This window comes from Bacteriovorax sp. Seq25_V (assembly GCF_000447795.1).
GTDB lineage: Bacteria > Bdellovibrionota > Bacteriovoracia > Bacteriovoracales > Bacteriovoracaceae > Halobacteriovorax_A.
The window spans coordinates 344872-400610 of record NZ_AUNI01000009.1; the positions used below are offsets into that span (position 1 = coordinate 344872).

General features: G+C 35.7%; 65 protein-coding genes and 1 other RNA gene (2 of these 66 only partly in view). 33 read left to right on the plus strand and 33 right to left on the minus strand.

Features of this window, described 5'->3' with window-relative positions; genetic code table 11:
• The 4 genes in view from M900_RS02995 to M900_RS03010 are tightly spaced (at most 52 nt apart) and all read left to right on the plus strand, a layout consistent with a single transcriptional unit that may run on beyond the window.
• On the plus strand, positions 1–505 hold the final stretch of the coding sequence (locus M900_RS02995) for a hypothetical protein (RefSeq protein WP_021273560.1). It extends 710 nt beyond the left edge of the window; the window shows 505 of its 1215 coding nt (coding positions 711–1215); its start codon lies beyond the left edge, outside the window; the stop codon is at positions 503–505.
• A 9-nt stretch (positions 506–514) separates the two neighbouring features.
• Positions 515–1186 carry a hypothetical protein gene (locus M900_RS03000; RefSeq protein ID WP_021273346.1) on the plus strand — a complete coding sequence of 224 codons (672 nt, stop codon included), beginning with the start codon at positions 515–517 and terminating at the stop codon, positions 1184–1186.
• A gap of 3 nt (positions 1187–1189) precedes the next feature.
• The gene (locus M900_RS03005) at positions 1190–2020 is read left to right on the plus strand and encodes a GNAT family N-acetyltransferase (protein WP_021273442.1); all 831 of its coding nucleotides are present in this window, start codon (positions 1190–1192) and stop codon (positions 2018–2020) included.
• Between the two features lie 52 nt (positions 2021–2072).
• Positions 2073–3539 (plus strand): hypothetical protein, encoded by a 1467-nt coding sequence (locus M900_RS03010; protein ID WP_034730877.1) that lies wholly within the window; start codon positions 2073–2075, stop codon positions 3537–3539.
• A gap of 10 nt (positions 3540–3549) precedes the next feature.
• Here M900_RS03010 and M900_RS03015 read toward each other — a convergent pair whose 3' ends face one another.
• A complete protein-coding gene (locus M900_RS03015) occupies positions 3550–5646 on the minus strand; it encodes a S9 family peptidase (protein WP_021273278.1) in 2097 nt (698 codons plus the stop codon).
• 195 nt (positions 5647–5841) lie between these two features.
• On the opposite strand from M900_RS03015, the gene M900_RS03020 reads away from it, so the two are divergent.
• From M900_RS03020 to M900_RS03035, 4 genes are all read left to right on the plus strand, one after another.
• Positions 5842–6504, plus strand: a complete 663-nt coding sequence (locus M900_RS03020) for a thymidine kinase (protein WP_084703417.1) — start codon at positions 5842–5844, stop codon at positions 6502–6504.
• Positions 6505–6598: 94 nt separating this feature from the next.
• The gene (gene hpt / locus M900_RS03025) at positions 6599–7114 is read left to right on the plus strand and encodes a hypoxanthine phosphoribosyltransferase (RefSeq protein WP_021273117.1); all 516 of its coding nucleotides are present in this window, start codon (positions 6599–6601) and stop codon (positions 7112–7114) included.
• Positions 7104–8114: a GHMP kinase gene (locus M900_RS03030; RefSeq protein WP_021273563.1), complete on the plus strand. Its 1011-nt coding sequence runs from the start codon at positions 7104–7106 to the stop codon at positions 8112–8114. The genes hpt and M900_RS03030 overlap by 11 nt, the downstream gene beginning before the upstream one ends.
• Positions 8115–8153: 39 nt before the next feature.
• Complete coding sequence (locus M900_RS03035) at positions 8154–9071, plus strand: hypothetical protein (RefSeq protein WP_021273207.1); 918 nt, start codon at positions 8154–8156, stop codon at positions 9069–9071.
• On the opposite strand, the gene M900_RS03040 is transcribed toward M900_RS03035, so the two are convergent.
• Complete coding sequence (locus M900_RS03040; protein WP_021273076.1) at positions 9052–9549, minus strand: hypothetical protein; 498 nt, start codon at positions 9547–9549, stop codon at positions 9052–9054. The two genes, M900_RS03035 and M900_RS03040, sit on opposite strands and share 20 nt — an antisense overlap.
• A 23-nt stretch (positions 9550–9572) precedes the next feature.
• Here M900_RS03040 and M900_RS03045 point away from each other — a divergent pair, with 23 nt between their 5' ends.
• Positions 9573–10505 carry a calcium/sodium antiporter gene (locus M900_RS03045; protein ID WP_021273068.1) on the plus strand — a complete coding sequence of 311 codons (933 nt, stop codon included), beginning with the start codon at positions 9573–9575 and terminating at the stop codon, positions 10503–10505.
• 9 nt (positions 10506–10514) lie between these two features.
• Here M900_RS03045 and smpB read toward each other — a convergent pair whose 3' ends face one another.
• From smpB to M900_RS03090, 9 genes are all read right to left on the minus strand, one after another.
• Positions 10515–10964: an SsrA-binding protein SmpB gene (smpB, locus tag M900_RS03050; protein WP_021273521.1), complete on the minus strand. Its 450-nt coding sequence runs from the start codon at positions 10962–10964 to the stop codon at positions 10515–10517.
• Between the two features lie 2 nt (positions 10965–10966).
• A complete protein-coding gene (gene rsmA, locus M900_RS03055; protein WP_021273453.1) occupies positions 10967–11764 on the minus strand; it encodes a 16S rRNA (adenine(1518)-N(6)/adenine(1519)-N(6))-dimethyltransferase RsmA in 798 nt (265 codons plus the stop codon).
• Positions 11764–12822, minus strand: coding sequence for a tRNA (adenosine(37)-N6)-threonylcarbamoyltransferase complex transferase subunit TsaD (gene tsaD / locus M900_RS03060; RefSeq protein WP_021273338.1), 1059 nt, complete (start codon positions 12820–12822; stop codon positions 11764–11766). Before tsaD ends, rsmA begins: the two co-directional genes overlap by 1 nt.
• Positions 12823–12857: 35 nt before the next feature.
• On the minus strand, positions 12858–14456 hold the full coding sequence (locus M900_RS03065) for a multiheme c-type cytochrome (protein ID WP_021273251.1): 1599 nt from the start codon (positions 14454–14456) through the stop codon (positions 12858–12860).
• 9 nt (positions 14457–14465) lie between these two features.
• Positions 14466–15230 carry a tol-pal system YbgF family protein gene (locus M900_RS03070; protein WP_021273214.1) on the minus strand — a complete coding sequence of 255 codons (765 nt, stop codon included), beginning with the start codon at positions 15228–15230 and terminating at the stop codon, positions 14466–14468.
• Between the two features lie 17 nt (positions 15231–15247).
• Entirely contained in the window at positions 15248–15547 is a 300-nt protein-coding gene (locus tag M900_RS03075) for a DUF4398 domain-containing protein (protein ID WP_034730879.1), read from the minus strand.
• Between the two features lie 3 nt (positions 15548–15550).
• Positions 15551–16048 (minus strand): peptidoglycan-associated lipoprotein Pal, encoded by a 498-nt coding sequence (pal, locus tag M900_RS03080; protein WP_021273063.1) that lies wholly within the window; start codon positions 16046–16048, stop codon positions 15551–15553.
• A 119-nt stretch (positions 16049–16167) separates the two neighbouring features.
• On the minus strand, positions 16168–17955 hold the full coding sequence (locus M900_RS03085) for a PAS domain-containing sensor histidine kinase (protein WP_021273349.1): 1788 nt from the start codon (positions 17953–17955) through the stop codon (positions 16168–16170).
• Between the two features lie 52 nt (positions 17956–18007).
• A complete protein-coding gene (locus M900_RS03090; RefSeq protein WP_021273248.1) occupies positions 18008–19009 on the minus strand; it encodes a hypothetical protein in 1002 nt (333 codons plus the stop codon).
• Between the two features lie 247 nt (positions 19010–19256).
• Between M900_RS03090 and M900_RS03095 the strand changes: the two genes are divergently transcribed.
• The 4 genes from M900_RS03095 (at position 19257) to M900_RS03110 (ending at position 23827) form a co-directional block, all read left to right on the plus strand.
• A complete protein-coding gene (locus tag M900_RS03095) occupies positions 19257–20105 on the plus strand; it encodes a serine protease (protein ID WP_021273057.1) in 849 nt (282 codons plus the stop codon).
• 212 nt (positions 20106–20317) lie between these two features.
• Positions 20318–20653 (plus strand): ribosome hibernation-promoting factor, HPF/YfiA family, encoded by a 336-nt coding sequence (hpf, locus tag M900_RS03100; protein WP_021273125.1) that lies wholly within the window; start codon positions 20318–20320, stop codon positions 20651–20653.
• Between the two features lie 95 nt (positions 20654–20748).
• Entirely contained in the window at positions 20749–21201 is a 453-nt protein-coding gene (locus tag M900_RS03105; protein WP_021273173.1) for a hypothetical protein, read from the plus strand.
• Positions 21191–23827: a hypothetical protein gene (locus M900_RS03110; RefSeq protein WP_021273241.1), complete on the plus strand. Its 2637-nt coding sequence runs from the start codon at positions 21191–21193 to the stop codon at positions 23825–23827. The genes M900_RS03105 and M900_RS03110 overlap by 11 nt, the downstream gene beginning before the upstream one ends.
• 1 nt (position 23828) lies before the next feature.
• Here M900_RS03110 and M900_RS03115 read toward each other — a convergent pair whose 3' ends face one another.
• Positions 23829–24170: a DMT family protein gene (locus tag M900_RS03115; protein WP_021273375.1), complete on the minus strand. Its 342-nt coding sequence runs from the start codon at positions 24168–24170 to the stop codon at positions 23829–23831.
• 104 nt (positions 24171–24274) lie between these two features.
• On the opposite strand from M900_RS03115, the gene M900_RS03120 reads away from it, so the two are divergent.
• Both M900_RS03120 and M900_RS03125 read left to right on the plus strand, forming a co-directional pair.
• The gene (locus tag M900_RS03120) at positions 24275–24745 is read left to right on the plus strand and encodes a hypothetical protein (RefSeq protein WP_021273529.1); all 471 of its coding nucleotides are present in this window, start codon (positions 24275–24277) and stop codon (positions 24743–24745) included.
• A gap of 134 nt (positions 24746–24879) precedes the next feature.
• Positions 24880–25281 (plus strand): bacteriohemerythrin, encoded by a 402-nt coding sequence (locus M900_RS03125; RefSeq protein WP_021273467.1) that lies wholly within the window; start codon positions 24880–24882, stop codon positions 25279–25281.
• 43 nt (positions 25282–25324) lie between these two features.
• On the opposite strand, the gene M900_RS03130 is transcribed toward M900_RS03125, so the two are convergent.
• From M900_RS03130 to M900_RS16890, 9 genes are all read right to left on the minus strand, one after another.
• Positions 25325–25987 carry a hypothetical protein gene (locus M900_RS03130; protein ID WP_021273121.1) on the minus strand — a complete coding sequence of 221 codons (663 nt, stop codon included), beginning with the start codon at positions 25985–25987 and terminating at the stop codon, positions 25325–25327.
• A gap of 1 nt (position 25988) precedes the next feature.
• Positions 25989–26246 (minus strand): hypothetical protein, encoded by a 258-nt coding sequence (locus M900_RS03135; protein WP_021273043.1) that lies wholly within the window; start codon positions 26244–26246, stop codon positions 25989–25991.
• The gene (locus M900_RS03140) at positions 26243–28096 is read right to left on the minus strand and encodes a lipopolysaccharide assembly protein LapB (protein ID WP_021273039.1); all 1854 of its coding nucleotides are present in this window, start codon (positions 28094–28096) and stop codon (positions 26243–26245) included. The genes M900_RS03135 and M900_RS03140 overlap by 4 nt, the downstream gene beginning before the upstream one ends.
• Positions 28084–28620, minus strand: a complete 537-nt coding sequence (locus M900_RS03145) for a hypothetical protein (protein ID WP_021273077.1) — start codon at positions 28618–28620, stop codon at positions 28084–28086. Before M900_RS03145 ends, M900_RS03140 begins: the two co-directional genes overlap by 13 nt.
• Positions 28621–29214: a hypothetical protein gene (locus M900_RS03150; protein ID WP_021273107.1), complete on the minus strand. Its 594-nt coding sequence runs from the start codon at positions 29212–29214 to the stop codon at positions 28621–28623.
• 83 nt (positions 29215–29297) lie between these two features.
• Positions 29298–29870 carry a hypothetical protein gene (locus M900_RS03155; RefSeq protein WP_034730886.1) on the minus strand — a complete coding sequence of 191 codons (573 nt, stop codon included), beginning with the start codon at positions 29868–29870 and terminating at the stop codon, positions 29298–29300.
• 184 nt (positions 29871–30054) lie between these two features.
• Entirely contained in the window at positions 30055–30276 is a 222-nt protein-coding gene (locus M900_RS03160) for a hypothetical protein (protein WP_021273524.1), read from the minus strand.
• 53 nt (positions 30277–30329) lie between these two features.
• Complete coding sequence (locus M900_RS03165) at positions 30330–30695, minus strand: hypothetical protein (RefSeq protein ID WP_021273413.1); 366 nt, start codon at positions 30693–30695, stop codon at positions 30330–30332.
• Complete coding sequence (locus tag M900_RS16890; protein WP_021273303.1) at positions 30695–32590, minus strand: pre-toxin TG domain-containing protein; 1896 nt, start codon at positions 32588–32590, stop codon at positions 30695–30697. Before M900_RS16890 ends, M900_RS03165 begins: the two co-directional genes overlap by 1 nt.
• Positions 32591–32702: 112 nt before the next feature.
• Between M900_RS16890 and M900_RS03175 the strand changes: the two genes are divergently transcribed.
• The 7 genes from M900_RS03175 (at position 32703) to ssrA (ending at position 39657) form a co-directional block, all read left to right on the plus strand.
• Positions 32703–34829: a hypothetical protein gene (locus M900_RS03175; protein WP_021273463.1), complete on the plus strand. Its 2127-nt coding sequence runs from the start codon at positions 32703–32705 to the stop codon at positions 34827–34829.
• Entirely contained in the window at positions 34807–36588 is a 1782-nt protein-coding gene (locus M900_RS18020) for a hypothetical protein (RefSeq protein WP_034730887.1), read from the plus strand. Before M900_RS03175 ends, M900_RS18020 begins: the two co-directional genes overlap by 23 nt.
• On the plus strand, positions 36581–37852 hold the full coding sequence (locus M900_RS03185) for a hypothetical protein (protein WP_034730890.1): 1272 nt from the start codon (positions 36581–36583) through the stop codon (positions 37850–37852). Before M900_RS18020 ends, M900_RS03185 begins: the two co-directional genes overlap by 8 nt.
• A complete protein-coding gene (locus tag M900_RS03190) occupies positions 37852–38610 on the plus strand; it encodes a hypothetical protein (protein ID WP_021273367.1) in 759 nt (252 codons plus the stop codon). The genes M900_RS03185 and M900_RS03190 overlap by 1 nt, the downstream gene beginning before the upstream one ends.
• Complete coding sequence (locus M900_RS03195; RefSeq protein WP_021273098.1) at positions 38610–38843, plus strand: hypothetical protein; 234 nt, start codon at positions 38610–38612, stop codon at positions 38841–38843. Before M900_RS03190 ends, M900_RS03195 begins: the two co-directional genes overlap by 1 nt.
• Positions 38844–38867: 24 nt before the next feature.
• Positions 38868–39134 carry a hypothetical protein gene (locus M900_RS03200; protein ID WP_021273167.1) on the plus strand — a complete coding sequence of 89 codons (267 nt, stop codon included), beginning with the start codon at positions 38868–38870 and terminating at the stop codon, positions 39132–39134.
• 154 nt (positions 39135–39288) lie between these two features.
• Positions 39289–39657: a transfer-messenger RNA gene (gene ssrA, locus M900_RS17510) on the plus strand.
• A gap of 73 nt (positions 39658–39730) precedes the next feature.
• On the opposite strand, the gene M900_RS03205 is transcribed toward ssrA, so the two are convergent.
• The 8 genes from M900_RS03205 to M900_RS03240 form a co-directional block, all read right to left on the minus strand.
• Positions 39731–40186, minus strand: coding sequence for a hypothetical protein (locus tag M900_RS03205; protein WP_021273201.1), 456 nt, complete (start codon positions 40184–40186; stop codon positions 39731–39733).
• 171 nt (positions 40187–40357) lie between these two features.
• A complete protein-coding gene (locus tag M900_RS03210) occupies positions 40358–41362 on the minus strand; it encodes a hypothetical protein (protein WP_021273270.1) in 1005 nt (334 codons plus the stop codon).
• A gap of 33 nt (positions 41363–41395) precedes the next feature.
• A complete protein-coding gene (locus M900_RS17515) occupies positions 41396–42025 on the minus strand; it encodes a site-specific integrase (RefSeq protein WP_084703421.1) in 630 nt (209 codons plus the stop codon).
• A complete protein-coding gene (locus tag M900_RS03220; RefSeq protein WP_021273328.1) occupies positions 42021–42470 on the minus strand; it encodes a hypothetical protein in 450 nt (149 codons plus the stop codon). The genes M900_RS17515 and M900_RS03220 overlap by 5 nt, the downstream gene beginning before the upstream one ends.
• Before the next feature lie 119 nt (positions 42471–42589).
• Entirely contained in the window at positions 42590–43519 is a 930-nt protein-coding gene (locus M900_RS03225) for a circadian clock protein KaiC (protein ID WP_021273446.1), read from the minus strand.
• A gap of 78 nt (positions 43520–43597) precedes the next feature.
• The gene (locus M900_RS03230; RefSeq protein WP_021273445.1) at positions 43598–43906 is read right to left on the minus strand and encodes a DNA-binding protein; all 309 of its coding nucleotides are present in this window, start codon (positions 43904–43906) and stop codon (positions 43598–43600) included.
• On the minus strand, positions 43894–44100 hold the full coding sequence (locus tag M900_RS03235) for a helix-turn-helix domain-containing protein (protein ID WP_021273571.1): 207 nt from the start codon (positions 44098–44100) through the stop codon (positions 43894–43896). Before M900_RS03235 ends, M900_RS03230 begins: the two co-directional genes overlap by 13 nt.
• 108 nt (positions 44101–44208) lie before the next feature.
• A complete protein-coding gene (locus tag M900_RS03240) occupies positions 44209–45150 on the minus strand; it encodes a hypothetical protein (RefSeq protein ID WP_034730893.1) in 942 nt (313 codons plus the stop codon).
• Positions 45151–45751: 601 nt separating this feature from the next.
• Between M900_RS03240 and M900_RS03250 the strand changes: the two genes are divergently transcribed.
• The 6 genes from M900_RS03250 to M900_RS17800 all read left to right on the plus strand — a co-directional run bounded on the left by M900_RS03250 (position 45752) and on the right by M900_RS17800 (position 50808).
• Positions 45752–46642: a reverse transcriptase family protein gene (locus tag M900_RS03250; RefSeq protein ID WP_021273378.1), complete on the plus strand. Its 891-nt coding sequence runs from the start codon at positions 45752–45754 to the stop codon at positions 46640–46642.
• A 191-nt stretch (positions 46643–46833) separates the two neighbouring features.
• Positions 46834–47424 carry a hypothetical protein gene (locus M900_RS03255; protein ID WP_021273436.1) on the plus strand — a complete coding sequence of 197 codons (591 nt, stop codon included), beginning with the start codon at positions 46834–46836 and terminating at the stop codon, positions 47422–47424.
• A 255-nt stretch (positions 47425–47679) separates the two neighbouring features.
• Positions 47680–48801: a LanC-like protein gene (locus tag M900_RS03260; protein ID WP_021273506.1), complete on the plus strand. Its 1122-nt coding sequence runs from the start codon at positions 47680–47682 to the stop codon at positions 48799–48801.
• 505 nt (positions 48802–49306) lie between these two features.
• Complete coding sequence (locus M900_RS17640) at positions 49307–49528, plus strand: hypothetical protein (RefSeq protein ID WP_021273509.1); 222 nt, start codon at positions 49307–49309, stop codon at positions 49526–49528.
• A 38-nt stretch (positions 49529–49566) separates the two neighbouring features.
• Positions 49567–50304, plus strand: a complete 738-nt coding sequence (locus M900_RS16895) for a hypothetical protein (protein WP_021273552.1) — start codon at positions 49567–49569, stop codon at positions 50302–50304.
• Positions 50305–50502: 198 nt separating this feature from the next.
• Positions 50503–50808, plus strand: a complete 306-nt coding sequence (locus M900_RS17800; RefSeq protein WP_021273126.1) for a zinc ribbon domain-containing protein — start codon at positions 50503–50505, stop codon at positions 50806–50808.
• A gap of 154 nt (positions 50809–50962) precedes the next feature.
• On the opposite strand, the gene M900_RS03275 is transcribed toward M900_RS17800, so the two are convergent.
• From M900_RS03275 to M900_RS03285, 3 genes are all read right to left on the minus strand, one after another.
• Positions 50963–51196 (minus strand): hypothetical protein, encoded by a 234-nt coding sequence (locus tag M900_RS03275; protein ID WP_021273193.1) that lies wholly within the window; start codon positions 51194–51196, stop codon positions 50963–50965.
• A gap of 134 nt (positions 51197–51330) precedes the next feature.
• A complete protein-coding gene (locus M900_RS03280) occupies positions 51331–51558 on the minus strand; it encodes a hypothetical protein (protein ID WP_034730900.1) in 228 nt (75 codons plus the stop codon).
• A gap of 138 nt (positions 51559–51696) precedes the next feature.
• A complete protein-coding gene (locus M900_RS03285; RefSeq protein ID WP_021273202.1) occupies positions 51697–52431 on the minus strand; it encodes a YafY family protein in 735 nt (244 codons plus the stop codon).
• 76 nt (positions 52432–52507) lie between these two features.
• Here M900_RS03285 and M900_RS03290 point away from each other — a divergent pair, with 76 nt between their 5' ends.
• The 3 genes from M900_RS03290 to M900_RS03300 are packed head-to-tail and all read left to right on the plus strand — an operon-like array spanning position 52508 to position 53785.
• Positions 52508–52876, plus strand: coding sequence for a hypothetical protein (locus tag M900_RS03290; RefSeq protein ID WP_021273330.1), 369 nt, complete (start codon positions 52508–52510; stop codon positions 52874–52876).
• A 5-nt stretch (positions 52877–52881) separates the two neighbouring features.
• Positions 52882–53217, plus strand: coding sequence for a DUF1905 domain-containing protein (locus tag M900_RS03295; protein WP_052600757.1), 336 nt, complete (start codon positions 52882–52884; stop codon positions 53215–53217).
• 37 nt (positions 53218–53254) lie between these two features.
• Complete coding sequence (locus M900_RS03300; RefSeq protein ID WP_021273055.1) at positions 53255–53785, plus strand: cysteine hydrolase family protein; 531 nt, start codon at positions 53255–53257, stop codon at positions 53783–53785.
• A gap of 153 nt (positions 53786–53938) precedes the next feature.
• Here M900_RS03300 and M900_RS03305 read toward each other — a convergent pair whose 3' ends face one another.
• Positions 53939–54823 (minus strand): LysR family transcriptional regulator, encoded by an 885-nt coding sequence (locus tag M900_RS03305; RefSeq protein ID WP_021273144.1) that lies wholly within the window; start codon positions 54821–54823, stop codon positions 53939–53941.
• Positions 54824–54918: 95 nt separating this feature from the next.
• Here M900_RS03305 and M900_RS03310 point away from each other — a divergent pair, with 95 nt between their 5' ends.
• On the plus strand, positions 54919–55533 hold the full coding sequence (locus M900_RS03310) for a class I SAM-dependent methyltransferase (RefSeq protein WP_021273482.1): 615 nt from the start codon (positions 54919–54921) through the stop codon (positions 55531–55533).
• Between the two features lie 11 nt (positions 55534–55544).
• Positions 55545–55739, plus strand: the 5' portion of a protein-coding gene (locus tag M900_RS03315; RefSeq protein WP_021273569.1) for a VOC family protein. The gene runs 162 nt beyond the window's last position; 195 of the gene's 357 nt are visible here — the first part of the coding sequence; its start codon is at positions 55545–55547; its stop codon lies beyond the right edge, outside the window.

Genomic DNA, 55739 nt, shown 5'->3' on the forward strand with positions numbered 1-55739 from the left:
TAAAAATCTTGTTGATACTTTCAAAAATTTTAAGGCCAAAAGAGTAGTGATCAAAAACTTTGATCTTGAGGACAAAATTGGAGAGATAAAACTTGGTGATGTAACTCTATCTTTGTTTAGAAAATATGGTAGTCAAAATGGATATTTCCTCCTTAAAGGTAATCAACTTTATTTTCTGACTTCGGAGCTCTTTAGATCTGTATTTGTACCATTACAGTTCTTTTGGAATAGAAAATTGAATATTGATGCTGACTCTGAATATCTGATCTCGAATCAGGAAGGAGAGCAGATCTTTAAGGGCAGAATGAGTGTGGCCAGTAAGTGGACTGATATTCTAAAAAAAGAAGCTCATGTAATTAGAAAAAAGATCGCCAATGACTTCCTATTTACTTATAAGATTACTGCAGGAAAACAGAGTTTTTTGGTCAGAGAAAACAGCGAAGGGATTGAAATTCTCGACGAAAAATCACATCTTATTTTCCACTTCTTAGACAAAATAAAGTAAAATAATACCATGAATGAAATCATTTATAATTATATTGATTGCCTACTTCATCCAGTGAGAAATCATCAGGCAATATATAAGAGAAGAACTGAACTTGAAAGAATGAAGAAGGGGCGTCTATTTGCTCTTGTTGATGATCAATTTCAGGAAAAGTTTAATCTTGATTTCGTTTCGTATGCTTTAACATCATGGTTATTTGTTTTTGTTTCAGCAGTTTATTCATTACTCTTTTTACATCTTGGCTTACAGTTATCTGAATCATTAATTGAAAGTGGTTATTTTCCAGGAATAAATCTTTCATCATTATTTCAAAAGAAAATTATGTTAATGGGTCTTCTCTTTGAAGTAGTTTTCTTTCCTCTTACTGCATGGGTTTATGTGAAATTTTGGAGAATTATTATCTCTTTCTTTGCCAATATATTCGATAAGGAAGTTGATGAAAATGCACTCGATGATGTAGTTAACAACTCACTTGTTGGCAATTTTTTTCTCATTATTCCAATTTTTGGAAAGCTTTTTAAGCAAATTGCCTCGGTACTTTATATCTTCTTTGGCGTGAAACATAATCTTAGATTTACAACAGTTCAGTCTTTTATCGTCGTATTTTCACCTCTATTATTTGTGGCCCTATTTATGTTATTTATTGCGATGTATATCATGTTAGTAATTAATCTCATCTAGTTTATGGACCCATTATTCAAGAATGATCCTATATATAAATTCTTAAAAAAATCTAAAGTAAATAAGGTTGATACTTATATTGATTACTTTGGAAAAAGTTACGAAGTTTCTCATCCTGGCTTGAGAAAAAATGAGAAGCTTAATCTTCAATATACAGTTGAAAGAGCATCAGATATTGGAAAAAGAATTCTTCACGTTGATGTGAGAAATGATGTAATGCTGACTCCAAAGCAGGCCCGTGAGTTAATAATTGAAGCAAAGTCATTTGATCGAAGAATCAAGAATGCCCACTTCTATGTTAACTATGGTGGAAATATTCATCATGCTCTTGAGAGGTGTGGGGCTAAAGATGTTGGTAAAGTTCTTTACGCAACTGTTGCAGATGGTAGGAAGGCCTTAGCTAAGATTGAGAATAAGAAAGTTAAAATTAAGCGCCCCAAAGAAAGTGATATTGATGAATTAATTGAGCTTGAGTATCAGGCGCACCGTCGAAGCTCAACTAGTCGAGTGGGAAATATTTCTAAAAAAATGGTACGTCAATTTTATCAAATGATGATACAGCGCAAGTGTTGTTATGTTGCTTATGTCGATGGAAGAATTGCAGGGGTTATTGGACCAGCATATAATAAAATGAAAATTGGCTTCATTATGACAATTGCTGTTCATCCAGACTTTCAGGGACAAGGAATTTCAAAAGTTCTGTACAAGTATGCTCTGGACTTTTGGTCAAAGAAAAACATTGAAATCTATGCAGGAACTTCAACGACAACTGAGGTTTTAGGGCTTGGAAGAAAACTTAAAAGAGTTCCTCTTAAAGTCCATCTCGAAATCTAATCTGGCATCGGTCTTGCTTTATAAACTCTATATGTAAAATATGGAGCTATAAATGTCTAATTTTAGTAGAAAGCTGAGCTTGGGGTGTCTAAGTTTATCAATAGTGTTCAACGTTTATACAAGTGCCTTGGATGTCACAGATGAAAGCGTTGATCGTAGTGTCAGTGCTTGTATGAGTCAGCATTCACTAACAAGTACTAGTATTAGAAAAGAACTAGAACAAATGTATCCCAAACTTGACTCCAGCCTTGAAATATATGGTGTGAGAATTGATGAGCCCCGTGCTGGACTTATTGACATCTTAAATAATCAGTTGAAAAAAAGAGATAAAGGCAGTGTCGTTGATACTAAGCTTGTCTTTGAGGAGCGAGATTTCAGAAGTTGTACTGATGTTTTTTGTTTGGCAGATATGGCCTATGGAAAAGGCCTCGGTGCTTACTATCTTTATATTCAGGCAAAATATAATCTCGATTTGTCGCCTTTTTCCAATGAAAAAATAAGTGATGAAGATAGATTTCTTCATACGGTAAGATACACTAAAGATGAGCTACTTGCGGTTTTGAAGGCAGTAAAGTTATTGCCAGAAGACTCGCTGAAGTCTCTCGATTATGGATATCACGCAAAGAAAACTGATCGTTATAAAGGTAATACTCTTGCAAATGCTTCGATTAACTTTTTTAAGCTTTGGTCAGACACTCATGCAGGAGATAAAGTATACACTGTAATTCATGAGCTTGGACACGTGATCGCAGATCTTGTGTATGTTGAACATGGTGAGATGCTAAGTACTGGTATCGATGCCAGTGATGAGTGGGCCAAGTTGTCTAAATGGAAATGGGAAAAAGGATTGTTTTTTGCTATTTACTCGGCCACATATCCATTTTTTCAAGACAATTTTGTGTCTAACTATGCACGATCGAATCCCGTAGAGGATTTTGCTGAGTCTTTCACTACTTATATTTTAAAACCAAATGAACTTAAAAAAGTAGCTCCTAAAAAATATGAATTCATTAAGAAATTTATTTTTGCGGATATTGAATATAGTGACATTTATTGCACAAACAACAATGGGAATGTTCTCAAAGATTTAGACTATGCTAATTTTAATTTTACTGCAGTTGTACAAAATTGTGGTAAAGCTCTTGAGAAAGGACTTATTAGCTTAAACACAGAAGAGTTGAATCGTTGTGTTTATCGTTTTGGCTTTAACAAGTTTAGTGCACCAATAGTTATTTCCCCTAAAAAAATGGAAGAAATTCTTTCATTTCAAAATGTTAAGAAAAAGTCAGTGAAATCTTTAGTTAAAAAATATTTTTCAGGCTTTACTGAATATAGCTATTGTGAGAATAGTCCTTCAATTTTAATTTCTTATGAAGATTATTCTGCTGAATTAAGCGAGCTTACAAAACACTTATGTCGTTGGGCAAAATCGCATGAGCTTCGATTAGGAATTCAGTTTACAAATGAAGAAGCTAAAGATTTTATGATGAATCTTGTGATAGATAGAATGACGCCATAGAGGCGTCAATCTAATCAAGCATATCAAAGCAGTTGAGGACAAAGCTATAATTGAAGGCCTTGTCTTCAATCCACTCGTATCTCTTTGAAGCACCAGCATGTCCAGCATTCATTTTCATCTTTAACAGAAGAAGATTGTCATCAGTTTTAAGTTCTCTAAGTTTTGCCACCATCTTTGTTGGTTCCCAGTATGTTACCTGCTCATCAGATATTCCTGAATTATAAAGAGTATTTGGGTAATTTTGTGCCCTAACATTATCATATGGAGAATAGCTCATCATGTACTCAAAATCTTCTTTGGATTTAATCGGATTTCCCCATTCTTCCCACTCCGGAGGTGTCAGAGGGAGTGTTTCATCAGAGATTGTATTAATCATATCAACGAAGGCCACATCAGCAATCACGCATTTAAAGAGATCTGGTCGCATATTTGAAACTGCGCCCATTAAAAGTCCTCCTGCACTCCCTCCATTGGCCGCGATCATTCCCGCTGAAGTATAACCCGTTTTGATGAGGTGTTCGCATGAGCTGATATAGTCTTTAAATGTATTGAGCTTGTGGTGCATTTTACCTTTTAGGTACCAATCATTTCCTTTTTCATCTCCACCTCTAATATGTGCAACAACGAAGCTAAAGCCTCTATCAACTAGGGGATAAAAATTAGATGAGAAACCAACTGGCATACCAAGTCCATAGGAACCATACGCGTAAACAAATGCTGGGGCTTTGCCATCCTCTATAAAATCTTTCTTTGTGATAATTGTTAGTGGAATGAGCTCTCCATCGTGAGAGGGAGCATAGTCTCTTCTTACCTTATATAAAGACGGATCATAATTTGGAACGATGTCAGTATCAACAACCTTCATTTCAAGAGTTGAGATATTAAGATCAATATCTTGTGATGGTTGAACAGGTGATTGGTAGTAGATTCTTAGAACTTCACTATTGTTGTCGTAAGCTCCAAACATACTGAGATGATAAACTTCATCTTGAAATTTAACTTTCTTTTCCTCTTTAGTTTTTATATCAACAATTGAAAGTTCTGGGATTGCTGTTGTCGTATTATTGGCCTCAATGACAAGTTTTCCTGCGTAGATGTCGAAGTCAGTGATATAAAGTGAAGGACTCTCTTTAACGAAGACTTCCCAGTTTTTCATATCAATAATTTTATCGTGGTCCGCTTCAACTTTAAAAATTTGAAAGTTTTGAGCGTTTCCTTTATTGGTACTGATATAGAAGTTTCCGTCCCAATGATCAAGCTCATAACTAATGTCATTGTCGCCCGTTACAAAAAGCTTGAACTCTTTATCTGTGCCTTTTAGAGAATGATAGAAAACAGCACTTGAAGCACCACTTGCTAGATTTAGAACCGCATAGGCCTTATCACTTGTTTGGCCCATGCTCATAAACATATTACTATATTCATTTGGTTTAGTGAAAATAAGCTTCTTCTTCTCTGGTCCTTCAAAAATATTGAAGCTATACACTTTTGCTCCACGAGAAAATTCATCTCTTTCCACGTAGTAAATATCAGTGTCTCCAACCCACATATAAGACCCATTTGAGTTTTCAACTTGATAGTCAAAATCTTTTCCTGTTTGTAGATCACGAATTTTTATTGTTGCTTCCATTGAGCCTGAAGTATTGAAAGCATAAGCGAGATAAGTATTCGCCTCATTAATTGATCTTCCTTTTAAAATGTAGAGATCGTGTTCTTTTGCTTCAATATTTGTATCAAAGTAAACCTCTTCTGCTGCCTCAAGGCTTCCTTTTTTTCGACAATGTCTTGGATAATCTTCACCTTTAACAGTCACGGTATAGTAGAAGTAATCACCTTTTAGAATTGGGAAAGTCTTATCATCTTCATTGATACGTCCAAGAATTTCTGCGTACATTTTCTCTTGGAATTTTTCGAAGTGTTTTGTGGCTTCTTTTGTATATTCATTTTCTTCGTCGATATATTTCTTTACTTCAGGATTTTTGAAATTGAGATTTCCGCTGATGAATTCTTTCCAGTTCTCATCACGAAGCCATGCATAATTATCAACACGCTTGTGACCATGTTGAATAATTTCTATTGGATGCTTTGGAGCAAGAGGTTTTTTCATGATTTTTATCCTTTCTGAATTCTTTGTTAGATTTTGTAAGTAATCACATCTTACCGAAATTAAAAGCAAAATGGAATGACCCAGGGCGCGGCCGGCCTGACGATTTTGCCAAAAAATGCTTTAATAGATCTTACACAATACACACAAAACTTTTTATTTTGAGACATTAATTGACATTAGCGAAAGGAGTTCGAGATGTCCTACTTAGGAAACCACATGCACATGAGCGGCGGAATTGAAGTCGTATGCGGACCAATGTTTTCAGGAAAAACTGAAGAGCTAATCCGTAGAGTTAAAAGAGCGCAAATTGCTCGCCAAAAAGTACAAATTTTTAAACCTGCAATTGATGACCGTTATCACGCAACTGACGTGGTTTCTCACTCGTCACAGGCCATTGAAGCAACACCTGTTAAGGACGCTTTAGATATTCTTCAAAAGGTTTTCGATTCAACAAGAATCGTCGCTATCGATGAAGTTCAATTCTTTGATGCAACAATTACAAAGGTTGTACAAAAATTAGCACGTCGCGGAATTCGCGTGATTTGTGCTGGTCTTGATCAAGATTCTTGTGGAGAGCCGTTTGGTCCAATGCCACAACTTCTTTGTATTGCAGATGATGTAATGAAAATTCAAGCTATCTGTACTGTATGTGGTGCACCAGCGACGAAGAGTTATAGAAAACCAACTAAGAACCAGGATCAGGTTCTAGTAGGTGAGTCTGATATGTATGAAGCGAGATGTCGCTCACACTTTGACTACTTTGGAGAAGAGGAAGATGTGATGGCATTTTCAATCTCTCTTGGTGGATTAAAGAGAATTAATGAAAATGGTCAGGCTGAAATAGCTGCAAAAGACTAACAAATTTATAACGGAGAGAATGACTTAATTCTCTCCATTCTCATCCTTTTCTGTGTTACAATTTTTTCGCATATTCATTTAAAGCGAGGAAGTTATGTCTCACAAAGTCTTTATTTCACAGGAACAAATTTCAAATCGAGTCAAAGAATTAGCAAGAACGATTGACCAGGATTTTTCTGGTGAGGAAATTGTTGTTATTGGCGTTTTAAATGGCGCTTTTATGTTTGTTGCAGATCTTATTAGAGAAATCAAATCTCCTATCATTCTCGATTTTATCGCGGCTTCTAGCTACGAAGGTACAGAGAGCACAGGAAATCTGAAAATCCTAAAAGATATTAAAGTCGATATCAAAGATAAGAATGTTATTCTAGTCGAAGATATTGTTGATACAGGATTAACAATCAAGGAACTTCAAAAAGATCTTAAAGATCGTGGACCAAAGAGTCTTAAGCTTTGTTCGCTTCTTCATAAACCAGCAAGAACAATTCATGAAAATAAAATTGATTATCTAGGATTTGAAATCGAAGATAAGTTTGTTATCGGTTATGGCCTAGATTTCGATGGGAAATATAGAGAGTTACCATATATTGGAGTTTACGGTGAGAGTTAATGTTGAAGGGTCTGTAAGAGTAGACCTTCTAGGGGGAACGATTGATCTTGTTCCAATTAATCAAATCTTAAGGGACACAGTTACACTAAATATTGCAACATCTCTTAAAGCAAAAGTGGAAATTGAAGAAGTTGACTTCGATGGAATTATAATCGAGTCAAAAGATTATAACTCAACAACAAAGTTTAATTCTTCTGACTTTACCATTGAAAACTTCGACGGCGAACATTTTGGAGCTTTAAGTTTTGTCTGCCAAATTCTTGCTCATTTTAAGCTTACAAAAAATGCAAAGGTAACACTTGAATCAGGATCTCCTCCTGGTGCCGGACTTGGTGGGTCCTCATCAATGGGCGTGACCCTTTATAAGGCCCTTGCAAAATATCTGGATCAGGATTTTGATCGTTTAAAAGCAATTAATGTCGTACAAAATATTGAGTCCAAAATTCTCAATATGGGACCATGCGGATATCAAGATTACTATCCGGCACTGTTCGGCGGCGTTCTCGCTCTTGTTCCAACAAACTCACGCGTGCGTGTTGAACAACTTTACTCGGAAGAATTAAAAGAATTCTTGGAAAATAGAATTACTCTGATTTACTCAGGTGCGCTTCGCTTTTCGGCAATCAACAACTGGGAAGTTTATAAAGACTTCTTTGATAAGAGAAATGGTGTACGTGAAGGGCTTACAGAGATTGCAAAATTATCTCGTGAAGCTTATCAGGCTATTTTAGATAATCGCTTCGAAGAGCTTCTTGAACTTATCACGAGAGAGGGACAAGTTAGAGAAAGTTTATTTGAAGGCATTGTGACACCAGAGATTAGAGATTTTTTCAATCAATTAAAGAGCAAAAGTCTCGCTGACGGCATGAAAATGTGCGGAGCAGGTGGTGGAGGATGTTTTATTATTGTCCATAAAGCAAATCTTCATGATAAAATAAAAGAAGAAGCAGTGAATGCTTCAATGAAGGTATTAGACTTCAAACTTACTAACGTTATTTAGGACTTTGATTTGGCAGAACATCGAGTAGCAGGACTCAGTATGAAAGGTGGAAGAAAGGATAACTTTTACTTCTGCCTCCTTGATCACTTTGAAGAAAGTAATCGCTGGTTCTTAAAGTCCGTTTTACAAGTTAAAGATGACGATGAAGTTCAAGATGGTGACGATGCTATTCGTTCATGGATTGAGAAATATGAGATTGATAATCTTGTTATTGATTTCCCTCTGACGAGACCTGCTTGTTATGACTGTGAACTTGAATGTCCTGGTATATCTAAGTGTCCTGTTCCCGAAGTGGAGTATGTACGAAATCAGGCACAAGATATTCTTGATAAAGATATGGAGCTTCTTGAAAAGCATCCAAAAGGTTATGAAAGAGATCGAAATATTGATGATCTCTTTGATTACTCTCGTGACATCTTTGATAAGTGGCCTGTTGAGCATCTTCTTTCAAGATCTTTTAAGAGAAGATTGAAAAAAGGTTTTCTGCCTTACTGGAATAGACCTCTTGATTTTTGGATCTGGTGTTTCTATCACGATCAACTTTTAAAACTCTTTAAAACAACATTTGATTCTTTTGGAAATACATCTCTAATGGTGGTTTCACGTTTCTCATACATGAAGAGGCATTTCCCAAAGAATCTTTCGATGCATGAAGCAAATGTGAATCTCATTCTCATTGAGCTAATTCGATCGAAGGTCTTACTTGTTAAGAATATTGTTAATATGTCTGATCTTGAACTTGGGGTTGAGGCGAGACTTGATATTATTAAGAAAATTGAAAGTAAGCTTAATATTTTTATCTATGATCACGATTTGGATATTCTTGTGAAGAATCCTCGCGCTTTTGATTCATTCTTACTTGCGATTGCGGGACAGAGAAAATTATTAAATCAGATTATCAATCCACCGGAGTGGACTGATCCTTTAAAGACGAACTTTATTTTACCGGCTTTTTAACTTTTTCTTTAGCCTTTTCATAAAATTTGATTCCTTGATTCAACCAAAGAAAAGCAATACCTATTATTAGAAAACCAATGTTGAAAAGATTTTTTAAATCAAATACAGCAAAGAGTGGCATCAAAATACCGGCACTTAGAGAATAGAATTTGATATATGAAAGTGCACCTTTCTTTTCTTTGAAGTAGTAGAGTAGATAAACAATCACATGCACAATCAGATAAACCGAAAGAATTGATACTAAAGTTAAAATCATTAATTCCCAAAGTTGAGCAATATATTCTTGAGGAAGTTCAACGGCTTGCCCCCCTGCTTGGCCAATGACATCCAATGCAAGCTTGAGTGATTTATCAAATTGCTCTTTATTGCCAAAACCCTTCCATAAATAAGAACAAATATAGAGGTCAGCAATAAAAGGGATGAGAATAGTTAGAAATTTGAAGTTTTTTTCGTTAGTATTAGAGTATTGTTTTTTCATCCTTTAATTATTGGAAAGAATTTATGGTTTTACAAGTATTACTACTCGCATTATCAATTGTTATGCTTTACTACGGAGCAGAATTTGCACTTGAAGCTGCTGAAAAAATTGGTATGGCCCTGGGGTTATCTCCACTGGTTATCGGACTTTTAATTGTTGGCTTTGGAACTTCACTTCCTGAGTTTTTTGTTTCACAAATTTCAGCTCTTGATGGGAACCCGCAAATTGCTCTTGGAAATATTGTTGGTTCAAATATTGCTAATCTTTTTTTGATTCTTGGAATCTCTGGTTTTATGACTGAACTTTTTGTACAGAGAAAAGAAATTAAGATCCAGTTTTACCTTCACCTTGGTATTACCTCTATCCTTGCTTTTGTTCTCTTTCAAAACAGACTTTATCCTTGGGCAGCCGGACTATTTGGAGCATTCTTCGCTTTCTACTTATATGATACTTTTAAGCAGATGATGAAGCAGCGTCATCTTTCAGATTATGATAACTCAACAGATCGAGAACGTCCTCATGCTAAAGAATTTCTCTTTTTAGCAATTGGCTTTGTACTTCTCTATCTTGGGGGAGAGTTGCTAGTAGACTCTGGAACTGAGCTTGCTAAGGCCGTTGGTGTATCAAGTTATGTTATCTCCGCTGTCTTTGTTGCATTTGGAACTTCATTTCCTGAGCTTGTGACAGCAATTATGGCGTGTATTAAGAAAAAGAATACCGATCTTATTACAGGTAATATTATTGGATCGAATATTTTCAATGTGGCATTTGTTCTTGGGAGTTTATCTTTCTATAATATACCAATTGAAAATGACTTTACGATTGAGATCGTTTGTCTTTTATTTGCTTCATTATTTCTCATTGGATTAACTTTATTAAAGAAGAACTTTGGAAGATTAAGTGGTTTGATCTTTCTAGGTTTTTATGTCTATTCAGTATTCAACTGGGTTTCTTAGAAGCCCAGTTTAGAAATCATCACCTCGTCTAAGCTTGCGCTCGACATCTTTCTTGGCCTGATCTTGTCTCTTGTCGTGAAGCTTCTTACCGCGTCCTAGCGCGATCTCAACCTTAACTTTGGAACCTTTGAAATAAATCATTGTTGGAATGATTGTCATTCTTTGAGTTTTTGCGACGTGAGCAAACTCTTCAATCTCGGCCTTATTTAAAAGAAGCTTTCTTTTTCGTGCTTCTTCGTGGTTGAAGCGATTACCAAATTCATACTGGGCAATTTTCATATTGTTGATCCACATCTCGCCCTTATCATCGATTGTAATGTGAGATTCGCCAATTGTTACTTTGCCTTCGCGTAAACTTTTAACTTCCGTTCCAACAAGAACGATTCCAGCTTCAGTTTTCTCTTCAAGAGCGTAGTCGAAAGAGGCCCTTTTATTTTTTGCGATGACTTTAATACCCATAATTAATCTTTTAGTTTCTTATAAAGTTGTTGAATTTTATTAAGCTCGAGAGCTTCAGCTCTAACCGTTGTCTGGAGTCCAAGACTTGTTAGTGCTGCTTCAATTTTATCACTACTTGCATAGGTCTTCAAAACATTACCGAGCTGTTTTCTCTTAAACTTGAATATTGTACGTAGGTAATTTTCAAGATTTGAGAATTCACTTAATGGAATTATTGGTTCTTCTTTTCTTCTAAAGGTAATTACCGCAGAGTCCACTTTCGGTGGCGGAATAAATGCCCCTGGAGGAACTTTGCAGAGTAGGGAAGCGTCAAAGTATGTAAGGCTAAGGCCCATAAGTGAGCCCATATAGTTTTTCTTCGATGCGAATGGGAATACCTTATCAGCAACTTCTTTTTGGAACATCAGTGTCATGTACTTTATCTCTGGTGTTTGCAAGAACTTGATGAGAAGTGGAGTACTCACATTATATGGAAGGTTTGAAACAAGCCAAAGATCTTTTTCAATTCCGCGTTCCTTGATGAAAGCGGAGAAGTCGACTTCAAGAGCATCAGTGAAAGTAATGTGATCAGTTGGAAGAATATCTCCAAGATATTCGATCATACGCTCATCTTTTTCGATAACGTGTAATGGTTTTCCATGGGCCTGAAGTTTTTCTGTAAGAATTCCTGGTCCTGGACCTACTTCAATGATGTTCTTTGAACTCGTTGCGAAGTCGTTGGTGATCTGGTCAATAACCTTTTGGTCATTTAAGAAGTGTTGACCTAGGTCTTTATTGGCCATTGGCAGTTTCTTGGCCATTACTTATCCTTTGTTTTATTTTTTGAAATAAAACGGCTTCTCGCATCGAGATTTAATGTTTCTGGGTATTCTATCGCATCCCCTTGGATACGTAGAGCATAGTTTGCAATCATTGCTCCATTATCAGTACAAAACTTTGGTTCTACAAAGTGTACATTTTGGAAGCTTTCATTCAGTGCGCTTCTAAGTCTTGAGTTGCATGCAACACCACCACCAACAACGATTGGTAGTTTGGCGCCAACTTTTTTGAGTGCATATTTAAGCTTTAGTTTGAGTGCTTTGACGATTGCCTCTTGGTAAGAAGCACAAACATCGAGATGGGCCTGAGTGAGGTTATCTCTATTTTCATCGGTCACATAAAGCTCTGGATTATTTTCTAAGAATTGGCGAAGTGCTGTCTTTACACCAGAGAAACTTAGGTTGGCATCTTTTGAACCGCGAAGGCCGATTGGAAATTCATATTTTTCTGGGTCACCTTTCTTTGCATAGTCGTCAATGATGCGACCAGCTGGGTAGCCAAGACCCATGAGTTTTCCACCCTTGTCAAAAGCTTCTCCAGCCGCATCGTCGATTGTTGAACCAAGAATTTCAAATTCATCAGATCCAGTAACGTGCATATAAATACTGTGCCCACCTGAGACAAGAAGTCCGAGGTATGGGTATGAAACTTTCTGTGATAAATGAATGGCCTCAAGATGAGCATATAAGTGATTCACTGGAATAATTGGAGTCTTGTGAAGCATCGAAATTGTTTTAGCAGCATTGAGGCCTGTGAGTAGGGGACCAAGTAGGCCCGGGTAAGTCGTCACACCAATGCATGTAATATCTGAAAGAGAAATTTTTGCTTTTGTAATTGCTGTTTGGAGAAGGGGAGAAATCTTATCGAGATGATTTCTTGCCGCGATTTCAGGAACGACGCCGCCCCATGCACTAAGCATTTGTTCTTGTGAAAAACTTTCAAAGCTTAAAATCTCTGGGAAGTTTTCCCCGTTTGAGATTACAGCGATTGAGGTGTCGTCACAGCTCGTTTCAATTCCTAAAATTATGTTCTTCTTCATGTCTTGTTTCTAGCAAATTTCAAGAGTTGTAGCAACTATTTTGCAGGGCATCCTACGGACTTCATCATCGTTTTAATCTTCGAATCAGAAGCATCAAGGCTCATCCCATTCTTATCCTTGTCATACCACTCTGGAGATTGCTCTTTTGTGTGACATGATAAACAGTTATTCTTGATTTCCATGTGTCTCTGTTCAGGTGTTTTCTCTCCCTCTCCAACTGAGAATGGGTGATCTTGGTGCTGATTGTGACAGTTAAGACATTGAACATTTGCAAAATTGGTAGTGACTTCGAATTTCTTATCAATCGCTGCCCACTTGGTGCCAAGTTTTACAACATCGGCTTTCTTAAGTTTGCGGATACTTTCAACTCCGGTAAAAGCCTTTTTTACCTCGGCCCAGTAGTTATCAGATTTAGATTGATCCTTCATGTGAACGATGTCCTTAAAGTTGATAAAACCACCATCTTTTCCCATTCCCACAGAGTGGCACCCAATACATGAAGTATTGTTATGCTCATTGTTGATAAGTAGGGTAGCAAAGGCAATTGAGTGAGGAGTCTTTTGCCAATGATCAGCTTGGTCAGTGTGACATTCGAGACAGCTTTGCGCTGTTTTAATCTTCTGAGCACTTGCACTTGCTGTCATAAAAAATTTCTGTTCATCATCGCGAATTCTTTCAATCTGAGTTTTGTGCTCATCGATGAATGCGATGAATGGATTTGGTTCTAATTCTTTTTTCAGTTCTTCTCTAATTTCGTGATACTTAAATGGTTCTTCGATTTCAACTTTTGTTGGAATCATTACTTCACCAATATAGTGGTTCTTTGATAGAACTTGTACCAGCTTTGTCTGTCCCACTTCATTTGGAAAATTAGTAAAGCTTTGTGAGTGAGAGCCAATCACCCAACTAATTTGTGGAAACTTTTTAGCAAGCTCAACATCAGCGTCCATACCGGCATGAGAAAGAGCAAAGAGAAGATGGTTCTTGTTTTTATTGTCATAACCTTGCTCTTTTAGTTCAGGGAGAATTTTTTCAAGAGCTTTTTCTGGTGTTAAAAAATCTGGCTGAAACCCTTGCTGTAAAGTCGTAGGGTCAAGAAATCCAAGAAGGAAAATTTTCTTTTCCCCAAACTCAAGGATAACATATTTTTTGTGCTTGATTATATTTTCATCAGAGAGATTAGAAAGTAGAAATTGAAATTTAACTTTTTCTTGGACATTTCTAAGAAATCCCCACCCCAGGGCAAGGTCATGATCACCTGGGACCATATATTGAAGGCCTAGTTTATCAAGTCCTACAGCGAGATTCATCGCTGCAAAGGTAAGTGATTTCTGTAAGTGTTTTGGAATAACGCTTGAAGGAAATAGCGTATCGCCTGTATCAACATATAAAATTTCTTTTTCTTTTTTTAGTTTAGAAAATAGTCCTGCAACTTGTGGAAGACCACCAAGAGGAAAGTGACGACAACCACATGGATGAGTTTCACCCATAATTGAACTTGAAAAGACAATTGAAAAATGTGGTTTATCAATATTGATCTCGTCCGTATTATATTTTTGGTCGAGACCGATAAGAGTTTCACAGGAAGTTAGTAGAGCACCAAGTGCAATTGTTGATAGAATTTTTTTTAACACAAACTCCTCCTAGAGTTTAGAGAGCATCTCCTTCGCAGTTTTCACTCTCTTGTGTTTTGGAAACTTTGCAATCATTTCTTGCAGAGTTTGTTTGGCCTGTTCTTTTTGTCCTAGGCGATCAAATGTTCGGGCCAAATGAATAAGTCCATTAGCATTATATGTACTTGATGAATGCTCAGTATAAAGTCTAGAGAAATAAGTCATTGCGTCTTGGTTATTTTTTGTGATGTAGGAAACCATACCAAGATTGTGAAGGATTCGTGCTCGCTTCGAAGACTTATATTTGTTACTCGCTAGAAGAGCCTCGAGTAGGGGCTTGGCTTCAGAATACTTTCCTTTGCCATAAATTGACATCGCTTCATCATATTCATTTAATTTTTTTTTTGGAGCAGAAGCGCTTTTTAATGTTCCAAGAATCTCTTTAATAAACTTATCTTGATCAGCCAGACGAGTTTCGATAGAAGTCATTTTAACATTTTGATCGTTAACTTGAGTCGTTAGAGTTTTAATGATTTCTTCTAAGGCCTTGATTCTTTCATCCATCTTAGCCGTTGTTTCATTCTTTGAGTGTCCAGTTTCTTCTAGGACACCTTGGAACTCTTGCATTCTTTCTTCAAGATTTTGAAGTTTAACTGTTACATCAGCCGTTAACTTTTGGCCCTGTGACATTTGTACAGACATTGAGTTTATTAGTTGTTCACGTTTAATTTGTTCTTGTGTCTTACAGCTTGTAGCAATGAGAACAAGTAGTGAAAGTGATATTATTTTTTTCATAAGAATTTCCTAGGAAATTAGAGACTGTCTAAAGCTTTTTTCTTATATGCCTTAAATTCAGCTTGCTCTGCAAACTTCTGTGATAGTTCTGCGTATTTTTTTGCTTGGTTAAAGAATTTTCTACGATAGCTTGATTTAGCTTTTAGGTAGTAGTACTCAGATTTTCTATAAAGGTTAGGGGCAAGCGTTTGTGCTCCTGCATCTTTTGCTGCAATGAAAGCAGTCTGAGCATATGTCATTTCTAATTTAGGACGTGCGGTAGTTAAACCGCACGCCGTAAATATAAATAATGTTGAAAATAGAACAATATTCTTCATAGATTATTTTGCAGTAACTACAAAATTTCCTCTTCTATTTTGTGACCAAGCACCATCTTCGTGACCAAATGCAACTGGTCTTTCTTTACCGTAAGAAATTGTAGAAATTCTTCCAGCTGAAACACCCATAGCAACTAGGTAGTTCTTAATTGACTTAGCTCTTTTTTCTCCAAGAGCGATGTTGTACTGTACACCACCTCTCTCATCACAGTGACCTTCAACTTGTACTTCAACAGAAGTGTTCTCTTTTAAGAATTCAGCGTTTCTATCAAGAGTCGCTTTTGTTGAACCTGTAAGAGACGCAGAGTTGAAATCAAAGTAAACTGTAGAAAGTGCACCAGCTTTACCTGAATCTGAGTCACCATTAACTTCTAGGTTTGAAGAGTCTGCAGTTGAAACAGCAGGAGTTGATCCTTCTGAATCAGATTTAGTAGCTCCACCACCACAACTTGTAAGAGCTAAAGCACCAGCAAGAAATAGAACATTAAAAATTTTTTTCATCATATTCTCCTAATTAAAGTAGTTGGTTGTTATATAATTTTAATACATTATAATGTATTTTTCACATTTTAGGTATGGGAATTAAATTTCAATTAATACCATATCAAAATTCTCAACTATTATTTTGCTTGAAAAGGAAAAGTTAAAACAAATGTCGTATGATCAGCTTCGGCATCAATATAAATTTTTCCAAGATGCCTCTCTACAAGTTTCTTTACAACGCCCATCCCAAGACCTGTTCCGCGATTTTCACCTTTTGTTGTAAATAAAGTTTCAAATATATTTGCACGGATTTCTTCTGGAATACCTTTGCCACTATCTTGAAACTCGATCTTAATCATCGAGTTATCAGCACTGGCCTTAATCTCAATCCATTTATCTTCTAACTTTTCAATCGCATCGGCGGCATTATTAAGAAGGTTTAAAAATATCTGAGAAAGATCGGTTTCTGTGCAGAAAATGTTTAATTTTTCATTCACAGCTTGATAATTGACGGCAATGTTACGTGACTTCATCTTGGCATTTACCAATGATAAAGTTTTAGCAATTGTAGTTTTTATATTTACATTGATACTCTCTCCTTGATTCTTTCGAACAAGGATTGAGCGCATATTTTCAAAGATTTCTTCTATCTTTTCATAATTCATCTTAATCTCTGTGAGATTTGTCTTAATTGGAAGAGATTTTGCTCCCTGTAGTTGAAGTTCATCTATCTCATCTTCAAGATTTTCAATACTCAAAGATATAATGGATAGGGGAGTCATTACCTCATGAAGAATCTGTGCAGAAATTTCACCAATTGAACTCAATTTCTCCGAAACCATTAGCTCTTCGTTAAGTCGTTTGTTTTCAGTGAAATCTCTTTGAATCGCAAGGTACTGATAGATTCTACCAATTGAGTTTTTGAAAGGAATGACTGTTGTATCTACCCAAAAAAAACTTCCATTCTTTGCTTTGTTCTTTATCTGTCCATGCCAAACATCACCACGAGTAATTGTCTCCCACATCTCTTTCCAAAATTCATTTGAGTGAAAATCAGATTTTAATATGTTGTGACTTTTTCCAATTAACTCTTCACGTGAGTACTTTGAAATTTGGCAAAATTTGTCATTAACTTCGGTAATAACACCATAACGGTCAGTGATTGAAACGATAGAGGATTTATCCACGGCTTCACGATAATCCGCAGCTGTCCTTTCAATCTTTCTCGTCATTGTTAAATCTTGAATTGTTCCAATGACGACGGTCTCTTTTCCACGACTTAGTTTTGCCATGAATCTTGCTGTAGACGGCCTAAACTGTCCGGAAATAAAACTTAACTCCTCATCAAATGGAATTGTATTTTCAATAAGGTCTTTTAATTTTTGTTTGAATATATCGAGCGACTCTTTACGGAAGAACTGTTGCATTCGATCTAATGTCATGGCCGTAGATGTTGAGAGCTCATAGATCTTATAAACTTCATCATCCCATTTAACATAGTTGGCTTCAACGTGATATTCCCAAACTCCAATCTGAGCGAGTTTCTTAGCTTCTCCATAAATTTGAACATCGGAAGAGTTATGTGTCTCGAGAATTCTTCCTTGAGCAAAAATGACATCTTCCTTGTCGTCATAATATGCTGACCATTCGTAATGTGATATTATTCCTGTGCGAGATATTGCTCTAATTCTTTCTTTGACGTGTATTTTGGGATTCGTAAATACTTTCTCTAAAATGACTTTAAGCCTGACTTGATCATCTGGATGAGTAAATGACATGAAGCCGATTCTTTTATATTCTTCCTCACTTACTGAAAGGCTTTTCAACATCGCAGAATTTACGTAGAAGATTTCGAATTCCTTATTAAAAATAAGAACGGCATCATTCGATGTTTCAAGAAATTTTTTTATTTTATTTGTATTCATAATCCACCACTATTTATTGTCATGGATTATGAATTAATATGCTAAAAGAAAATTATTCCTGAGTTGTTAACTTGGATAATGTTTTGATCAGATTCTCATTCATCTGTGCTGGACTTAGTTTATCTATATCTGAGGCTATTTGCTTTCTAACTTCGATTACAATTGCTTTATAAAGATTTAAGAGAAGCTCTTTCTTTTCTTCTTCTGTCTCGGCCCAAAGATTAGAACCAATAAAGCGACGAGTTGGAGCTAGCATCCCATGCTCTTCATGCATATATGGACCTTTCATATTAAGTGAATTTGTGTCAAAGTCACGCGCAAGAACCATCTGGTATGAGCGATCATCAAGCTCATCGTAGTAAAGAGCGTTCACCATCGTGCGCTTACTTCCTGCGGCTAAAGCGGCAACAAGATCCGCAAATAGCTCATGGTAGGGACTAAGCATTCTATTCACTTTTAATGCCACCTTATTTTCTAGTCTTTTTTGTTCAGCTGATTTCAGCATGTCTGAATAAAAAGCAACCATATTCCCCGGATTACCGGCCTCAAAAGTTTTTTGAATCGTCAGACGAAGCGAACTAATCTTAAGTGAAATTTCTTTTAATTCCTTAAAGAAGTCTTCTTGTTCAAGCATCTTACTAAACACTGCGTGCCCATACTCGTGAGCAAGAACACTGTGGCTAGCGTAAAAGTCCCCATAGTAAGTCATTCCAAATTGTGAGTGAAAAGTGAGACGAAGTGGAACATAAATAATACTTCCCATGTCAAACGAAGCATTACTGTATTCTTTGTCGATAAATAAACTGATATCTGGAGTTACCGGAGAAATCTCGAAAACATTTTCTAGAGTCTGCATAAAAGAATCTATCTGGTCACATGTGAGATAATTTCCTTTTTGCGCTTTAAATGTGTTGAGTACAACAGTACCTTCCGTTGAAGCACATTGAACTCTTTCAATAGGTGCGGGCTGCTTAAAGGCCTTGATCTGGCCGTCGGCGAAAGAAAGAGATGAATAAATAGTTAAACTAAGTAATGTTATCAATTTATGTTTCATTGCGTTAGTTTACGTGATTTCAGTGGGGCATTGGGGAGAATTGTAATCTTTACAAACTGCTCCAGTTAAATGGGGACGGAATAGCCAGAGAATCAATAGATTTTAGTGGTTAACTCAATATTTTTTTGAGCAGCCGGATTTTCAGTAACTTAAGTGCTTAATCTATCTAGATAAAATAGAATTTCGTCCCCATTTAACGGGAGCAGTTTAGTGGACGAACCGAGGGGCTACATGCTAAAAAAATTGAATGAAAATCCTCATCGCAACACTACTACTTTTAAATACTTTCGCCCTCGATAAGGCGATTTACGACAACGACGATCGTCTTAACTTTCATGAGTTAACAGATCCTAAGCATATTGAGTGGGCGCACGCGACTGCGGCGATGATTGCATCATATGTAATTTACGAGGATGACAATAATCAGTCACGTATCAAAGGTAAAATGTTATCGCAGCAGGGAGTTTGCGAATATGAGAAATTTGCACGTGAGCTTACGGCTGCGGATTGTAGTGGATTTTTAATTTCGCCAGATACTCTTGTGACTGCTGGACACTGTATTAGAAAGAACTCTGACTGTGAAGGTTGGAGATGGGTGTTCGATTATCAAACAGGGCCCGACTATAAAATTGGGAAAACGTTACGAGTAAGTAACGATAATATTTATCGTTGTCAGCAAATTCTTGCCAGGGAGTTAAGTGACGATACGGACTATGCAATTATTAAGCTTGATCGTCCGGTTCTTGGTAGAAAGCCTCTAAAAATTAGAAAAGAAGGGCATGTGACTAAGGCTGATCAATTAACATTGATTGGATTTCCGTCTGGGTTACCGCTTAAAGTCGCACCTAATGCAAAGGTGATGTATCCAAATATTAGCCAAACATTCTTTTTAGCATCAACTGATTCGTTTGCTGGAAATTCAGGTTCGCCAGTGATTAATTCACAAACTGGTGAAGTAGAAGGAATTCTAGTTCGTGGAGAAGAGGATTACGTGAGAAGAAAAAAAGGATGCTTAGTTCCTAATGTTTGCACGACTCAAGACCACTGCGAAGGCGAGGCCGTGACAAAGATTTCAGAAATTCTTCCACATCTTTAAAAAAGGTTTGAAGCATAGTTAGTAACAATATTGATAATATGTTTTGATGTTCTTTTATTAACCTATACCTAGGTAACCTCCTGATTTTGACCACTATTTTTGTCAAATCTATGTAAAGAAAATTCATGTGAAAAATCACAGAAACTTGTTTTGATTTCTTCGTCTGAACGTACGATGATGTATTCAAGGAAACATCGAAACAAGGAGTATTGATGAAATTACAAGTTACTTTTAGAAATTTTGATCACACAGAAGCTCTCGATGGAATAATTAGAAAAAAGAGCGCGAAGCTTAAAAAATTTGCATCACCAAATGCACATATAACATGGAATTGCTTCGTTGATAGTAATGATCAGGTTTGTGAAGTTAATGTATCTGGATTCCATGGGCCAGATATTAGTGCGAAGGCAAAGTCAGAGTCACTATATAAGACAGTTGATATGGTGATTGATAAGCTTGAGGCACAGCTTAAGAAAAGACATCGCATGATGAATGCAAAAGTCCATGATAAGCGAGCAAGAAATTTTGATTCAGCGGAGGCTTCCTAAGGGAAGCCTTTTTTTTTGGTCAACGATTAATTCTAAAAAAGTATTTAAAAAATCCGATAAGCCTCTGAATATACTATTCTTACGAGGAATTTATTTTGAAAATCGCTATTTTATTTTGCCTAATCTCATTAACAACTTATGCTAAATGGAACTTCAAGTCTGACTATGGCCAGACGAAGATATATATTTCTACAGATGAGACGAGACTTACTTTGAATTACTCAGAGACGGAGAAGAAGAAAAAACAATTCTCTAAGAAGTTTGTTGATGGACTCAAGGAAGATAAGATTAAAATGCTTGGCCTTATGGGCGTTACAAATTGGACTGTCACACGCTCTGAAGTTTTTAAAGATACAAAAAGTACACGTGTCGAACTAGAGGGCTCATATGTTAACTCTAGTGGAGAAAAAGTTTTCTTTAAGGAGTTTCATTTTTATTCGGATATCAAAAAATTACAAATTCTACTTACAAACTCCTCAATTGAGAAACTCAATCAAGACGGAAAATTAGAGAATATTGCAAACTTCAGGGCCACACATGATCTTTAAAAAATTCTTAATCACTATATTCTTTGTTCAAGCACTATTTGCACAGGTGATGTCGAGTGAAGAATTCATCATGAAGCTACAAGAGACAAATAAGCTCGGTGTTTTTGATAGTGCCTCGATTGAGGTCTTTAAAAATACTTGTTCTTCAATAGATTCTACCATCCCCGCAAATGATGAGCTGAAATTCTTTTGTGACGTTGTAACGAAATCTGAGGTTTGCCAGACACAGAAAAAAGAAGATCTTCTGAATTGTTCAAATTTTGAGGAGTCTAAAGAATTTGACGTTATCGATTTTCTCGCGGGCTGCACGACAGGACTCTTTAATTCAGCAAAAGAACTATTAAGTTTTATTTGGGATGCTATGAAGTGGGTGTGGGAGAAAGGAACAAATCCAGGAAAGAGTTATCAAGAGGCATCAGAGTATGTTGACTCAGTAAAATTATATCTCGTTACTGAATATGATAAGGCTTACGATAAAGAGAGCTCGCCATTTAGAAGTGCCAAGGCTGCTAAAGCTGTTGGTGGGGCTATTGCGAAAATGCTTTATAAAGGAATTCAAGAATACTTATATAAAGAGTATCAAGAATTTGGCTGTTTAAACTTCCAGGCCCGTTCGGAAGTAGTTTGTAAAGTAGCTGGTGATTTTATTATTCCTCCAGCTGCAGCGTTTGCGTTTTTAAAGATGGGGCCGAAGGCATTTAAGGCCAGTGATAAAGTTAAAGACTTACTAGATAAACGAAAGGCCGTGGACCGTAAGAAACTATCAGAATCGAGTCTCGATAAAAAGTTAAGCGATAAGGAACACGAAGCGATAGAAAAGGCTCATATGGTTGGGGCTGGTGAACTCGGAGCCGATGGAAGCCTTGCTAAGGTTGGAAATTATTCACTCGCACAGTTAAAGGAAAAGGCAAAAATCCTAAAAGAAGCCGGTTTCTCTCCAAGCGAAGTAAGAAAGTTGATGGAAGATGGAATTGTTGGTCTTGGTGCTGATGACTTAAAAAAACTTTTTTCCGGAGCTGATAGAAAACGATTAGATTTAACTGGAGACAAGAGTGTCGATGAATTTAGAGATGCATATAACCGTGGTGACCTAAGTGGTGACGAGAAGTTTATTTCTTTTGTCGATGACAGTGGCAATAGAATAGCTGGAAAAGTTACGGGATCGAAGCAAGGAGAGTTGCTTGTCGAAACGTTTGAAGGAAAACGTGTTGCAGTTGGTGGAGAAAACTTAAAGTCTGTTCGTACTAGTGGTACTTCTCGTGAGGCCTTCTTAAAGAAAGACTTTGAGGTCGTTGATGGTTATCACCCAGGGATTGATTCCAGACCAATTGATAAGGATCTCAATTTTCTGCAGGAAGTAAATATTCCTCGCTCTAACGGTGGCTTTTCTAAGGGACAAGTTCTTGGGATGGAACCTAATGGGAAAATTCGTGTTCAATTTATGGATGGGGATAAGACATTTTATAAGGCCGTGGACAAGGAGAAGCTTGGTTATTCAAAGGCACCTAAGCCAAAATCTTCAGGACTCGCTTTAACAGGTAATGGACGAGTTGATATTTTTAGAGATGCATTTAATAAGGGTAATATCTCTGGAGATGCTAAGTATGTTTCTGTGATGCATGAAGGACAGCGTCTGCCTGCAAAGGTTAGTGATTTGAGACGAGATGGATTGTTTTTAGATGTTCGTGGAACTGATGGACAATTTTTTAAGAAACAAATTACCGATCGTGAAGGACTAGAAGGTATTAGAACAAGTGGAACGGCAAAAGAAGTTTTTTCTGACGCCATGTCGCGTCCACCTGCTCAAGTCATGAAAAATGATTTCAAGCTTGAAGTGCAGATGAGTAATGGAAAGAATTATCCTGTTGAGGTGGCCAAGCAGCTTCCGGATGGAAATGTTCAGGTAAATATTTTTAAAAATGGACAGTTTCATAGTAGTGCGGTGATATCTCCATCACAGCTAAAGCCTCGTGCTATTGCTCCACAATATTTCAATGTTAAATCGTTTATTGATGAGTTTGAAGCAGGGCTACCCCAGACATTTTATGGGCATCCACATCCAGAAGCAAGGAAGGGTTTTACTTTCCACAACGGTCAAAATGTTAATTTCAATCATCGAGATATTGATATAAATCTTGCTCGTGAAAAAGGTAAAATTTTTGATAATGTTAGACCAAGTGAGCTTCCGCCAGGTAAATATACTTACGTTATTGCAGCTGATGGAAGTGTTTCATTTGGTCGTGTTGATGATGCTCTAGAGTTTGGTGTTAAGCACCTTCATATCGCACAAGGAAGAAAGATTGCCGTCGCGGGAGAGGTGGACATACTACCAAATGGTGGCGCTGTATATAATGAACTTAGTGGAACATTTACGATGCAATCATATGCTGAAGCCGGACATTATCTGGGGGATTCTTATCAGAAGTTGTACCTTGATAAAATGGTTGGACTTGCTAACAGGTTCTTTACTTCTGATCCTAATCTTAAAGGAGTTGCCCGCACTGAAAAAGCCGTCTTTCCAACTGCAAAGCCTAATAAGCAAGATATGCTTGATATGTGTAACTTCTTACGAGCGAATGATATTGTGAGATATCGCGAGCTTCATTCGACGATGGTCTGTAACTAATTTAAGCTTTCAGGTCTTTGAAGATAAAAAAAACAGCACCAACCAAACATAGAGAAGCATAAAGAAAGTTCTTCGTCAGAGGAACTTTCATATACAGGACGCAGAAAATTGCAAAGATCGTCATGGTGATTACTTCTTGCATAATCTTTAGCTGTGGCAATGTAAAATATGAGATCCCTAGGCGATTCGCCGGAACTTGAAAAATATATTCAAAGAATGCAATGGCCCAGCTCACAACGATGGCCATCCAAAGAGGTTTTGCACTCATATCTTTTAAGTGAGCATACCAAGCGAAAGTCATGAAGATATTTGCGATGATGAGTAGCCCAATTGAACCAAACATTAAACCCTCTTTAAGTAGAATATTTCAGGTGTATAACCTTTATACAGCATATGGAGATTTTTCATAATTTAGAATAATCAACATTTAAAGTGTAGTATTAAAGAATGAAAAAGCTACTATTAATAATACTTTTGACAATTTCTGGAACTATTTCAGCTCGAAATTTCGACTATGTCTATGATGCCAGAAATGTCTTTGAATGTTTTAGTAGTGTGGACTTTAATGAATATTCCCCTTCAAGACGAAATATGGGATTTGATATCTGTCAGAAGGGATTTGACGGCATGATTTCTCCTCTTCATTGTTCCACTCTTGCAGACCGCTATTATGGCAATGCGGCTAAGAATATCGCGATGAACAAGTGTTTGGAGAATGCGCCAAGTTTTGGACTTTGTTTACAAATCGCAGATAATTTACCAGCTGTTCCGGCAAGGCATAGAGCCGCCTTGGGTTGCCTTGAAAGTTTTATCTCGGAAATTACGAAAGAAGATTGCTTACGCGTTGGTTGGAAATATAAACCATTAGAAAATAGAGTTAATGTTCTTTGTGAGGAATACTTTCCTAGTGAAGAATAAAAGTAACTAAGTCCTAATATCAATCATTTAAATAGCCTCTTGAAATAGCTCAATTTCTAGCCTGATAAATCTCATAAATATCTCAATAAAAATTCTGTATAATGGGTACGATAAGACTTCTGACAGGAGGATTTATGGCGGAATTTAATTGGGATAATTCACTTAGTGTTGGTGTAATTGAAATGGACAACCAGCATAAGGTATTGATTGATTTTATTAATAAGCTTGTTGATCAAATCGGTAGTGGTGATAATGCAGTTATATTACAAAAGTTCGATGAGCTTTCAGGATATGTCGTAAAACACTTTGAAGAAGAAGAAGCCCTTATGGATAAATTTGAGTTTAGTGGTGTAACGACACATAAACTAATTCATAAACAACTTCTTGAGCGTGTAGGAGAGTTTAGAGATAAAATTGTGGCCAATAGCCTTGATGGTGATGAACTCGTGAGATTTTTAAAGGTTTGGTTAACTTCACATATTAAGGGTATTGATATTAAGTATGGGAATGAAATAAATCAGAAAAAAGCTGCATAAATAGCAATCGGCCAGCAACTGGGAAAGCGGCTGGCCAGTTTATCTATGATTTAAAAATCAAATTAAAGTTAATGAGATGCTCGCCCTTGATTGAACTAACATTAAGACCAGATGACTTAGCTTTTAGACAGTCATTTAAAATATTTAGAGCACTCTTATGTCCATCTCCCTTAAATTTTGTTTCAACATTACTAACGCGGCCTTTGTCGATCGAAACGAGAATATTACTCACACCATTTAAAAACTTATCTTTTAAAAGAGCATCCTCGTAGCAGGCTTGATATCTTTTTTGATTCTTCTGGAAAATCTCTTTTGCCTTCGCAATGTCGGCCGATAGTTGCTTTTCCTGCTCACTTAGAATTTGATTGATCTGGTCCTGTGTGAGGTCTTTTAGGATTTGGCCATCTTGTTCAGTAAGACCAGCGAGAGAGTCATCATTTTCTTTGATGATCTCCTTGTTGATATCATAATCCTTTAAGCCTTTGATGTAGCGACTAAACCTTGAAGAGCGTGTCTTCTTAGATATGCGAGACTTTACTGATACTGGAATCTTTGTCACCTTGCTCACTTCTTTTTTAACCTCGGGCGAGGGAAGAGAGATTGCAATATACGCAGTAGAGACAGAAATATGAAGAACTGCTATTGCAATAAATAGAAGGTGAAAGTCAGTAATTGTAAAACTAAGAGTAATCTTTTTTCTAAACATATTAAAGCTCCAAAAGCTTAGCTTCGAAATTGTTAAATTCTTGTACTTCATTTTTGATTTCACCAAAATTGATATCAGTGATTTCATTCTCAATCTTTTCTTTCGCAAAATTAGTTAGGTTATCTTTTAATACTTCCGTATTCGTAAAGAGGTTGATTGCAGGTCTTCTTAATTCTCCTTCAATCTCGAGGTTTCCAAGGTCAATGAAGTTTGCTGCGTATGTGTTACAAACGATGAAAAGAGAGATAAAGTATTTCATATATTCTCCTTCCATGATTTAAGTTTTGATTCAATTAAAGTCGAGATTTCAGTCTGGTGCTTACCATATCCTGTAACTGCTTTTTGGAGTAAATCTCTATAGCCTGCAATGACAATTTCTCTCGTCTTTGTATTTGGCCATTGTTGTTTTGCGAGTTTCTTTTGTAGTTTCGAGATTTGTCTAAAAACTTGATCTTGCTTTTCTATTGTTGATAAGTACCTTGTTCCTCGAATTACACGTGTCATTGTCGCTATGGTGTCAATAGATTCGGCCCAGAATGATGTGAGCTTCTTTTTAAGCGCTCTTTGTTCTTTCGTTGAGATATAAACATCTTTTAATAGCTTCTCGCCTGAGATGATTTTGAAAAAAGAGTCTGAGTATAGTCCTTTTAGCATGGAAGCATGTAAGTAAACTTCCTTGGCGATTAAATCATTTTCAAGCAATTGTTGATTTTCGATAAGTAGTGAATAAGCGGCCTCAAAGTTTTGGGCCTTGATAAAATCTAGAGTGTAAATAATTTTTTGCGTGCTAGTTAAGTATTTAAAGGTAAAAAGAGTATCGGCCTTTTCACATTTTCCACTATAGAAGAAGCAGTAGATAGCCGAATCTGTCTCAAATGATTTTTCAGTTTGGGCCAGTAAGGATTGATCGATCAAGTGATTCTTAATACGAAGCTTTGTAAATACTGACTCGAGAAAGTGAATGTGATCATCAGTCTTAGGTGCAAAAGAAGACATAATCGAGTTTTCATAAGTTTGATTACTTAAGACTGTCCTAATATAGTCCTTGTTTGATGATTTTCTCGTGTAGTTAACGATAGTGTTATTAACATGATCTGAGAGACAGTTTGAAAGATAGTATGAGTACCAACTTTCGTTATATTCTTTATCTAATAGGTTCTCATATTGCTCACAAGCAACTTTGGTGTCACTGAGCGAAGTTGATAATAGTGCAAGTTCGTTTGTCTTCATGTTTGTATTGATCAATTTTGAATATAAAGACTGGTATTCTTTGCTTGTCTTGTTTTGACATTTAATAAGCTCAGTAGATATATCACTTACTAACTTCTTTGTGGTGTTTTGCGGGAGTTGCCACGAAAGTAGAGAGCAGTTGTTATAAGAACTAATCCTCTTGGTCTCAACGCCGAATTGATAGAAATCTGAATAGAGTTTATTCTTCTTTAAAATTGGTGAAATAAAGTCAGGCGAAATATTTGTTCTTGAGATTCCAGCAAAAATCCCTGAGATAAGCTCACTTGAGCTTGGAATTGTCTGTAGATTAAAATTTCTTGCCTTGTTTTTCTTTGCTTCGAGATACTCGACGTAAAGTCTACCAAAGTCGTAGACCATCGAATCAATAATCTGAGTTTTTTGTGATGTGATAAAATTATAAAGAAAGGACAATGCCTCTTCTTTTCTGTCAAGGTTAACCAGAACCCAAGTTTTTTGTAGAGTCAGATAGTCATAAAGATTTCTATTGTCTGGCTGATTTAAGGCCTTAGTATAGAAATCAAGGGCCGTTTCAAGATTTCCCGTCTCAAAACTTGTGTCAGCGAGAAGTCGTGTGAGACGTGCTCTATTTTTGATATCGAGTGCGGAGTATTTATCAAGAGCATTTTGAATATAATAAGACATGCTCTTTGAGGTTTTATACTCGGGATCTAGGCTTAGAAGGTAAGCGATTTCGCCTTGTTCATTTTCATCCTCAGTTTCATTGAAGCGCTCTTCGAGAAGACTAATTGCTTTTTTACTATTTCCTTCTTTTAGTAATAGAGTTGCCTGCTTGACTGTTGTGGAGGCAAGGGCATAGCAAGAAAGAGAGAGAATAAGAATTAGTTTTAGCCCTGACATCTATTCTCCAGTCTTATAACTAATTCATATGGTGTTTTAAGATTGATGATTTGTTCAGATTCAATCTTCCAGAGATCGCGTTTGCTATATTTTTGAGCTGGTGCGAGATTAGTTGTAATGCTAAATTTCTTAGCAATCTGAAGACTTTTTTCAAGCTCTGTGAGATCAAGCTTTGTCTGGGCCTTTACATTTGTTAGAATATTTTGAACCGCTTCGTAGTGGCACATTTTATTAAGAGTTAAAAGCTCAAGTCCAAGTACTTTTGTATTAAAGTCTTCATGTGTTAAAAAATGTTTGCGATAAAATAGTGCAGTAGAAAGAAGCTTCTGATAATTTTCTGTTTTATAGTAGATGACCGCTTGAACTTCCAGTGAACGTTTAAATCCAGCTGATTTTGGTGCAACCTTAATAAGAGCCTTGGTAGCTTCATTATATTTGTTTTGATTAAATAGACTGATGCCAGTCTGAAGATCGGATGCTACAGTCAAAAAAGAGATGAATGTGAGAAGCAATATCTTCTTCATCTAAAATCGCACTCCAAAAATTACATCAAGAGTATTGAGGTTGGTATCATTCTTAGCATTCTCGCTTCGTGTGATTCGAGATAGCTTGAGCCCTAGAGTATAATCTTTCTTGATTAGTATATTTGTTGTGAAGTTGATGTCGTAGAACTTATTATCATTAATTAAAAGCTTGCTCGTATTACGATAAGTATAGGTCCCATAATTAGCGCCAAGTCCAAGTTCAATCTGTGCCGTTGAATAAGAAAGGAGATTGATCTGGCCGATCAGAGGAATAAAACTTATCCCGACGGACTTTCTGTCTTCAGGGATGGCACTGATGACATTGACGTTATCCCCGAGGGATTTATTAAAATCATTTTTTTGATCACTATAGCGGTAATATGAAAGATTCGCTTCCAAATATGAGTTAAAGCGGTAGCCGTAGGCAATGCCAAGCCCTCTGACGTCATGAAGCTTATTATCAAGCTCTGTTTGAAAAGAGAGTTGTATGGCCTGTGACTTTATCTCAACAGGTGTGGCGAGATAGAGTTCTCCATATTCGGAGGCCTGTGCTGTAAAAATTGAAGCGAGGGATAAAAGTAATATCTTTTCCATATGTCGATTTTAGCTTTTATTTAGTCTCAAATCAGGTGAAGCTGTAAGATCTACGGGGGTGTCAAAACTTTGGACAGTTAGCCTTAGATAGTGATTTGAAATTCAAACTCATGCTCTCTCTTATCCATCTCGTTTGGGACAGGGAAGCGAGCATCTTTAAAGATTGTCTCAACACATTTTTCAAAGGCCTCGTCTCTTTTTTCACTAAGTCTTACGGTGATATTTTTCGGTTCACCCTCGTCGCTGATAAGAAAACTCACTTTAAAAGGGATAAACTGCTTTTTATGACCAAATCTCGAAGTGTTATACCATTTTGGTTTCATCTTATAACAGCGACATGAATCTTGGCCGTAGAATTTAACTTTAGAAGCAACTATCGTTTCATAGTTATTATTAGTCGCATGAATATTTTCAAGATTAAAGCAGGCACTTTGTTCTTTGAGATCACAGCCTTTCTTATTAAATTCGAGAGCCTTGGGGATGTTGCCAATTTTCTTATAGTAGAAGCCTAACTTACTACAGGCGAGGCCGTCACCGTTGTTACAGTTGCTCATTAGCTCTTGATTATCTTGAGCTGAAGATGTGTTTTTCTCTACAGTTGTAGAAGTTGCACAAGAGTAGAGAGTCATGAAAAAGAGGATATTTATTATTTTCATATGTCTGTTTAGTAAGTGGTTTAAAACTCTTAAATTAAGTGATCATCTTTTGGTTTTGGTTCTTTGATTTTATAGTATCCAGTCTACGTATCTGAAAATCCTTGGTAAACTTCTTGCCAAGTGAAGTTGTACTTTGTGTCTTTGTAAATATGTTCTGAAGAATCAATTTCTGTAAGGGATATTCCTAAAGCCGTAAGTTCTTGCGTTGTATATTTTTTTGAAATATTAAGATCTTGCGTGATAAAGAATATGGTTTTATATCATCACTCTCTAGAAATTTTTGTACACTCATCTCGTCGTATTTTTCTGCAATCTTCCACCTTTCAAATAGGAAGTGTGCTTGATTCTCTGTCACACCATAGAGTTCAAAAATATGCTTTGTAAATATATCAATTAAATTGTTCATTGCTTTCCTAAATGAATTCTCTGGTAATTTTAAATTTGAGGAGTGCGCCAGGTCTAGAGTTCTGAGTTAATTTTTGAATCTGAGCTACAAATACCGTAACTATTATAAACAGTATCAACATAATTAAATAGAGCTTCTTCTAAGCTGGTATAAGTGTGTAGACCATATTTTTCACCTCTTTCGGATTCAAATACTTCATATTTACTTTCGTCGATTTTCAAAAGGTAAGGGGTTTGAGAATCTCGGGTGTCACCATGAAAAATATTTTTAATTAATTTTTCATCAATTTTATTCTCAATTAGATACTTTACAGTGTCACTGATAGTAACATCTAATTTATTCCAATACTTCTTTTCCATCTCATTTGAATAAGGAGAGTTTGTAAATTCGTTCCAAAAATCTCTTACTATTTTTTTCATTAAAATTCCCCCTTACCTGAAATCCACTTAGCAGGAATTCTGTCATTATTTATAAAAACCTGACTACCTCCACCTAGTAATTTACCAACTGGAATTTGTTGAGTTCCTCGTATAAGTGCAATCTCTGAAACAACTCCTTCATATAGCATAGTATTTTCAGGAACTGTAATTTCAATCCATTTTTGAGCTGTATTTCCCCAGGCAGGGTCTAAAGCTGAATCAAAAACAGCTTGCCCAGGGCCAGTCGGTTTTGTTCTAGACCAAAATTGTGACAACGGACTTGCACCTTCTCCATAGACTCTATAGAGTTTTACGGGTTCATCTAAGACTGTTTCAAAGTAACTACTACTTCTAAAAGTATCAGCAACAATGGTGCCATTTGGCAGCTTCGTATCATGTAGAACCCCGTGTTTCATAGGATGAAATCGAGTCATCTTTCCTTTAATGACTTTAGATAAATCTCCAACCGCACCTATGTCATTCCCAATTATCCGCTTGCTTAGGTCGGCAAAATCTTTAATTCCTTCACTCGTCATTAACCCTAGCTTTCGTGCGGAAACAATTACTTTTTCACCAACGTCAATAATCTTCTCGGATACACGCGCAGTCTTAGTTAAAATTTTTCCTGCTGCCTGAATATAGTGTGAACCACCGGCCGTTAGAATTCCAACTGCTGCAAGCCCTCGTTCAAATGTAGATAATTCCTCTTTTGTAACAAGATTTTTGCCAGTGAAAAGTTCATAAACATCTTTACCAATACTAACGACTGGAATGAGACCGAGTCCGATATCAACAATTGAAGTTGCAACTTCCTCAAGTTGTTTTGAAGAGTCAATGTCTCCACTTATAAGTGCATCACTTGATAAGTTCAGGTAATCCGAAGCAGTCTCTTTATAGTGGACTTCGATATTGCTTTCTCTAACGTACTTAGTTGTTTTATAGATGCTTTCAAGTTGCTGGTACTCATTCTTGTACTCGGCATTGTTTGTTTGAAAGTTTGGAAGTAGACAGTCAGCACCGCTTTGAAGACATCTCTTGTAAGCGATTAACTCACTTGCATAGTCTTCCAGGGGAGTTTTTGCTCTTTCAAGTTCGACTGTGTCGAGAGGGATGTCCCACTCATTTGCAATATTATTTAATTCTTTTTGTATCGCTTCTTGCTTTTCAAGTGCCTTTATTACATCGTTTAAATCTTTTCCTTCGAGATTATCGATGAGTTCTCTGAATTCATCTTGAGACTCATTGATAAATGAAGTATCTTCACCCCAGCGCTCAAGATAATCCGCATTGAGACTATTGTTAAGAGCAGTGTTGATAAGCCCATTTAGTGCATTCTGCGAAACTTGTAGGGATGTTCGTGAACAACCTTGGCCCTCACAGTTCTTTAATGCTTCTGCGATTGCTCCGGATGTTTTAAGTCTTGCATTGTTGAAAATCTGACTTCTCTCAGGATCAAGAATGACAGGCCTTATATCTGCAAGATATGGTGTGACTGGAATAACACTTGTATCTTTAAGATTTGCTGATTTACCTAGAATGTTATCGATAAAAAGTTGTTGTTGTTCTGGAGAATAGTTTGCGCCAACTTGGGTAATGATATCTGAAAGATTATCACTGTTGATCTGCCCGTTTCCTAGGCCTTCGAAAATATCATTGAATTGTCTGTTAGTATCATTGATGGCATTGCCAATAGCTGTTGAAGAACTATCATTTGGTGCGTAGTAGTTTCCAACGCGATCTTGTTCTGAATCTCGGTATGAATTAACAGAGCTACTGCTCTGGACGCAATACTCTTTATTCTTCTCATAATCAAACTCACACTTAATCTCAAACACATTATAGGCATATGCTTGCATTGTAAGTAGCTGAAATATTATAAGTGTCCATTTGTTCATAACCTCTTATAACAGCTCTGTAAAAAAAATAAACGGACGATGTAAATAATTCAAGTTTTCCCAAACTAATCCCCATATTTTATAGAATCAAAAGAAAACTTAAGGGTTAGTTATGTTTAAAAAATCAATGTTTTGCACATTAATGTTCTCGACTTTATTGGCTACTTCCTGCTCAAAACAGGCTCCACTTGTCGTAAAGAATGAAGTTGCTCCTCCTCCTGAGGTCTACACTAGTGCCATGGCCATTGATGATCTCTCCCTTTTAGATGATACAAATGCGGGGGAAATTCTTTCTCGAATCTCGACAAATCTTAAGACAGACGATGATTGGTCTCTTTTTTGGAAAGATCTATATATCAAATATAATAGCTATGCTTGGAGTGGTGCTACTCTAAGTCGTATCATTGATTTATCAGGAATCAGTTGTGGTAAGAAGGGTTCTGTCGCATTTTCTGAATTTACTCAAAAAATTCTTGATAGAATCACTGATGAAGAGAAAGAAGAGTTACTTATTAAGGCCCTGAAGCACTATGACCTATGTGGTCTTAATGCAAATCAGACATTGGTTAGAGAATATCTTTCTCAATATAAGAAACTTCAAAATAAAAATGAAAGTGCTGAATTTGTTAAGTTGTTCTCTGTTCTTATGGGAGGGCCCCTTGATGAGGAGCTTGCAGATATCACGGATATGGTTGGTGCAATCTCGGATAAGAATAAGAAGCTAGAGCTTTACTATAGCTTTAAGGGAAATTATCAATATAAAGGAATTGTTGATAAGATCGTTGACTCATTTGATTATTCGGAAATTGTTCAACTTGCAAGTGAAGAGAAAATCGACTTTGATGATGCACTGGAAATCTTAAACATCTCAAAACATCAACAGAATAAACTATCAAAAGATGAAGTAGTAAAACTTCTAGCGACAGTAAGAAAAAATTATCAAAGAGCAACATCTAAGCTTAGTAAGTATAATTTATCTAAATTTCATTATGAAACATTGAAAAATCTAAAGTTTTTATCACTTTCTGAAGTTGAAACTTGGGCCAAATTTGCTCTTGAAAATTACGATGATATCTCGTCGTTGTACCCGCGTGATTCTGTCGCGAAGTATTTTCTTAGTTCCATGAACGGGACAGAAGTAAGTATTGATGCGCAATATATCGATGAGAAAATTGATGATTTACTAGTGAAGAGAGCCCAACTGCAAGTAGAAAAAGACATTCAAAAAAATAATGAAATTTATAAAGCTCTTTGTAATTTGTATAAGGACTTTGGAGTAGCTGAGGAAAAATATTCAAAGCCAAGCGACCTTAATAAGCTTGGGTGTAAGAAGTACTTAGGTGATAAAGAAATTGAAGTTGATGAAGTTGTCGCTATGCCACTTTTTAGTGGACTTGATACTAGCGGTGTTGACGTAGATTTTAGTGTCAGACCAAGCCAGTTATCAGTTATTAATACTTCTCAAAATTTTAAATATGAGAAAGTTTCAGATGTTGTAACAGAATCTAAGTATGATCATATTGTTGTTCCTCTCGTTTTTGCATTTGCCCCTTTAAAAGATATGGGACGCTTTAAGGCAGGGCAAAAACACTATGTTGCCATTCATCATGTTTATCGTGATGCCCGTGAACTTATTCCTGGTTTAGAAGGGGTACAGAGACCTCTAGATGGTAAGCGTGCAGGAAATTTAAAGTTTACAAGATCTACGTTTTCTCCTGTGAAGCATATTGCGTTTGGAGGAGAAGGCCAGGTTGCGGCAAGACCAAAGAAAGGTGCGAAGGGATATGTTAACTCATTAGACCAAATTGAAATAAGATCTTGGGTTGAATCATTTGCAGGGAATAGTAACTTTTATTTCTCTGACCAATTTAAAAATGTTCGAAATCTCAAAAATTTAATTGAAGCTTCAACAAGTGATGCTAATACACTCAGTTTATATATTGACCCTGATTATCTGAGCACACTTTCTTCGATGCAGAGAGAGTCATTGCTTGAAAATCTATCAGAGATAAAACGTCTCGAGGGAATGGGGGATGTTTCTGATGAAATTGCACTTGAAACATTAGTAAGAAGAAGTACTAGAGTATTAATCGATACAATTGAAGGTCTCGATTATAGTGCGTCTCTAAATGAGATCATGCCATCTCTTTTTACTGAATTAGAACTAGGAAGTGGCCCAGAGGGTGAAAACTATACAAACGGAAAAAGAGGACAGAATGGACAGACAATTATTGAATAATATCTTGTTAACGACATCACTGATCTTCTGCTTTAGTACAAGTGCAGATCTTATTGGTCACCATAAAGAGAGTGTGAAAAGTATCACTATTCCTGAAACAGGTCTTGTACTAAGTTCTGATACGATACTTAGAGCAAATGTGATCAATCTTAATGGGAAAATTGAAACGCTTGGGCATAAGCTATTTATCGATGCTCAAAATTTAAATATCGGATCGAAGGGAAAGATTATAGGTTTTTCTAATCCTGCAGAAGGGCAAGTTCTTATTCCTGAATCAATTACTCATGTTCCGTCAAAGGCCGGAAGAAGTGGTGATCATGGCGCTACCGGTGCTCAGGGGCTTAAGGGACATAATGGGTATGAAGGCACTGACGCGAGACAGGACTCTCGAAGCGTGACGGTTTATGCAAAAGAAATAAAAGGACACCTCTATATTGATGGTAATGGCCAAGAAGGTGGTGCTGGCGGTCGTGGTGGAAAAGGTGGCCGCGGTGGCGATGGCGGAGATGGTCGTGCAGGTCACGTAAAGGCTAAGTGGGATCACTGTGCTGAGAGAAGAAATGGTGGAAATGCTGGGAGAGGTGGAGCTCCTGGACTTGGAGGCGACGGTGGAAAAGGTGGACGCGGTGGAAATAATATCGAAGTTATTTTAAGAAGTGATGATATCTCTAAAGAATTGGTTTCAATTACATCTCTTCCGGGCGCTGGTGGAAAAGGTGGGATGTCCGGTGAGTATGGCGAGCCTGGTCAAGCTGGAGGTCCTGGGAAAGGTGGAAATGATAGTTTCACTTTTGGATTTAAGGTCAGAGATTGTGATACAAATGGTGGCTCAAATAGTACCGCGGGAAGTATCAACGAAAGTGAAGCTCAGCGCTTGGCAAGAACTGGGAAAGCAGGAGAGAAATCTCAAGTTGGAATTAAAAAGATAAATAGTCTTTCTGCAAAAGAGTTAAGTAATTTGAAAGGAAGTCTTGAGAATAATATTATCAAGTTTCACCTATCAAGATTATTCCACAAAAATAAACTGGAGCTATATTCATACTTAGCCGGAAGAGTGGAATTTTCGATTGATGGATTTGATAAGGATTTACTAGAATCACTGATGCTTGCTGATAAGGAAGTTGTGGTTGAGTTTAAGAATTTTCTTGAGACGAAACTTCTTACAGAAGTTGATCAAAGATTATCAAAAGCATTAAAAGAATTTAAAAATGATATTCACGAAATCGTCTCGATCCTAAATCTTGTTGAGAAGTCTGAAATTGAAGAGGCACATGAAAAGATTCTCTCGCAAGTTAAAAATGATGAGAAGAAGCTTTCAAGCAAAGTTGAAGACTTAATAGTCGAGTGCTTGGATTATCGTGATGTGAGCTCTTTTTATTATGATGAAATGACTCCTGGTTTTGCCAAGGTTCCAAGTTGTGAAGTTGGAGGTCTTACAAATCTTAGGAAGGATTTTTTTGCTAAGCTTGAAATTAATCAATCATATAAGCCTACAGTTTTTCCAAATTCGCTTATAGAGCTTTTAAAGATTGAAGAAGTGGCAAGTTCGAGTCGAAATCCAGCGCAAACTATTATTGACACTATTATTATCAATAATCAGAAGCTAAAGGCCTCGAATTTTAAGGAAGCACTGAATATCAACAAAGATTCATTCACTGTGACGAGTTATGAAGTTTCAAAGAAAAATAAGCTTAACCTAAGTGAGATTATCACAAACTTCAAAATTGCTCTTGCTGCATTGGAGGTTTTGGGTGAATAGGAAATTAGCGGCTGTTGTCTGCATATTTCTTTCTGTGAATTCATTTGCAGGGAAGTATGATGAGGCCTTATCAAATATTAAGAAACATTTAAGTAAAAATACTGAGATGTATGAGAAAAACTTTCGAAACTCCCACGAGACAAGGGTGTCGGAATTTTTCTATCGTCGCTCTCTAACCAGACAGATCATTCCACAAGAGGTCATTGAGGGAAGTTTTGCAGATTATAGTGTTTTGATGGATGTACTTGGTTCAATTGATGGAGATTCTTCTGATCTTGAACAAGCGTACTATATTACAAATAACTCACTCGAGTTGGCATCTAAGAATAAAGAAGAGATGCAGTCATCTTTAGCTCGTATTATCAGAATGAAAGAGTCGCTAGAGAATGAATGTAGCTTGGAAAATGTAACAAAAGTCGTAAATCGTTATGATCCGATGACTAGCTATCCTATTCCAACAATTGTTCATGATGATATGGGCAAGCCACAATATAACTTCAGCTTTCGTATGAATTTTCATTATGCCTATAACGATGGAGGGGGAGACTCTTCATATAGTGTAAGCACGCCAGTTGGACAAGGTAGTGAAGTTGGGGGAGCTGTTGGAGTCATTGGTGCAGCGGTAGCTTGTGGGTTTATGGGAGGATGTGATGCGACGACATTCAGTTTTATTTCAGCCGGAATTACTGCTGTCTTTGAGGCCTTCATGAGCTTTAAAGATCAACAAGATTTTGAGAAATTTCAAAAATCCGTTGATGAAGAATATGCCAAGGCGAATGCGCGAATCAAGCAGGTGCATATTGATCTTCATGAAGAGAACCTTGATCTTGTTCAAGGGCTTTGTGATAAAGTAGACCTTGAAGTAGCAAGAAAGAATTTAGATGCGAGTATTGGTTTGGTTTCAAATCTTCTAAATGAAGTAACTAGCTCTGAATCTTCACTTCAAAATCGCTCAAAGGCCATCTTGAATACACTCGAGAAAGATGAGCAAACTTTAAAGGCAATGCTTGTGACAAAGAGAGCTAAGTTTTTGCAGATGGTTGAAAATAACCTCAGTTCTCTACGTGAAGAGTATGCAAAAGTTGGTGTTAGGCTAATTACATTCTATAAGAATGAACTACTTCCAGTATCGAAGAAGGTTAAATCATCAACTGGACTTAATAAGCTTCATCACCAGAAGTCTTTAATGGAGTTAATAGCAAAAGGAGATATGACTTTTGGTGATTACAAGATATGGAATGCATATAAGAGGAGCTTAAAATAATGAAAAAATTATTTGTGATTTTATCTTTGCTTGTAGGCAACTCTTATGCCAAGGAATTTTATATTCAGGCAAATGGTCTTCGTTTCGATCTCGCTCTTAATAAGAATTCGCGTGCTTTAGCTGTTTCGAACTATCTGGACTTCAAGGACATGGGAAGTATCACACGCCTTGAAGAATCAAAGCCGGAGCGTGAGGATAATTTTCTTCGAAACTTTAGTAGCGAACCTTCGGACGATGTGACAATTCCTAGTGTTCAAGTTGTTGAGAGAAAACTTGATTTTGAAGGATTTTTTAGTTGTATTGAGGAAGGAGTGAGTCTTTATTCATACGATCTTGTTCAAAAGAATATTTTGACGAATAAGAAAGTTGAAATAGAACTTGGAGTATCGAAGTGTGAGTCTTTCTTATCAGCCGACTTTGTGTTTCCAGAGAAAAAAGATATTTTCTTTTACTATGGAACGATCTCAAAACTTGATATGGCCGGGAAGGCTATAGTTAAGGATCTATTTCTTAAGTATCTTGATATTCGACGTGAGGCGAATGAGAAGTTTGCTGTTGAGTCATTGCTTACAATGATAAGTTATGATGTTCAATTTCAGAATCTTTCAACTGTTGATCTTTCTGGATATAAGGAAAGACTTAAGAATGAGATACTTACTTCGACGATAAATCTTTCAGATGATATCAAAGAGAAGCATGACTTTGTGAATGCTTCAATTGACTCGAGTGATCTCTTAGAATTGGTAGATAATATTTGATGAATATTTACGAAGAACTTGATTCATTAATTATAAAACTTAATCGTGCCGGACATCTTGAATTTATAGAAAAGATTCAGGAAGCGAAGGCCTCGGGGTGTGTGGCCTCGGAGATTTTGTATCTCGTGCGCGAGGAGCTTAAGCGTTACCCTTCGGTTCTAGGGGATAGTGAGAAAGAGCTTGGTTTTAAGATTGAGGAACTGATTAAGAAGATAAGTCATCTTTTAAAATAGAGAATGTCTTGAGGATCAAAAATTATGAATTTTAGAGATATCAAATTTTCTAGAGAGAATCGCTTTTCTATAGGGATAGAAGAAGAATCTGGAAAGTATTTTATCTCATTTCCTGTAACAGCTGCTGGATTTGCTGATTATGAAGAATATTATGAAATTTCGGACGAAGAATTTCTAAAATTCACTACAGATCTTGATAGTGCACTTGAGCTTTTGAAACTTTGTCGAGAGAGAAAAGAAGATCAACGTCTTCTTGTAGATCCTCCAAAAGTCAGAGGAGTTCCGTGTTAATAATTCTGTACCAATTGTGGGCGATTAATTTTTATTTAATACGCTACTGTGCGGCGAGTAATTAATAAATAGACTAACTGGACAGTAATTTGCTATAATCACTAGGCTTCTTCGATGGGGGAGCAGCTCTTTAAAATTCAATTTTCCCATATGTGGGGGTGCCCTGGTTTCGACGAGATAACTGGCGGGTATCCGGGCGTGTCCAGGTTGGTCTCCATGGTCCTGGTAAAAAGGAGACCAAACCATAATTGCAGACTCTTACGATTCTGTAGCTCTAGCTGCTTAATTAGCAATCCTAGACTTGAGGCGCTACTGCCAATAAACAGAATGTAGCAAAACTGTTGGAGCTGCAGTCTAACTAGCTCTTGAGGGTATCGGGTCTCCTCGCTAAAAAATCACCGAGGTTCGCTAGGCGCACGTAACCTAGACAGTCTTGTCAGCTGACGATAATTGCTGACTACACACGTAGGCCGCTACTCAGACGTTGTTTCGGACGCGAGTTCGATTCTCGCCACCTCCACCAATCTTTATAAGTCACTTAAATTATTCATGTTTTTTATTAGTTTCCTGCCGATTGTGGCAGGAGTGTGGCAGAATTATTTTAATCTATAATCATGTGGATATGCCGCGATGAAGTCTTCGTTCAAGTAATAGTCTTTTAAAACAGCTAAGCTTTCTTTGGACGATAATTTTCGACCGTTTATTTGCTCAGCTTGGCGCAAATAGTATTTCCAGTCATCAAGTGATAATTTGTTCTGATTATCAAATAGAAGTTTAGCTATTTCGAGTTCATCTTCTGTCGATTTTATAAGATCGTTCCACTTATTGAATCCAACTAGTTGAGCGATAAAGTGCTGAGCTTTCATTAGTGAATATTTTTCGACTTCTTCATCTGAAAGTTCATAAGATGTGTAGATCTCATCTACATCAAAAAAAATTGGAGAAAACTCATAAATGTAGTCGTCTATATCGCTTTGATAGACTTTGTGTGCAGTTTTAAAATCTTTTAAAAGATTTTTAGCCTGAAGCTTAAAGAAATTAATACGATTCATAATATAATCCTCTTATACTACTAAAATTAATATCTAAATCGCACTCGTAATCTTTTTCGATAATAATCTTAGTAAAGGTTATATTATCAAGTATTGGATGATGAAATCTTTGCACGAGTGAGCAGGCTTTCCAATAAGCCTGCTCATACTATCAATCTTTTAAAACTATGTCTACTTTACTGGGACAAGAGTTTCTCTATAGTCAGAATGACTAATAATCTTGTTATATAAATAACTGTCTTTAGGAATACTGTATCCTGATCCATATGGATCAGCAGGTTGATTCTTTACAATAATATCATGACTAACTCGATTTTTAGCATTGAGCATTAGTCGCTGTCGTGTAGTATCATCCATCATTAAAGAATCAACAATGTGTACATTATTCTGATGTTTACGAATTACAAATCCATGTTGTAGAAAAATATCTTTGAAAATGTTAACTAAGACTTCGTTGTGATTCTCAAATTTGAGTGAATCTGTTACATCATGTAAATTTTTATTTTCTCTTTGAATTTCTAGTAATCTTTTTATTTGCTCAAAGTTTTTTGATTCATCCTGCGAATAGTACTTTGCAATATCTGAATAGACTCGACCCATGTTAGCGCTGAAAAAAGGTACGCTGTCAGTTACCTTTGGTTCAACGAGTGAAGAAGGTGCATAAATAAACTGATCGAAGTAATTTGTGATTATATCATTACTTTCAATTCTTGAAAGTATATGAACTACTGAGATAAAAAGTTGATATTCACTGGCATCAAAATTACTGATTTTTGACAAAGTAACCTTTTTATTCTTTAAGAAATTTAAAATGAAGTTTATGTCATTATTTTCAATTGGACGTCCCCCTTTAATTGAGTGAAATATCTTTGCATTACTATCTTCAAAATAGGTTTCTCTTTTAAAATAGTTTTGAATATCTTGAGATATCCTTTTCTTATACTCACCTTCTATTAAAGCGTTAATTTTAGAATTTATGACATTATCTAAGTTTTCTTTCATTTTTACTATCTTTTCGGACTGTGAATAGTTAATGAATGAGAAGGTTGCGATTACAATTGCGATAATTGCAAGTAATACAGTAATAGTATGTTCGTGAGCAATGACTTGTTTCTCTGCAAAATAGAGCTTTTGTTCAGATATTTCTAATTGTGTTTTTAATGTATTTAATTCCATCAGATTCTCCTAATTGAAAGAGGTGGTAGTACCTCAAGAAAACAAAACAACTTGCGAAGCTTGAGTTAAGAAATCTTTATCTAAGTGAGCATAGATCATAGTCGTCTTTATGTCCGTATGTCCAAGTAACTTTTGTAACGTATAAAGATTCCCTCCATTCATCATGAAGTGACTTGCGTATGTATGTCTTAAATCATGAAAGCGAATTATTTTTGTTAACTCAGCTCGATGTTGTGCATTTTTAAAATGTCTTTGGTTGATATGGCAGTAAGGTAGAGGTTCACCAGAGGGTGAAGAAAAAACGAACTCAGAAATACGGCTTTTGAGGCGTTCTAATAAGATGGCCCTAACTGAACCATTCATTGGAACGTAACGTGTTCTATTCGTCTTTGTCGTGTTTCTAAGACCCTCTCTTGTTAATGATCTATTTATCGTAAGGTAGTTTTGATCGAAGTCAACTCTATCCCAACATAGACCACAAATCTCACCAAGTCGAAGACCAGTATTTAAAACAACGATGTAAAAATCTAAAAGCGGATTACCTTTGTTCTTACTAATGAATTGTTCAATTTCATCTTTTGTCCAGTATTCTAATTGTGGAGCATCTTCGACTAACTCGGGATAACCACGAATAGGACTTTTAATTAAATATTCAAGCTTAATAGCTTCGTTTTAAAACGGTCTTAAATACCATCATTACTTTATTAACAGTTCTAGCTTTTACACCTGACTTCATAATAAAGTTTTCAAGTTGTTTCGCATGATAATAACTAATTTGATTGATGTTTAATTCACCAAGAATTGGAAGAATGTAATTTTTAAAATTACTACGATAACCTGCGATTGTTCTAACCGCCTTTCTTCCTTCGATATGATCTTTAAACCATATTTCAACAAAGTCTTTGAACTTAATAGTTCTATCTAAATCAACACCAGTCTCGTTAATTCTCTGCTTCGAAATTTTTAGCTTGGCCTTAAATTGTTCAGCATCAAATTTTCGACTGAATGTCTTTGTGATTCGCTTACCGTTAGGCATACGAACATCAACGCGATATTTCTTCTTAGCACGTTGAATTTTTTGTACGTTTTTCTCATCTAAATTAGCCATAAATTCTCCTTTTTTTGAAAAAAAGAATTACGGTCTACTGTTGTCCACAATATTCGAATGTAAAAGAGCGAGTGACTTATATCAAATACTGAGAAAAAGAAAAGGCCTTTCATCATTTTTTACCTAGAAATTGGTACTTTTTTGGCAAAAGTTTTTGAATTATTGCTAAAAAATAGATTTTTTACCCAAAAGTTCTCTACTTTTTCGTCTTTATTATAAAAGCCATCTGTCTTTGTTGTTTTGAAAGAAAGTTTGTATGAATTTCCTATGATTTTTCCATCAATTCTCGACTTTAGAATTTTGATAATTCGCAATTCTTGATCAAGATTTGAAAAGTTATTTAAGGCATAGATGAAAGAAGGTGAGTTCATAAAAGCGGAGTTTGCCCTGATATCCTCAATATCTAATTCTTTATTTGGTAGAACTGACTTTGACTGATGAACTGCACCGAGAAGTGGAATTTGATAATTTTGTATTTTTTGACATAAATTCTTAACAAATTGCGCTTGAATCTCAGGAGTCGAGTCAGCGAAAGAACATGTTGAGAAGTTATCTATATAAGCTATCTGAATATTAAAATCTTTGATGAACTTGAAGAGTGAGCCAAGCCATGATTGTGGGTCATGAACTTTTGTTACATCAAGGTCACTTTCATCAATTAATATAAGATTTTTCATTACTTCAATTTTTGACTCAGTATCTTTGTATCTTAGAGATAAAATGGAGTTTATTCGCCTTTTTACATCTCCTTTCTCTCCCTCTGATAGAAAAAGTAGCGTCTTATAGTTGTTGATAATATTCTCAGTCGCTAAACTCTGGATGAGGGCTGATTTACCCTTGTTGGTACGACCTAGGAGCATATGGAGATGTCCTCTTTGAAGACCTTTGTGAGAATTCAAAAAATTAAACTTTGTTTTGAATGATTGTATAATCGTTTTTTCTTCGATGTTTTCCAGAGAGTAGGGATTGTGGGGCTTGTGACTCATATTCGAGTTATTTTTTAAATCTAGTTTGAATCGTACTTGATGTATATCTTTAAACTTTTTCATTTTAAATTCCTTTTTTAAATGTAGTTATTATTTTCTATTCTTATAGGACTATTTTCTGCGTATATATTTACGCAGTTTTTAACTGGTATTATCTGTCCACTTTTTAGGAGTAAGTAACTTGTAGTAGCTATTTCCTGTGAAAATACTTCCTTTCTTGAAGAGTAGAAAATCATAGACAACAAGTTCGTCGATCAATTTCTTCAATGTTGTCTGACTTCCAATGTTAAGCTCTTTCATGATTTGTAATTGGCTTGGAAATGATCTCTGAGCATTTCCAGAGTAAGAGCGATACTTTAGGTATGCGTAGAGGCCAATGGCCTTTAAACTTAAGTTACCGCTCTGAAAAAGCTCATTTGGAATTTGAGTGAAATTTCCTACCAAAGCCATGACTTTTCCTCTTCTTTTACAGTCTTTGCGTCAATCCATTTCAAAAGATCATCAGTCTTGAATCTAACAAGACGTCCAATCTTCACGAATGGGATTTCTTTTCTAAATACTGCGGTTCTAAGTCGAGAGACTTTGATTGATAAGAAGCTTGATGCTTCTTCGACTGATAAGAGTGATTTAACGTGTTCTGACATTATTACCTCCAATTCAAAACAAGTTGTTATTGTTGGAACTAATGAAATCAAACTTTAGTATACTTGTGACCTAGGACTTTGGGGGACTAAAGGGGGGACTTTGGGGGACTATAATTGAGGAAGATCTATTTTATATGCATTTATATCTTCTCTATATAATAGAATTCTTTTAAATGATGGGTTTCTCGATAGAAATTTACCAAGTTTTCGATCATATATAGATAATTCTGCTTTTTCAAAGAAATCCTGAGATTGGTGATGAGTGTTTTTATTACTTCGGTGTAGTTCCAGGCAGGCCTTTAACATTTTTACAGCGTTAGAGTTTTTTGGTTTGATGTGAATATTCGGACCTCTCAATTCCGAATAATCTTCAGCTATAAGCCAATGATTCCCATTTTTATCTCTTTGAATATTTTCACCTTTCAACGATTTTACTGATGGTAAAGTTTCAACATAAACTTGACTAAGAAGTATTTCTCTTTCATTTGTACAAGTTAGCGGAAAGTTGGACTTTTTTGACCGAAATTCATCTTTGTGACAATAAACTAGACCGTAATTTGGTGGTATTTTAGCGAAGTTTTGTAGAACAAAAGCCTCATAAAGAATTGACTGGTCTAATTGAATGAAGCTGTTAGAAAAACAATATAGAAAATGATCACCATTATGAGTTTGAAAATAGTTTAAGAGACGTCTGAAATGCTCTTTTTTTGTTTCAGAGGGAAAAAGAGAAAGAGGATTACTATTTTTAGCATTAGTTTGCTTCGCATAGTAGATTGACTCACATCTTTCTAAGAGATCATGATAGTCATAAATATCTAGACAACCAATATGTTTGGAAAGTGTGACTTTTTTTTCGTAACAATAATAACGTGATTTTTTACTCTTCAGGAATTCCTTGAGAAAACACCATTTTGAAACATCTTTTGGGATTAGTTCGATTAAAGGAGTTAAGTTTCTTTCTTCTAAGACAGAAACCTTTACATTGAGCTGTTGGACTCTTAGTTTTTCCATGTAGTTCAAAATATATTTTAAATCACTAACCTCTTTCATACATCTTCTTAGCATGCTATTTGCTACTAGTTAAACAATTAGATATTATTTTTCTATATTATCCTCCGTTAAATAGTTGAAATATTATTGCTGTAAAGAAATCTTGATTAAAAAAGACTCCATAATATGACGATGAAATACATAGGCTTTTGGAAGGGAATTATCTACGAATCTAGAGATGTAAATCTCGGAGACTTGCTCTCAACCAATTTTTTGGCTCAAGTGTTTCTAACCGTAGTCATAAAATAGATAGCTCTAAGACTTATGTAATCTTTTGCATAATACCTAGGCCTATCGCGCGATTGATGTAGAAACAATCGCGCTTAAGACCGATTAGGCGAATTTTAGCTTTTTGTCCCTTTTCTTCCTTTGGTAGATATGTAGAGGCTGACAATTTCGTTAGTCATTTACTCTAAGGAGAAAATTATGTTCATGAAAATGAAAAAAAAGCTTAAAAAGCTAATTGGCAAAGGTTTAACCATTAATGACTTGATTGTTTTTTTTAAGGATTGTTACCGGTTCTTAAATTTATGCATGATTGTCAAAGAAATTGTTATTCTTTTGTCTAGTTTGATCGGTTTTTATTTTTTCTGGAGTCAAAATGAACTTCTCTGAAATTGCACTTTATAATTTAAAGTCGAAAAAAAAACTGATGTCATTATTGTTCTTTAAACAAAGTTTAAACCATTTGAAAAGAGTAGCTGATACAAGTAGCTATATTGTTAGAAAAAATATTAAGAACAATAAAGTAGGGCAGTCTAAGGTTAGACTTATTCAGGAGCCTAAAGAAAACTTGAAGTTTGTACACTTGAGAGTTGCAAAGCTATTGAATCGTTTAGAATTACCTAAATATTTGCACTCTGGCAGAAAGGAACATTCATATAAATCAAATGCAGAAGTCCATGTCGGTCGAGATTATGTTTTAAATATTGATATTGAAAATTACTTTCCTTCATGTAATGTCAAAATGATATATCGTTTCTTTAGAGATAAGTTGAGTATGTCTAATGATGTATCTTATCTATTAAGTGATATTTGTACTTATAATGGCTTTGTACCTACAGGGAGTCCTGTTAGCCAGGTGATTGCTTTTTGTGCATCTTATGACATGTTTGAGGATATCTATGCCTTCTGTAAAATGAAAGAGTGGGAAATGACGGTCTATGTTGACGATATAACGATTTCTTCACTGAAGCCAATCGAAAAATGTGACATTCGGCACATTTTGGAAATTATTTCTAGTCATGGATTTAAACACAAAAGAGGAAAGTTGAGATATTATCCAAAGGGAAAACAAAAAGAAATTACAGGTGTAGTAATATATAAAAATCAAATTAGAGCTCCTCATAAAAGGAAAAAAATAATTTTTGAAAAATTAAACTCTTATAGATTGATACCAGTATATAAAGAATCTTTAGTCGGCCGTATTACTGAAGTTCAGTATCTAGAAGGAAAAGAGACTCTTGCATTGTTGATGAGACAATTACGTTAATTATGCTTCTCTGGTTTTATCAAGTCGTCAGCTGTAGGGCACTATTTATGGGTATTCTTAGGTTCGACTTTATTATAGATTGAAAGATTTAGTTTGTTTCTTTTTGTATGTTATGCGCCGATGGAAAATATTCAATGGAATAATTATTACATCTTTAAAATACAATAATATATTTATTCAGAGGAGAGAAATTGGAAAAAATTAAATTAATGAAAGTTCGAACAGTTATTAAATCTTTTATTTATACTCTTTATCCGGAAAAATATTTTGAGGACTTTGAATCTGCAGGATTTATAAAGTACTTGATGCCTTTTATTGTCCTATTAAGTTATATTAGTGCCTTTATGTGGGGAGCTGAGTTTTTAAATATCCCTGTGAATAGTAACGGTGTTTTTTCTACATATTTTAAAAATTTAATACTGTTAACCTTCTGCTATCCAGTGTCTTTTCTGCTTTTATATAACTTTACTTCTATAAGAGGTTATATAAGAATTTTCTTTGTTAGTATTTATTTTCAAGCCATGTTTTACTCATTATATTCATTTTTTGGCGGTGCTTCTTTTCTGTTAATTAGTGAAAATTACTTGTATGTCTTTCAAAGTATTTCCATGCCACTTCTTACTATGGCTTACCTTGGATATGTGATCTTTAGAATTTCGAGAAAATATGAGGTTGAAATAAATAGTATAAAAATCCTTATTTTTGTGGTTCTTTTTTCGCTACTTTTATTTTTGATTAATAGTTTTATAATTGTTCCACTTAATAATTTTTTCTTAGTGTGAATTGTGGTAAAATTGTGGCAATTTATAAAATTAGCCCCAAAAAATGGAAAAAGTAGCCAACAGTAGAAAGTAATTCGATTTTGGTTAAGTTATTGTTTTAATTGTGATCTATGCCACATTAGTGAACTCTTGAGAGGTTTGTATTAATTGGTGTTTTGGGCCTACTTTAATTCTCGCCACCTCCACCATTTAATTTACATCATAAATTAAGCTAGTTAGACTATAGACCTGATGGGAATACCGAACTGAGGTCACATGATTTATAATCCAGAAAGACATGAAGAATTAATCAATATTGATTGGGATGAAAATAAGGTTATTGACTGTATTGAATCCATATTTGAAGACACTCAGAAAAATTTTGATAGTATTGAAAAAAAAACAATGTATTTTGGAAAGGCAGGAGCCCTGTTTGGTTTATTGGAAATATCAAAGTTCTTAGATAAACCTTTGGCCCTAGATTCTAAAAATGCTATTTCTGAAATTTATAAAAGTTATATAGAGAATCCTGATACTGAAAGTGTTGTACCATCTCTGTATTTAGGAGAAGTAGGTATTTTACTAGTTGAATACTTGGTAAACCCATCTGAGACTTTAGAGGATAAAATTTTTCAATTAGTTAAAAGTAATATCGAAAATCCAACTTTAGAAGCCTTGTGGGCTGCTCCGGGGACAATGATTGCTGCGAGTTGGTTCTGTAACAAAACTAAAAAGAATGAATGGAAAGAGCTGTTTGTTGAGAATACAGAATTTCTAATCAGTAAATTGAAAGAAGAAAGAGAAGAAGACTTAATTTGGCAGCAGGACTTATATGGGAAGAAAGTTCGTTATACTGGGGCAGGGCATGGGTATTTTGGTAATATGTTTGGGATTTTAAAAAATATCGAGTTATTAAAGCCCGACGATAAAGAATACATTCTCTCACATATTAAAATGGTACTAGACAAATTAGCAATTGAAGAAGATGGAGCGGTAAATTGGGCTCCAGTATTTCCGAAAAACCCTGAAATAAAGCCCTTGTCGCAATGGTGCCATGGGGCTCCAGGAATAGTTAATAGTTTAAAGCTATTTCCTAAGCATGATACAGTTGTAGAAGATTTATTAGTTAAAGCTGGTGAGCTTATATGGAGAGCGGGACCACTCACTAAGGGAATTGGGATCTGCCATGGTACCGATGGTAACGGGTTTTCATTTCTACAGCTGTATAAAAGAACTGGAAATGAAATATGGTTAGACAGAGCAAGAAAGTTTGCTATGCACTGCCTTCCTCAACGTAAAAATGAATATACTCTCTTTACGGGTGATGTTGGTTTGGCATTGTATCTGATTGCTTGCTTAGAAAAGACAGATAACTTCCCATTTCTTGACGATTTTTAGAGCTCCAGTTGCGATATAAGTCGCAGGAGGTCCACCAAAATAAAAAAGACCACCATTGAGTGGTCTTTTTTGTTTTTATGGGTTGTGAAAATTTAAAATGAGCGTAGCGAGTTTTGGAGGCGTCAAAGAGCACGATGCGATTTGACGACGAACAACTTCAGCCACCTTCACTAAATTCATAACAAATTAAGCACCACCACGGAGTTTTTTTATTTCAATAATTTAAACCACATAGACTTGAGAGTTCTTTGAGTTCACTTCTTTAAATCACCATAAATTATCCAAAATCGCTCATGTTGTAGTTTTTTGTAGTTCATGGCCGTAGTTCACTTTTAAATTGTAGTTACTAGAAAGATTGATTAATAAATCTTGATTCATGTAAATTTTATTTCAGTCGATAGAATCATACTAATGAAGTTTAGAACATTTAAATTGGAGATTATCTATATGAAGATTTTAGTTATACTTTTTTGCATTCTTTTACACTCTTAGTGCTTTTTCACAAGTGCATATAAAAGGGGATTACAGAAAAAATGGAACATATGTACAGCCACATATTCGTTCGAAACCTAATTCCACAAAAAGTAATGACTATGGGCCAGCTAACTCTGCTGGAAGTTTGTATAGTGGAGGCTACACTTCTCCTTATCTTAGAGATAGTGATAATGATGGTATTTCTACCCAATATGAAAATGAAGGAATAAGCGATGATTATGATTCATCTTAATATGGAAACTAAAATTTATTTCCTTCAAAAGGAGAAGTATGTCACTCATAAATTGTACAGGATGTGGAAATCAAATATCTGAGCAAGCAGATTCTTGTCCGAAATGCAGTCATCCTGTTTCACAATCAATAAATGATTCAAAAAATAAAAAAGAAACAAATAAATTTTTGACGATTTTTTGGATATTTATGGGTTTCATATTTATTAGGACAGTTATAGGAGCATTAAATGCAGAGAGTGAGAAAATACCACGAAAAATTGATACTGAAAATTCTTCTAATTCAAGTGTGAGAATTGATAAAGAGTTTATTCCAAGTTGGGAAATGAGTACTAGTAAGGATGATATGACAGGAGAGAAAAGTTATTATGCTTCATCTCCGAAAGCAAAAGCGATAAGTCGAATGAGTTTCCCTTACTCTGACGTTGAATCATGGATGGCGGTAGGATGTAAAAATAGCAAAACATGGGTATATTTTGGATTCTCAAATGCTCCGAATTTAAATAATACAGAAACTCATGATGGATTCAACACTTTTAACTCAAGAATAAAATGGGATAATTCTTTAGAAACCACAAGTTTTTATCAGAAATGGGGTGAACAATTTTTGAGTTTTAATAATCTTGATTATGATGCTGAATCTAAAATTAAAAATCATTCTTCGGTTATGTTAGATTTAGACTGGCACGGACAAAATAAAGCAATTTTTAGATATAGTCTAAAAGGTTCTACTAAAGCTTTAAAAAATGTCTATTCGAAATGTGGTAAGAAAATTTAATTAGAAAATTAAATGTAAAATTTTTCTATACTACTTCAATATAGCCTAAAGCCTTTTTTGGGGTATGTACTTGGCCGTAGGTCAAAAAAGTTTTGTAGTCGCAGAAAAGTAAAGAAATCTTAAGTAAGAAGAATTAGAAAATGTTCGATAATTATATAATCATATTTTTAAATAAATTAAAAAATCAGGGAGTATTTGATGGCTTTAATAAATTGCCCAGAGTGTAAAAAAGAAGTATCAGATAAAGCAAGTGCTTGCCCCAACTGCGGTAACCCATTATCTAGTCATATTCAAAAAAATCATGAGGCAGAAGATAAAATAACATCTTCTACGTCAATAGAAGTTTCTGAGAATGTTAAGAAGAGTCCTTGGGGATCCAAAGTGATTGGTGCAATTCTTTGTATTTCAGCCATTCCATTAGCATTATCGGTTAATTTGCGATTAGGTGGAGTAATGTTTTTTATTGGATTTGCTCTTTTTATAATTGGACGTTTTGGCGATTAAGTCAAACGTTCCAAGAATCAGAGGAGAAAATTGACTTTTTACTTAATAGTATAGCATCTGGTTGTATTTCATTTATGCTAACTTCTCATTTTAAATAAAGGTCAATTAGTTTCGAGGTACTATCGTTTGAAAAGTGTCTTTTTTCTAGTTATATTTAAATCTTTTTTTTTATTGCTAGTACATTTAATTTGCAGTTGAAGTTAATTTTTAGTTCTTCAAGGTGTTGTTCCTTGTAAATATTCTTATATGTCGATATTTCGTCTTGAAGATTTTGACTCATAGAAATTAAGGTCGATTTTGATATTGTTAATTGCGTTGAAATTTTATCAAAACTAAAACCTTTAGCTCTGAGTTCAATAGAATCTTTCTTTTGATCTTTTGTAATCATACCAAAATTCTATTGAGAGTAATAGTACAAGATTTAGAGTTATGATTAAATTTAATTAATCTAGTTCAAATTATTTAACATTAGCTTCTATTTTATCTTCAATGAGTTTTTTTTGATTCAAGTAATTCAGCCGTTTAGGCTTTAGGAACTTTTTCAAACTTTTGCGATAAAAGACTTCTTATATGTGTTTCCTTGAGTTTTCTTATCCAGTCTTTATTTGTGGAGGGATTGAGCGGAACTGTTGGCAGTACTATATCTTGATCAATTCCATTCCTTAATTCTGGGGGACTTAGTATTTTTCTTATCTTTTTTCTGTAATCTGAGTTTTCATAATAGATTTCAATCCCAACGAAACTAGACATTGCTATATCTTCGGGAATTGCTTTTTTATGAGGATATTGAATTTGTCCATTTTTTTTTTTTTTTTTTTTTTTCTTAGCGAACTTTTAAAAAACATGTATGAAGTGAGGAGACTCATTTAAAGAGAAAATTCATATATTTCAGAGTTGCTCAAAATATTCCTCAAGGCCCTTTGTTAAATTACCAGGATTTCTTAATGCAAAATTTTGATTTGTTAGTTTGATTTTAAGAATACGGTCAACCCTAAATAACCTCTTGTCATTTTTTGTTCTATCCCAACAAAGAAAATACCAAACTGGCCAATTAAGTAAAATTATTTGGGGTTCAACTTCTCTTTCTGAGATTTTGTCTTGTCCATCCTTGTACTTCATGACTAAAACTTTTTCATGGAAAAAGGCAATATTTAAGTCGCCTAGTATCGAATCTTTTGGAGCCATATAAGAATTTAGAACTTCCGACGAAGCCAACTTTCCGACATAAATACGACCTCGAAGTTTACGAATTAAGTTTTTCTGATCAAGTGGGAATGAATCTGAAATTCTATTTCTAATGCTTTTAAGGTTTCCACCTAAAATAGGTGTCCCAATTGCTTCCGTCACGGCCAATGAGACAAGCATACTTATCACTTCTTCATTGTTTAAGAGAAGTTTTGTTAAACCCCATCTTCCTCGTAGAGATATTCCACCTCCGCGCCCTTTATCGGAATCAATAGGATGTCCAATTTCACGGAGTTCTGCCAAATCACGCATTATGGTTCGATGACTTATTGAAAGCTTTTGGCAAAGTAACTCAGTTGTCCAATAATCCTCACTTTTAAGCAAAGATAAAATAAGTGAATGTCTTTGAGATTTGTCTCTCAGGCTACCTTTTCCCATACATTACTATCTTACCTTTTAATATGTCATATAGTGACATAATTTTAAGTATTATAGTCATAAACAAGGAGAAAGTATGAAATATAAAACACTACTAATGGGAGGATTATTTATGCTAGGTTCAAACATTGTAATTGCTGGTGACATTTTTGAGATCGTGACATTTAAATTTAAAGAAAATGTTTCCATGGAAGATCAAAAAAAGGCCCTTGAAAAACTAAATACATGCGTAAAAAAATATGAGGGATTCAAATCAAGAGAGTATTATTTTAGTAAGGATAGCAATACATGGGTCGACTCTGTGGTTTGGACATCCTCTGAGAATGCAAAAAAAGCTGCGGAACAGGTAATGAAAGATCCTGAAGCTGGGAAAATATTTTCAATGATAGATGACAAATCAATAGTTTTTTCTCATTATGAAAGAGTTGGGGGAATAAGGAAGTAACAAATTTGCAACATATTGAAAAATTTAGGTACACATTTAAAGGCAAAATTTGGAAATACCAAGGCAAGGGTGGGTGGTATTTTGTTACAATCCCCAAGGCCTTGGCCAAAAAAATTAGAGATGTCCACTATGTGTCCGAAGAAGGTTGGGGGCGTCTCAAAACGTCTGCAACCATAAACACAACGACTTGGAGCACCTCTATCTGGTATGACACAAAAATTGGATCGTACATTATTCCAGTAAAGGCAATAGTCAGAAAGTCCGAGTCTTTGACAGATGGCAGCCTTGTTAAAATTGATCTTGTTTTCAGTCTTGATAAGTGGTTTTCAAATTTAATTTAGCATCACAAAAGCTGATTTTATGTGATATCGTAGTTGCATGGAAAAAGCACTCATTGTAATTGACGTTCAGACTTGTTATCTAAAACAAAAGAAAGACCAAAAAGATGTCGATCAGTTGATTGCGACTGTTAATGACACACTAAAAAATGCCCGAGAGAAACAAATTCCCATTTTGTTTGTAGAACATGAATATGAGGGAAGGCTTATCAGATGGATGATGAAAAAATTCATGGGAGGAGCAGGGTTAAGAGAGTCAAAGGACTTTGCAACTGATCCTCGAATCGATAAGCAAAATGAAACAACAATGATTAAGACTACCGGAGACTGTTTTCAAAATGCAGAAATTGCAAATTGGGTAATAGAACAGGGTGCTAAGGACGTTGTCATAGTTGGGCAAGATGGTATGTACTGTATAAAGTCTTCGATTATTGGTGCCTTGAAAAATAGTTACAACGTTCTTCTTGTCGAGGGGGGAGTCATCGCCCAGAATCAAAAGGGATGGAATAGCTTTAAGCAAAAAATGGTCGCTTCTGGAGAAGTTCTTCTAACCGATTTTAAACTGCTTTAGTTAAATGGGGATAGAAAACTCCAAGACTCAATAATTACTTAGCATTAAATCCTATTTTTTTGTGCAGTTGAAATATTTAGCAGCTAAACATCTATTATAATGAAGGAAAGTCCCAATGTTATCCCCATTTGTCTGGAGCAGTTTAGGGGAAGTTTATGAAAAGTATTCAACTAGTTGATCAAAAACAAATCGAATTCGGCGATTGGTTTTAAGTTCCCTATGCGAAACAATCCAAGTCGAAAAATTTATCCCCTTAAATGACTTGAGCACTTTTTCAACTGATTTATCTTTATCACCGATACAGTTGGGCATTATGCCAATGCCTAGTCCGTCCTTGACTAGATTCCAATGAACGAAATGACTTTCTGTCATAATGGAGAAGTTATCTTTGGTGAGATTTAGTCCATAGGGTTTTAGACCTTCGATATAACCAGATAAATCACCTACACTGACAAAGTTTGCTTTTGATAAATCCTTTATGGTTTTAAATGGTCCATTGTTTTTTATAAATTCCTTCGTGGCATAGAAATTTCCTTGGGCATCGGAAACTTTCTTCATGATGAGATCTGGTTGCTTTGGGCGATAGTTTCTGACGGCAATATCAGCTTCTCTTTTTCTAAGATCAGCGGACTCATTTCTAGCAACAATCTCGATTTTAATACCCGGGGCCAGGTTTCTTATCTTTTTTACGAACTGAGGAAGTTGGAACGCAGAGATTGCTTCACTCGCTGTAATGGTAACTAGACCTTCTAGGTCTTCGGACTGACCCATTGCCGCTAGAGATAATTTGGATGCACCCTCCGCCATCGTTTTAACATGCTCTATTAAATCGAGACCTATTGGAGTTATTTGGATTCCCTTGCCTGTACGCTCAAATAAAACGACACCAAGTTCATGCTCGAGGGCCTGCACCTGTCTTCCTAGTGTGGATTGAGTTAAATTCAAGGCCTTCGCAGCAGCAGAGTAGCTGCCTTTTTCTGCGGTTACGAGAAAGGCTTTGGCGCGGTTCCAGTCAAAATTAAGAGTTCTATAGTCCATTGTGATACTTGCAAATATGCATAGGTTATGTGCTTATTTTGGCATTTGTTTTTAATTAATGCAACTGTATAGTAGGAGATAACAAGGAGCTGAACATGAGAACATCAGCAGAATTTTGGGATAATATATCACACAAGTATGCAAAGAAGGCGGTGCCTTCACAAGATATCTATGAAGAAAAGCTATCGAGGACACAGAAGCTTTTTAATAAGGATTCGATCGTAATGGAGTTTGGTTGTGGAACGGGGACAACAGCTTTAATCCATAGTCCTTTTGTGAAGGAAATTGTCGCTTATGATTACTCCGCTGGAATGATCGATATCGCTAATCAGAAAAAAAATGAGAAGCAGTTAAGCAATGTCACTTTTGAGGTTAAGGCAGTAGAGGATATACCGTTTCATACTAATACTTATGATGTCATCATGGCCCATAGTGTTTTACATTTAACTAAAAATAACGAGCAAATTCTTAAAAAAGCTTATGACGCTTTAAAGCCTGGAGGCCATATGGTCTCTAGTTCAGGGTGCATCAAGGAGATGAATATTTTTATTCGTGGCCTTATTCCTTTGCTCGCTTCAGTGGGGAAGGCCCCTGAGATTACCACGTTTACAGCTAATGAGATGATCGAGTTGCATAAACAAACAGGCTTTAAAATTTATGATGCTTGGTCTTATAAAAAAGGTGAGCTATTTTTAATCGCTCAAAAATAAAAGGACAAAATATGAAAATGAATTATACCGTTCTTGGTACCAATGATATGGAAGCTGCGATAGTGTTTTACAACTCTTTATTTGAAGGGATGGGGCCTTTTAAGATTTTTAAAACAGATCGAATGAATTTTTGGCAGTTTGAAAGTTTTGCTTTTGCCGTGGCCGTTCCATTTGATAAGGGGCCTGCAACAAATGGAAATGGAACG

Excerpts from the sequence above, each read along its gene's own strand:
- M900_RS03000 (WP_021273346.1), top strand. The coding sequence starts at position 515 with ATGAATGAAATCATTTATAATTATATTGATTGCCTACTTCATCCAGTG.
- M900_RS03005 (WP_021273442.1), top strand. The coding sequence starts at position 1,190 with ATGGACCCATTATTCAAGAATGATCCTATATATAAATTCTTAAAAAAA.
- M900_RS03010 (WP_034730877.1), top strand. The coding sequence starts at position 2,073 with ATGTCTAATTTTAGTAGAAAGCTGAGCTTGGGGTGTCTAAGTTTATCA.
- M900_RS03015 (WP_021273278.1), bottom strand. The coding sequence starts at position 5,646 with ATGAAAAAACCTCTTGCTCCAAAGCATCCAATAGAAATTATTCAACAT.
- M900_RS03020 (WP_084703417.1), top strand. The coding sequence starts at position 5,842 with ATGTCCTACTTAGGAAACCACATGCACATGAGCGGCGGAATTGAAGTC.
- hpt (WP_021273117.1), top strand. The coding sequence starts at position 6,599 with ATGTCTCACAAAGTCTTTATTTCACAGGAACAAATTTCAAATCGAGTC.
- M900_RS03035 (WP_021273207.1), top strand. The coding sequence starts at position 8,154 with ATGAAAGGTGGAAGAAAGGATAACTTTTACTTCTGCCTCCTTGATCAC.
- M900_RS03040 (WP_021273076.1), bottom strand. The coding sequence starts at position 9,549 with ATGAAAAAACAATACTCTAATACTAACGAAAAAAACTTCAAATTTCTA.
- M900_RS03045 (WP_021273068.1), top strand. The coding sequence starts at position 9,573 with ATGGTTTTACAAGTATTACTACTCGCATTATCAATTGTTATGCTTTAC.
- smpB (WP_021273521.1), bottom strand. The coding sequence starts at position 10,964 with ATGGGTATTAAAGTCATCGCAAAAAATAAAAGGGCCTCTTTCGACTAC.
- rsmA (WP_021273453.1), bottom strand. The coding sequence starts at position 11,764 with ATGGCCAAGAAACTGCCAATGGCCAATAAAGACCTAGGTCAACACTTC.
- tsaD (WP_021273338.1), bottom strand. The coding sequence starts at position 12,822 with ATGAAGAAGAACATAATTTTAGGAATTGAAACGAGCTGTGACGACACC.
- M900_RS03070 (WP_021273214.1), bottom strand. The coding sequence starts at position 15,230 with ATGAAAAAAATAATATCACTTTCACTACTTGTTCTCATTGCTACAAGC.
- M900_RS03075 (WP_034730879.1), bottom strand. The coding sequence starts at position 15,547 with ATGAAGAATATTGTTCTATTTTCAACATTATTTATATTTACGGCGTGC.
- pal (WP_021273063.1), bottom strand. The coding sequence starts at position 16,048 with ATGAAAAAAATTTTTAATGTTCTATTTCTTGCTGGTGCTTTAGCTCTT.
- M900_RS03085 (WP_021273349.1), bottom strand. The coding sequence starts at position 17,955 with ATGAATACAAATAAAATAAAAAAATTTCTTGAAACATCGAATGATGCC.
- M900_RS03090 (WP_021273248.1), bottom strand. The coding sequence starts at position 19,009 with ATGAAACATAAATTGATAACATTACTTAGTTTAACTATTTATTCATCT.
- M900_RS03095 (WP_021273057.1), top strand. The coding sequence starts at position 19,257 with ATGAAAATCCTCATCGCAACACTACTACTTTTAAATACTTTCGCCCTC.
- hpf (WP_021273125.1), top strand. The coding sequence starts at position 20,318 with ATGAAATTACAAGTTACTTTTAGAAATTTTGATCACACAGAAGCTCTC.
- M900_RS03110 (WP_021273241.1), top strand. The coding sequence starts at position 21,191 with ATGATCTTTAAAAAATTCTTAATCACTATATTCTTTGTTCAAGCACTA.
- M900_RS03115 (WP_021273375.1), bottom strand. The coding sequence starts at position 24,170 with ATGTTTGGTTCAATTGGGCTACTCATCATCGCAAATATCTTCATGACT.
- M900_RS03120 (WP_021273529.1), top strand. The coding sequence starts at position 24,275 with ATGAAAAAGCTACTATTAATAATACTTTTGACAATTTCTGGAACTATT.
- M900_RS03125 (WP_021273467.1), top strand. The coding sequence starts at position 24,880 with ATGGCGGAATTTAATTGGGATAATTCACTTAGTGTTGGTGTAATTGAA.
- M900_RS03130 (WP_021273121.1), bottom strand. The coding sequence starts at position 25,987 with ATGTTTAGAAAAAAGATTACTCTTAGTTTTACAATTACTGACTTTCAC.
- M900_RS03135 (WP_021273043.1), bottom strand. The coding sequence starts at position 26,246 with ATGAAATACTTTATCTCTCTTTTCATCGTTTGTAACACATACGCAGCA.
- M900_RS03140 (WP_021273039.1), bottom strand. The coding sequence starts at position 28,096 with ATGTCAGGGCTAAAACTAATTCTTATTCTCTCTCTTTCTTGCTATGCC.
- M900_RS03145 (WP_021273077.1), bottom strand. The coding sequence starts at position 28,620 with ATGAAGAAGATATTGCTTCTCACATTCATCTCTTTTTTGACTGTAGCA.
- M900_RS03150 (WP_021273107.1), bottom strand. The coding sequence starts at position 29,214 with ATGGAAAAGATATTACTTTTATCCCTCGCTTCAATTTTTACAGCACAG.
- M900_RS03155 (WP_034730886.1), bottom strand. The coding sequence starts at position 29,870 with ATGAAAATAATAAATATCCTCTTTTTCATGACTCTCTACTCTTGTGCA.
- M900_RS03160 (WP_021273524.1), bottom strand. The coding sequence starts at position 30,276 with ATGAACAATTTAATTGATATATTTACAAAGCATATTTTTGAACTCTAT.
- M900_RS03165 (WP_021273413.1), bottom strand. The coding sequence starts at position 30,695 with ATGAAAAAAATAGTAAGAGATTTTTGGAACGAATTTACAAACTCTCCT.
- M900_RS16890 (WP_021273303.1), bottom strand. The coding sequence starts at position 32,590 with ATGAACAAATGGACACTTATAATATTTCAGCTACTTACAATGCAAGCA.
- M900_RS03175 (WP_021273463.1), top strand. The coding sequence starts at position 32,703 with ATGTTTAAAAAATCAATGTTTTGCACATTAATGTTCTCGACTTTATTG.
- M900_RS18020 (WP_034730887.1), top strand. The coding sequence starts at position 34,807 with ATGGACAGACAATTATTGAATAATATCTTGTTAACGACATCACTGATC.
- M900_RS03190 (WP_021273367.1), top strand. The coding sequence starts at position 37,852 with ATGAAAAAATTATTTGTGATTTTATCTTTGCTTGTAGGCAACTCTTAT.
- M900_RS03195 (WP_021273098.1), top strand. The coding sequence starts at position 38,610 with ATGAATATTTACGAAGAACTTGATTCATTAATTATAAAACTTAATCGT.
- M900_RS03200 (WP_021273167.1), top strand. The coding sequence starts at position 38,868 with ATGAATTTTAGAGATATCAAATTTTCTAGAGAGAATCGCTTTTCTATA.
- M900_RS03205 (WP_021273201.1), bottom strand. The coding sequence starts at position 40,186 with ATGAATCGTATTAATTTCTTTAAGCTTCAGGCTAAAAATCTTTTAAAA.
- M900_RS03210 (WP_021273270.1), bottom strand. The coding sequence starts at position 41,362 with ATGGAATTAAATACATTAAAAACACAATTAGAAATATCTGAACAAAAG.
- M900_RS03220 (WP_021273328.1), bottom strand. The coding sequence starts at position 42,470 with ATGGCTAATTTAGATGAGAAAAACGTACAAAAAATTCAACGTGCTAAG.
- M900_RS03225 (WP_021273446.1), bottom strand. The coding sequence starts at position 43,519 with ATGAAAAAGTTTAAAGATATACATCAAGTACGATTCAAACTAGATTTA.
- M900_RS03230 (WP_021273445.1), bottom strand. The coding sequence starts at position 43,906 with ATGGCTTTGGTAGGAAATTTCACTCAAATTCCAAATGAGCTTTTTCAG.
- M900_RS03235 (WP_021273571.1), bottom strand. The coding sequence starts at position 44,100 with ATGTCAGAACACGTTAAATCACTCTTATCAGTCGAAGAAGCATCAAGC.
- M900_RS03240 (WP_034730893.1), bottom strand. The coding sequence starts at position 45,150 with ATGAAAGAGGTTAGTGATTTAAAATATATTTTGAACTACATGGAAAAA.
- M900_RS03250 (WP_021273378.1), top strand. The coding sequence starts at position 45,752 with ATGAACTTCTCTGAAATTGCACTTTATAATTTAAAGTCGAAAAAAAAA.
- M900_RS03260 (WP_021273506.1), top strand. The coding sequence starts at position 47,680 with ATGATTTATAATCCAGAAAGACATGAAGAATTAATCAATATTGATTGG.
- M900_RS16895 (WP_021273552.1), top strand. The coding sequence starts at position 49,567 with ATGTCACTCATAAATTGTACAGGATGTGGAAATCAAATATCTGAGCAA.
- M900_RS17800 (WP_021273126.1), top strand. The coding sequence starts at position 50,503 with ATGGCTTTAATAAATTGCCCAGAGTGTAAAAAAGAAGTATCAGATAAA.
- M900_RS03275 (WP_021273193.1), bottom strand. The coding sequence starts at position 51,196 with ATGATTACAAAAGATCAAAAGAAAGATTCTATTGAACTCAGAGCTAAA.
- M900_RS03280 (WP_034730900.1), bottom strand. The coding sequence starts at position 51,558 with ATGTCTAGTTTCGTTGGGATTGAAATCTATTATGAAAACTCAGATTAC.
- M900_RS03285 (WP_021273202.1), bottom strand. The coding sequence starts at position 52,431 with ATGGGAAAAGGTAGCCTGAGAGACAAATCTCAAAGACATTCACTTATT.
- M900_RS03290 (WP_021273330.1), top strand. The coding sequence starts at position 52,508 with ATGAAATATAAAACACTACTAATGGGAGGATTATTTATGCTAGGTTCA.
- M900_RS03300 (WP_021273055.1), top strand. The coding sequence starts at position 53,255 with ATGGAAAAAGCACTCATTGTAATTGACGTTCAGACTTGTTATCTAAAA.
- M900_RS03305 (WP_021273144.1), bottom strand. The coding sequence starts at position 54,823 with ATGGACTATAGAACTCTTAATTTTGACTGGAACCGCGCCAAAGCCTTT.
- M900_RS03310 (WP_021273482.1), top strand. The coding sequence starts at position 54,919 with ATGAGAACATCAGCAGAATTTTGGGATAATATATCACACAAGTATGCA.